At 67.5% G+C, this 56,971-nt stretch carries 51 protein-coding genes (1 of these 51 only partly in view); 13 read left to right on the top strand and 38 right to left on the bottom strand.

Going from position 1 to position 56,971, the window contains the following annotated elements:
* Positions 1 to 345 precede the first annotated feature (345 nt).
* The 7 genes from BUF17_RS01710 to BUF17_RS23070 form a co-directional block, all read right to left on the bottom strand.
* Positions 346 to 1,068 (bottom strand): MgtC/SapB family protein, encoded by a 723-nt coding sequence (locus tag BUF17_RS01710; RefSeq protein WP_073625470.1) that lies wholly within the window; start codon positions 1,066 to 1,068, stop codon positions 346 to 348.
* A gap of 175 nt (positions 1,069 to 1,243) precedes the next feature.
* Positions 1,244 to 2,170, bottom strand: a complete 927-nt coding sequence (locus tag BUF17_RS01705) for an MBL fold metallo-hydrolase (protein WP_244530732.1) — start codon at positions 2,168 to 2,170, stop codon at positions 1,244 to 1,246.
* Between the two features lie 22 nt (positions 2,171 to 2,192).
* Positions 2,193 to 2,987 carry a TatD family hydrolase gene (locus tag BUF17_RS01700; RefSeq protein ID WP_073625468.1) on the bottom strand — a complete coding sequence of 265 codons (795 nt, stop codon included), beginning with the start codon at positions 2,985 to 2,987 and terminating at the stop codon, positions 2,193 to 2,195.
* Complete coding sequence (gene metG / locus BUF17_RS01695) at positions 2,987 to 4,546, bottom strand: methionine--tRNA ligase (RefSeq protein ID WP_073625467.1); 1,560 nt, start codon at positions 4,544 to 4,546, stop codon at positions 2,987 to 2,989. The genes BUF17_RS01700 and metG overlap by 1 nt, the downstream gene beginning before the upstream one ends.
* A 207-nt stretch (positions 4,547 to 4,753) precedes the next feature.
* On the bottom strand, positions 4,754 to 5,854 hold the full coding sequence (locus BUF17_RS01690; RefSeq protein ID WP_084563773.1) for a DNA polymerase III subunit delta': 1,101 nt from the start codon (positions 5,852 to 5,854) through the stop codon (positions 4,754 to 4,756).
* Between the two features lie 32 nt (positions 5,855 to 5,886).
* Entirely contained in the window at positions 5,887 to 6,549 is a 663-nt protein-coding gene (gene tmk / locus BUF17_RS01685) for a dTMP kinase (protein ID WP_428977610.1), read from the bottom strand.
* A 192-nt stretch (positions 6,550 to 6,741) separates the two neighbouring features.
* A complete protein-coding gene (locus tag BUF17_RS23070) occupies positions 6,742 to 8,553 on the bottom strand; it encodes a septal ring lytic transglycosylase RlpA family protein (protein WP_073625465.1) in 1,812 nt (603 codons plus the stop codon).
* Positions 8,554 to 9,254: 701 nt separating this feature from the next.
* Here BUF17_RS23070 and BUF17_RS01675 point away from each other — a divergent pair.
* The 4 genes from BUF17_RS01675 (at position 9,255) to BUF17_RS01660 (ending at position 15,237) form a co-directional block, all read left to right on the top strand.
* Positions 9,255 to 9,452 (top strand): hypothetical protein, encoded by a 198-nt coding sequence (locus BUF17_RS01675; RefSeq protein ID WP_073625464.1) that lies wholly within the window; start codon positions 9,255 to 9,257, stop codon positions 9,450 to 9,452.
* 154 nt (positions 9,453 to 9,606) lie between these two features.
* The gene (locus BUF17_RS01670; protein WP_084563771.1) at positions 9,607 to 11,130 is read left to right on the top strand and encodes a glycosyltransferase family 39 protein; all 1,524 of its coding nucleotides are present in this window, start codon (positions 9,607 to 9,609) and stop codon (positions 11,128 to 11,130) included.
* Positions 11,127 to 13,400 carry an FUSC family protein gene (locus tag BUF17_RS01665; RefSeq protein WP_073625463.1) on the top strand — a complete coding sequence of 758 codons (2,274 nt, stop codon included), beginning with the start codon at positions 11,127 to 11,129 and terminating at the stop codon, positions 13,398 to 13,400. Before BUF17_RS01670 ends, BUF17_RS01665 begins: the two co-directional genes overlap by 4 nt.
* 196 nt (positions 13,401 to 13,596) lie before the next feature.
* Complete coding sequence (locus BUF17_RS01660; protein WP_073625462.1) at positions 13,597 to 15,237, top strand: fumarate hydratase; 1,641 nt, start codon at positions 13,597 to 13,599, stop codon at positions 15,235 to 15,237.
* Between the two features lie 53 nt (positions 15,238 to 15,290).
* Here the strand turns inward: BUF17_RS01660 and BUF17_RS01655 are convergent, their stop codons facing one another.
* Complete coding sequence (locus tag BUF17_RS01655; RefSeq protein ID WP_428977609.1) at positions 15,291 to 15,758, bottom strand: gamma-butyrobetaine hydroxylase family protein; 468 nt, start codon at positions 15,756 to 15,758, stop codon at positions 15,291 to 15,293.
* 213 nt (positions 15,759 to 15,971) lie between these two features.
* Here BUF17_RS01655 and moaA point away from each other — a divergent pair, with 213 nt between their 5' ends.
* The gene (gene moaA / locus BUF17_RS01650) at positions 15,972 to 16,991 is read left to right on the top strand and encodes a GTP 3',8-cyclase MoaA (protein WP_073625973.1); all 1,020 of its coding nucleotides are present in this window, start codon (positions 15,972 to 15,974) and stop codon (positions 16,989 to 16,991) included.
* A 67-nt stretch (positions 16,992 to 17,058) separates the two neighbouring features.
* Here the strand turns inward: moaA and BUF17_RS01645 are convergent, their stop codons facing one another.
* From BUF17_RS01645 to BUF17_RS01635, 3 genes are all read right to left on the bottom strand, one after another.
* A complete protein-coding gene (locus BUF17_RS01645) occupies positions 17,059 to 17,841 on the bottom strand; it encodes a hypothetical protein (protein WP_073625460.1) in 783 nt (260 codons plus the stop codon).
* An 82-nt stretch (positions 17,842 to 17,923) separates the two neighbouring features.
* Complete coding sequence (locus BUF17_RS01640) at positions 17,924 to 18,400, bottom strand: Hcp family type VI secretion system effector (RefSeq protein ID WP_073625459.1); 477 nt, start codon at positions 18,398 to 18,400, stop codon at positions 17,924 to 17,926.
* A gap of 374 nt (positions 18,401 to 18,774) precedes the next feature.
* Positions 18,775 to 19,575 (bottom strand): helix-turn-helix transcriptional regulator, encoded by an 801-nt coding sequence (locus tag BUF17_RS01635; RefSeq protein ID WP_244530731.1) that lies wholly within the window; start codon positions 19,573 to 19,575, stop codon positions 18,775 to 18,777.
* 218 nt (positions 19,576 to 19,793) lie between these two features.
* Here BUF17_RS01635 and BUF17_RS01630 point away from each other — a divergent pair, with 218 nt between their 5' ends.
* Positions 19,794 to 20,561 carry a class I SAM-dependent methyltransferase gene (locus BUF17_RS01630; protein WP_073625457.1) on the top strand — a complete coding sequence of 256 codons (768 nt, stop codon included), beginning with the start codon at positions 19,794 to 19,796 and terminating at the stop codon, positions 20,559 to 20,561.
* 95 nt (positions 20,562 to 20,656) lie between these two features.
* Here the strand turns inward: BUF17_RS01630 and BUF17_RS01625 are convergent, their stop codons facing one another.
* Entirely contained in the window at positions 20,657 to 21,841 is a 1,185-nt protein-coding gene (locus BUF17_RS01625; RefSeq protein WP_073625456.1) for an Mrp/NBP35 family ATP-binding protein, read from the bottom strand.
* Positions 21,842 to 21,945: 104 nt separating this feature from the next.
* Here BUF17_RS01625 and mobA point away from each other — a divergent pair, with 104 nt between their 5' ends.
* Positions 21,946 to 22,608, top strand: coding sequence for a molybdenum cofactor guanylyltransferase MobA (mobA, locus tag BUF17_RS01620; protein ID WP_342185498.1), 663 nt, complete (start codon positions 21,946 to 21,948; stop codon positions 22,606 to 22,608).
* 77 nt (positions 22,609 to 22,685) lie between these two features.
* Positions 22,686 to 23,741, top strand: coding sequence for a histidinol-phosphate transaminase (hisC, locus tag BUF17_RS01615; protein ID WP_073625971.1), 1,056 nt, complete (start codon positions 22,686 to 22,688; stop codon positions 23,739 to 23,741).
* 79 nt (positions 23,742 to 23,820) lie between these two features.
* Here hisC and BUF17_RS01610 read toward each other — a convergent pair whose 3' ends face one another.
* The 13 genes from BUF17_RS01610 to BUF17_RS01550 form a co-directional block, all read right to left on the bottom strand.
* Positions 23,821 to 24,486 (bottom strand): protein-L-isoaspartate(D-aspartate) O-methyltransferase, encoded by a 666-nt coding sequence (locus tag BUF17_RS01610; protein ID WP_073625455.1) that lies wholly within the window; start codon positions 24,484 to 24,486, stop codon positions 23,821 to 23,823.
* Between the two features lie 16 nt (positions 24,487 to 24,502).
* Entirely contained in the window at positions 24,503 to 25,273 is a 771-nt protein-coding gene (gene surE, locus BUF17_RS01605) for a 5'/3'-nucleotidase SurE (RefSeq protein WP_073625454.1), read from the bottom strand.
* A gap of 278 nt (positions 25,274 to 25,551) precedes the next feature.
* Entirely contained in the window at positions 25,552 to 26,832 is a 1,281-nt protein-coding gene (serS, locus tag BUF17_RS01600; RefSeq protein WP_073625453.1) for a serine--tRNA ligase, read from the bottom strand.
* A gap of 109 nt (positions 26,833 to 26,941) precedes the next feature.
* A complete protein-coding gene (gene tatC, locus BUF17_RS01595) occupies positions 26,942 to 27,733 on the bottom strand; it encodes a twin-arginine translocase subunit TatC (RefSeq protein ID WP_073625452.1) in 792 nt (263 codons plus the stop codon).
* Positions 27,730 to 28,323, bottom strand: coding sequence for a Sec-independent protein translocase protein TatB (tatB, locus tag BUF17_RS01590; RefSeq protein ID WP_073625451.1), 594 nt, complete (start codon positions 28,321 to 28,323; stop codon positions 27,730 to 27,732). Before tatB ends, tatC begins: the two co-directional genes overlap by 4 nt.
* A 320-nt stretch (positions 28,324 to 28,643) precedes the next feature.
* Positions 28,644 to 28,862 (bottom strand): twin-arginine translocase TatA/TatE family subunit, encoded by a 219-nt coding sequence (locus tag BUF17_RS01585; RefSeq protein ID WP_073625450.1) that lies wholly within the window; start codon positions 28,860 to 28,862, stop codon positions 28,644 to 28,646.
* Positions 28,863 to 29,071: 209 nt separating this feature from the next.
* Entirely contained in the window at positions 29,072 to 30,178 is a 1,107-nt protein-coding gene (locus tag BUF17_RS01580) for an ABC transporter ATP-binding protein (RefSeq protein ID WP_073625449.1), read from the bottom strand.
* A gap of 59 nt (positions 30,179 to 30,237) precedes the next feature.
* Entirely contained in the window at positions 30,238 to 30,915 is a 678-nt protein-coding gene (scpB, locus tag BUF17_RS01575; protein WP_073625448.1) for an SMC-Scp complex subunit ScpB, read from the bottom strand.
* A complete protein-coding gene (locus BUF17_RS01570; protein WP_084563769.1) occupies positions 30,908 to 31,771 on the bottom strand; it encodes a segregation and condensation protein A in 864 nt (287 codons plus the stop codon). Before BUF17_RS01570 ends, scpB begins: the two co-directional genes overlap by 8 nt.
* A complete protein-coding gene (nagZ, locus tag BUF17_RS01565) occupies positions 31,768 to 32,787 on the bottom strand; it encodes a beta-N-acetylhexosaminidase (RefSeq protein ID WP_073625447.1) in 1,020 nt (339 codons plus the stop codon). Before nagZ ends, BUF17_RS01570 begins: the two co-directional genes overlap by 4 nt.
* A gap of 213 nt (positions 32,788 to 33,000) precedes the next feature.
* On the bottom strand, positions 33,001 to 35,184 hold the full coding sequence (locus tag BUF17_RS01560) for an SPOR domain-containing protein (protein WP_073625446.1): 2,184 nt from the start codon (positions 35,182 to 35,184) through the stop codon (positions 33,001 to 33,003).
* Positions 35,185 to 35,287: 103 nt separating this feature from the next.
* Positions 35,288 to 37,045, bottom strand: a complete 1,758-nt coding sequence (argS, locus tag BUF17_RS01555) for an arginine--tRNA ligase (RefSeq protein WP_073625445.1) — start codon at positions 37,043 to 37,045, stop codon at positions 35,288 to 35,290.
* 90 nt (positions 37,046 to 37,135) lie between these two features.
* Positions 37,136 to 38,323 carry a deoxyguanosinetriphosphate triphosphohydrolase gene (locus BUF17_RS01550; RefSeq protein WP_073625444.1) on the bottom strand — a complete coding sequence of 396 codons (1,188 nt, stop codon included), beginning with the start codon at positions 38,321 to 38,323 and terminating at the stop codon, positions 37,136 to 37,138.
* A 351-nt stretch (positions 38,324 to 38,674) separates the two neighbouring features.
* On the opposite strand from BUF17_RS01550, the gene erpA reads away from it, so the two are divergent.
* Together erpA and xth are read left to right on the top strand one after the other, a co-directional pair.
* Positions 38,675 to 39,016: an iron-sulfur cluster insertion protein ErpA gene (gene erpA / locus BUF17_RS01545; RefSeq protein WP_073625443.1), complete on the top strand. Its 342-nt coding sequence runs from the start codon at positions 38,675 to 38,677 to the stop codon at positions 39,014 to 39,016.
* Positions 39,017 to 39,118: 102 nt separating this feature from the next.
* The gene (xth, locus tag BUF17_RS01540; protein WP_073625969.1) at positions 39,119 to 39,907 is read left to right on the top strand and encodes an exodeoxyribonuclease III; all 789 of its coding nucleotides are present in this window, start codon (positions 39,119 to 39,121) and stop codon (positions 39,905 to 39,907) included.
* Between the two features lie 182 nt (positions 39,908 to 40,089).
* Here xth and BUF17_RS01535 read toward each other — a convergent pair whose 3' ends face one another.
* A complete protein-coding gene (locus tag BUF17_RS01535) occupies positions 40,090 to 40,959 on the bottom strand; it encodes a tetratricopeptide repeat protein (RefSeq protein ID WP_244530729.1) in 870 nt (289 codons plus the stop codon).
* Positions 40,960 to 41,963: 1,004 nt separating this feature from the next.
* On the opposite strand from BUF17_RS01535, the gene parE reads away from it, so the two are divergent.
* Both parE and BUF17_RS01525 read left to right on the top strand, forming a co-directional pair.
* The gene (gene parE, locus BUF17_RS01530) at positions 41,964 to 44,033 is read left to right on the top strand and encodes a DNA topoisomerase IV subunit B (RefSeq protein ID WP_073625441.1); all 2,070 of its coding nucleotides are present in this window, start codon (positions 41,964 to 41,966) and stop codon (positions 44,031 to 44,033) included.
* A gap of 57 nt (positions 44,034 to 44,090) precedes the next feature.
* A complete protein-coding gene (locus tag BUF17_RS01525; protein WP_073625440.1) occupies positions 44,091 to 44,717 on the top strand; it encodes a glutathione S-transferase family protein in 627 nt (208 codons plus the stop codon).
* A gap of 16 nt (positions 44,718 to 44,733) precedes the next feature.
* Here the strand turns inward: BUF17_RS01525 and BUF17_RS01520 are convergent, their stop codons facing one another.
* Positions 44,734 to 45,831, bottom strand: coding sequence for an alpha/beta fold hydrolase (locus BUF17_RS01520; protein ID WP_073625439.1), 1,098 nt, complete (start codon positions 45,829 to 45,831; stop codon positions 44,734 to 44,736).
* Between the two features lie 533 nt (positions 45,832 to 46,364).
* On the opposite strand from BUF17_RS01520, the gene BUF17_RS01515 reads away from it, so the two are divergent.
* Positions 46,365 to 46,805: a DUF3775 domain-containing protein gene (locus tag BUF17_RS01515; RefSeq protein ID WP_073625438.1), complete on the top strand. Its 441-nt coding sequence runs from the start codon at positions 46,365 to 46,367 to the stop codon at positions 46,803 to 46,805.
* A 212-nt stretch (positions 46,806 to 47,017) separates the two neighbouring features.
* On the opposite strand, the gene BUF17_RS01510 is transcribed toward BUF17_RS01515, so the two are convergent.
* From BUF17_RS01510 to BUF17_RS01460, 11 genes are all read right to left on the bottom strand, one after another.
* Positions 47,018 to 47,455: a universal stress protein gene (locus tag BUF17_RS01510; protein WP_073625437.1), complete on the bottom strand. Its 438-nt coding sequence runs from the start codon at positions 47,453 to 47,455 to the stop codon at positions 47,018 to 47,020.
* Between the two features lie 358 nt (positions 47,456 to 47,813).
* Entirely contained in the window at positions 47,814 to 48,836 is a 1,023-nt protein-coding gene (locus BUF17_RS01505; protein WP_073625968.1) for a P1 family peptidase, read from the bottom strand.
* Positions 48,837 to 48,983: 147 nt separating this feature from the next.
* Positions 48,984 to 49,766 (bottom strand): L-cystine ABC transporter ATP-binding protein TcyN, encoded by a 783-nt coding sequence (gene tcyN / locus BUF17_RS01500; protein ID WP_073625436.1) that lies wholly within the window; start codon positions 49,764 to 49,766, stop codon positions 48,984 to 48,986.
* A gap of 2 nt (positions 49,767 to 49,768) precedes the next feature.
* Positions 49,769 to 50,452 carry a cystine ABC transporter permease gene (gene tcyL / locus BUF17_RS01495; protein ID WP_073625435.1) on the bottom strand — a complete coding sequence of 228 codons (684 nt, stop codon included), beginning with the start codon at positions 50,450 to 50,452 and terminating at the stop codon, positions 49,769 to 49,771.
* Positions 50,453 to 50,470: 18 nt separating this feature from the next.
* Positions 50,471 to 51,280 (bottom strand): cystine ABC transporter substrate-binding protein, encoded by an 810-nt coding sequence (gene tcyJ, locus BUF17_RS01490; protein WP_073625434.1) that lies wholly within the window; start codon positions 51,278 to 51,280, stop codon positions 50,471 to 50,473.
* A 451-nt stretch (positions 51,281 to 51,731) separates the two neighbouring features.
* Positions 51,732 to 52,838, bottom strand: a complete 1,107-nt coding sequence (locus BUF17_RS01485; RefSeq protein WP_073625433.1) for a branched-chain amino acid ABC transporter substrate-binding protein — start codon at positions 52,836 to 52,838, stop codon at positions 51,732 to 51,734.
* A 139-nt stretch (positions 52,839 to 52,977) separates the two neighbouring features.
* Positions 52,978 to 53,325, bottom strand: coding sequence for a DUF6867 family protein (locus BUF17_RS01480; RefSeq protein WP_073625432.1), 348 nt, complete (start codon positions 53,323 to 53,325; stop codon positions 52,978 to 52,980).
* A gap of 70 nt (positions 53,326 to 53,395) precedes the next feature.
* Positions 53,396 to 54,163, bottom strand: coding sequence for an ABC transporter ATP-binding protein (locus BUF17_RS01475; RefSeq protein ID WP_073625431.1), 768 nt, complete (start codon positions 54,161 to 54,163; stop codon positions 53,396 to 53,398).
* The gene (locus BUF17_RS01470) at positions 54,160 to 55,002 is read right to left on the bottom strand and encodes an ABC transporter ATP-binding protein (protein WP_073625430.1); all 843 of its coding nucleotides are present in this window, start codon (positions 55,000 to 55,002) and stop codon (positions 54,160 to 54,162) included. The genes BUF17_RS01475 and BUF17_RS01470 overlap by 4 nt, the downstream gene beginning before the upstream one ends.
* Positions 55,002 to 56,333, bottom strand: a complete 1,332-nt coding sequence (gene livM, locus BUF17_RS01465; RefSeq protein WP_073625429.1) for a high-affinity branched-chain amino acid ABC transporter permease LivM — start codon at positions 56,331 to 56,333, stop codon at positions 55,002 to 55,004. The genes BUF17_RS01470 and livM overlap by 1 nt, the downstream gene beginning before the upstream one ends.
* Positions 56,333 to 56,971, bottom strand: the 3' portion of a protein-coding gene (locus BUF17_RS01460; protein WP_073625428.1) for an ABC transporter permease subunit. Its footprint extends 285 nt past the window's final position; only the last 639 of its 924 coding nucleotides appear in the window; its start codon lies beyond the right edge, outside the window — the gene reads right to left on this strand; the stop codon is at positions 56,333 to 56,335. The genes livM and BUF17_RS01460 overlap by 1 nt, the downstream gene beginning before the upstream one ends.

Here is a 56,971-nt window from a genome sequence, read left to right as displayed (position 1 = left end):
ATGCTGTCGGTTGTTTGGGCAGCTTGAATATGAGAAAAAATCGTCAGTCGGTTGATCCGAGGCGTTCCCTCCCGTTCGCCTCCCGTGGATCGCCGGCTGTTCCCCTCTGGAAGGTGTCGCATCTTCGGATGTGACGACTGTGCCGGGCCGTCAGGTCCGGCATTTTTTTTGGCCGAATAGCAGATGGCCCCGTTCGACGGGGGCCAACCTCCCTGCCACATCCTCATCGACTTGGCGGATGACATCCGTCCGGCAGATGACATCGGCCCGGCAGATGACGTGGGTACGCAGATGACGTGGGTCCGCAGATGACACGGACCTAAAGCCCGCACCCGGCCGTGGACGTCACTCGACGCCGCCGGTACTCAGTTCCCACGAGACGTGAAGCACGTCGGGCTCGCGGCGGATCGCGGCCACCACGGCTTCGAGCGCAGGCCGATCGACCGACGTCGCCACCAGAGTCGCCACGAGATCGACGGCGGTATCCGACACCTCCTCAGTCTCGATATCGCCCACGGGGAACTTCGCGTCCGCCAGCCGTCGGGTCAGCCTGTCGCGCACGGCCGGGGCGGCATCGTCGGCGACCGTCACACGGATGGCATAGGTCGCTTCGGAGGTCCGGGTGTCGAGCGGCGCGCTGTTGATGACGTTGACGAGCGGCCTCAGCAGCGTGTTTCCGGCGAGCACGAACAGTGTGACCATCACCGCCTCGGCCAGCATGTCCGCACCGGCGCAGGCGCCGACCGCCGCCGCGCCCCACAGCGTCGCCGCAGTATTGAGGCCGCGGACGTTGGCGCCCTCCTTCATGATCGCACCGGCACCGAGAAAGCCGACGCCGGACACGACATAGGAAATGACCCGCACCGCGCCATCGTTGCCGGTGAGCCGCATGGAGAGATCGACGAACGCCGCGGCGCCGACCGCCACCAGCACGTTGGTGCGCAGGCCGGCGACGCGCTGGCGATATTGCCGCTCCGCACCGATCAATGTGCCGAGCACGAACGCCGTCGTGACGCTCATCACCGAATCGAGGAAGGACCAGAACTCGAACGTCTCGATGAAGCGCATTCCGCCCCTCCCGGAGATAGCCGCCAGCGTGGGCGAAATCGCCGGCTGGCTCAACCCGCAGGCGATTCCGTGCCGCGCGGGGCGGCGGACGTCAAAGGGAAGCTATGTGACGGCGGACAATGACAACGGCGTGACGGTCATGGACAACGATAAGACGCCCGCTCGCCCGAACCCTTTACTGCTGTTGCTGGGATGCGCTCTGACGAAGCCGCTCGGCTTCGAGGGTGGTGATGTGGCCGGTCGCATGATGGCCCTCGACACCGAGCACGAAGCGCTGGCCGTCATAGGCGGGCTCGACACCCGCCGGAAGCCGCGCCGCCAGTTCCGCATAGTCGAGATCGACGTGGAGGTCCGTCAGCACCGCCCGACGCGGCTTCACCCGCTCGATCCAGTGCAGGGCATCCGCCACCGAGAAATGGCTGACGTGGGGCGTGTCACGCAGCGCATCGACGATCCAGAGATCGAGATCGGCAAGCGGCTCCAGGCTCTCATCCGGCAGGTCGTTCACGTCGCTCGAATAGGCGAGCCCGCCGAAGCGGAAGCCGAGGGAGTCGATCTCGCCGTGATTCTGCAGGAACGGCAGCACCACGAGGTCGCCGCCGGCGCCGCAGATGGTGACCGGCTGCAGCGGACGCAGCCGGTGCTCCGTCAGGATCGGCGGATAGTTCGAGCCGGGCGGCGTCGAGAAGCAGTACCCGAACGCCTCATGCATCCGATGCGACGTCGGCTCGTCCATATAGACATCGATACGATGACGGTGGGTGAGCGCCAGCGCCCGCAGGTCGTCGATTCCGTGGATGTGGTCCGCATGGGCATGGGTGTAGAGCACGGCGTCCAGCGCCGTGACGCCTGCATCGAGCAATTGCTCGCGCATGTCGGCGCCGGTGTCGACGAGAACCGTGGTTTCGCCGTGCGCCCCGATGCGGCGCACGAGCAGCGAACAGCGCCGCCGCCGGTTCCGCGGATTGGCGGGGTCGCAGGCGCCCCAGTCGCCGCCCACGCGCGGCACGCCGCCGGACGAGCCGCATCCAAGAATCGTGAACTCCAGTCGCGGCACCACGTCCGTCATCGCGTCCTTGTCCACCCCGCCGGTCGCCTGCATGACCATCGCCCTCGAAGCGGCATCACCGCGCGGCGGCGACCGCACCCGCTTTGGAGAACAGGCGGTAGAAGTTCGCCGTCGTCGCCGCAGCGATCTCGGCCTCGCTCACGCCCTTCACCTTGGCGAGAACAGCGGCCGTGTGGCGAACGAACGCCGGTTCGTTGCGCTTGCCGCGATGGGGCACCGGCGCGAGATAGGGCGCATCGGTCTCCACCAGCAGGCGATCGAGCGGCACCGTGGCGGCGATCGCCCTCACCTCCTCCGAGCGGTTGAAGGTCAGGATGCCCGAGAACGAGACATAGAGCCCGAGTTCGAGACCGATCCGCGCCAGTTCGGGCCCGGAGGAGAAGCAGTGGAGCACCGCCTTGAACGGGCCGACCGCCATTTCCTCGCGCAGGATGGCGGCCACGTCCTCGTCGGCCGCGCGGGCATGGATCACGAGCGGAAGCCCGGTCTCACGCGCCGCGGCGATCTGCAGGCGGAAGCTCGCCGCCTGCGCCTCGCGAGGTGCGGTGTCGTAGTGGTAGTCGAGCCCGGCCTCGCCGATCGCGACCACCCGAGGGTGGCCGGCAAGATGGACGAGATCGTCCAGCGTCACCGCCTGCTCTTCCGCCTCGCCCGCATTGTGGGGATGGGTGCCGACCGAGCAGGTGACGTCGGGATAGTGCTCCGCGATCGCCCGGATCGCGTCGAAGCGGGCGACACGGGTCGAGATCGTGACCATGTGGCCGACGCCGGCCGCACGCGCGGCTGCGACGAGGGCATCCCGGTCCTCGAAATCGGGAAAATCGAGATGGCAGTGGCTGTCGACGAGCATCACGCCTCTGCCTTATCGGCTTCGACATAGCGGGGAAACACGCCCGCGGGCGCGGGCAGCGCCGTGCCGGGAACGAGCCGGCCGCCCGCACCGAGCGAGGCGAAGCTCCGTCCGTCCGCGGGAATCCCGAGCAGGTCGAGCAGTTTCGCCGCGGCCGTCGGCATCACCGGCTGGGCAAGAACCGAGACCTGGCGCACCACTTCCGCGGTGACATAGAGCACCGTCGCCATGCGTGCCGGATCGGTCTTGCGCAGCGTCCACGGCTCTTCGCCTGCGAAGTAGCGGTTCGCCTCCGCCACCACGCTCCAGACGTGGCCGAGCGCGACGTGGATCTCCTGCCGGTCGAAGGCAGCCTTGCAGAGCGCATGAAGGCCGTCGGCGCGCGCCAGGATGTCGGCATCGGCTGCACTGAATGCGCCCGGCGCCGGCACCTTGCCGTCGAGGTTCTTGGCGATCATCGACAGCGACCGCTGGGCGAGGTTGCCGAGATCGTTGGCGAGATCGGCATTGATGCGCCCGACGATGGCCTCGTGGCTGTAATTGCCGTCCTGCCCGAACGGCACCTCGCGCAGGAAGAAATAGCGCACCTGGTCGACGCCATAGTGCTCGACCAGCGCGATCGGATCGATCACGTTGCCGACCGACTTCGACATCTTCTCCCCGCGGTTGAACAGGAAGCCGTGGGCGAACACGCGGCGCGGCAGCGGCACGCCCGCGGACATCAGGAACGCCGGCCAGTAGACCGTGTGGAAACGCACGATGTCCTTGCCGATGACGTGGAGGTCAGCCGGCCAGAACCGCTTGTAGGAGGCCGACTCCACATCCGGATAGCCCACGCCGGTAATGTAGTTCGTCAGCGCGTCGACCCACACATACATGACATGCCGGGGATTGCCGGGAACCGGAATGCCCCAGTCGAACGTCGTACGCGAGATCGAGAGATCCTTGAGGCCGCCCTTGACGAAGCTCATCACCTCGTTGCGCCGCTCGTCCGGACCGATGAAGTCCGGATTGTCCTCATAGAGCTTGAGAAGCCGCTCCTGATAGGCCGAGAGGCGGAAGAAATAGCTTTCCTCCTCTACCCACTCGACCGGCGTGCCCTGCGGCCCGCGACGCACGCCGTCGCCGCCGACGACGGTCTCGCCCTCGGCATAGAACGCCTCGTCACGGACCGAATACCAGCCCGCATAGGAATCGAGATAGATGTCGCCGGCCGCCTCCATCGCCTGCCAGATCGCCTGGGAGGCCGCGTGGTGGCGAGGCTCGGTGGTGCGGATGAAGTCGTCGTTGGAGGCGCCGACCGCGGCCACCATCTTGCGGAACAGCGGCACGTTGCGGTCGGCAAGCTCGCGCGCCGTCAGACCTTCGCGGGCGGCCGTCTGCACCATCTTGATGCCGTGCTCATCGGTGCCGGTCAGGAAATGGACATCGAAGCCGTCGAGCCGCTTGAAGCGCGCCAGCGCATCGGTCGCAATCATCTCGTAGGCGTGGCCGATGTGCGGCGCGCCATTCGGATAGGCGATTGCGGTCGTGATGTAATATTTCGGTCGATCGGTCATCTGGGAATCGCTGCGCCCGCACCTTAACGGCAAATCGGAAGAACACCGGAGGCTTCCCCGGGCACGGGATCGCCCGAAGCCACGGAATTCGCTCCATATTCGAAAAACCCGGGCCTCTCACGCCGGCCGGATCGGACCGGCTCCAGCGAAAGAGGCTCCCGGCTCATATAGCGCCGATGGGCGGCCGATCAAAGGCAGGTGTCGGGTTCACGCCGCGGCAAGGCGCGCCGCGTCGGAGAGGTCCTGGAACACGCCGACGACGACCTGCTTGCGATCGAGGTTGAAGGCGTCCGCGCGGGCGACCGCGCGGTCGATCTTCTCCCAGGCCTCCGCCCAGGCCGCCAGCGTGCGCGGACGGGCGCCTGCGGCGGCGGAGGAACGGACCCGGTCGGAGATGAAGGCGCGAATGAGGTCGATCGAGAGATCGTAGGCCTCCGCCGCTTCTCGGCCGGAAACGAGCTCGGCGAACAGATAGACCGCCTTGCGGTCCGGCTCGGCCGACAGTCGGGCGAGCAGCGGCGCGAGCGCGCCCTCGACATCGACGGCACCGCCGGCGAGCGCCGTCGCGGCCCGCCGCATGCTGCCCTCGGAGATCGCCGCGGCCCGCGCTGCCACCGAGCGGTCAGCGGTGAGGCCGAGAGCAAGCAAACCGTCCGCGACGTCGGCGACCGCGAGGGGGCGCATCATCAGACGGCGCGTGCGCGAGCGGATCGTCGGCAGCAACCGGCCGGGAGCATGAGATATCAGCAGGAACAATCCCTTGCGGGGCGGCTCCTCGAGCATTTTCAGAACGGCGTTCGCGGCATTGGCGTTGAGATCGTCGGCGGCGTCGATCACGACGATCCGGTAACCGCCGGCGCCGGCCGTGGAACCGAAGAACGGCACCAGTCGCCGCACCTCGTCCACGGTGATTTCGGTCTTGAAGCGCTTGGCCTTGTCATCCCAGGGCCGGCGCAGGTGGAGAAGATCGGGATGGGCGCCCGCCGCCATCAGCCGTGCGGCCGGTGCGTCGGCTGCCACGCTGAGCCCCGTAGCCTGCTGCACCGCCGGCGAAGCGGGGTCGGGATGGGCGAGGACGAAGCGCGCGAACCGCATGGCGAGCGTCGCCTTGCCGATGCCGCGTGGGCCGCCGAGAATCCATCCGTGATGCAGCCGTCCGCTGCGATAGGCGTCGAGCAGTTCGTGCTCGGCCGCCTGATGGCCGAACAGAAGCGTCTGCTCCCGTGGCGAGGGCGCGCCTTCGAGCGCCTCGGGCTCGCCGATGGCGGCATCGTCGTCGCTCTCCCCGCGTCGGGGTGCTTTCGCCATGGCCACTCCGCCTGTTAAGAATCTTCCCGCGTTCACACCGGACGCTGCGCCAGGGCGCCGGTCTCGGCGAAACGGCCTTCGACAGCAGCCCAGATCGCCGCTTCCACCCCGTCGACATCGAGCGTGCCGTCGACGACGACGCAACGGTCCGGCTCCGCCGCCGCGATTTCGAGGAAGCCGCGGCGCCGACGCTGTTGGATTTCGAGGCTATCGCCTTCGAAGCGGTCCGTCACCCCGTCGCCACGGCGGGCAGCGGCGCGCGCCAGCCCGATTTCCGCGGGCACGTCGACGATGATCGTGAGGTCGATGGCGAGATCCTGCAGCGCCAGCCGCTCAAGTGCACCGATCAGGGCCGGAGAGACGCCGGATGCCCCCTGATAAACGCGCGTCGAGTCGGTGAAGCGATCGCAGAGAACCCATTCCCCGGCCTCGATCGCCGGGCGTATGACGCTGTCGACGTGATCGACGCGGGCGGCGGCGAACAGCATCGCCTCGGTGTCGGCGCCGAGCGCCGAGGCCGCGCCGGACAGCACGACGTGACGCACGATCTCCGCGCCCGGAGAACCGCCCGGCTCCCGCGTCGTGCGCACATTCAATCCGAGCGAGGAAAGACGCGCGGCCAGACGCGTGATCTGGGTCGATTTGCCGGCGCCTTCGCCGCCTTCGAAGGTGATGAAACGGCCACGAGCGACCACGCGATTCTCCACGGCGCAATTACACGCCCGCCTGCGGCATCGCGGAGGCCGGAGGCCCCGCCAGCGGTGACGTTATGGAGCAAATGGCTGCGAATTCAAGGCGCGGGACAGCACGTGAATGCGGTGTCCGTCTCCCGCACCATCAGGCCTTGCTTCCGGCCCGAGCGCCGGCAAGGCCCGTCGGGCGTGGGCTCAGTTGGCGGTCGGCTGAAGTTCGCCGAACCGGGATGCGGCCTGCATCGCGGCGCTCAACTGCGAATCGCCGGCGAACGAGGACGCGGAGGGCGTCGGAGGCGCCAGCATCGAGAGCGTGTTCGGCGACGGCAGCGGCAGGGGAACCGCGACCTGGCCACTGCCGCCGTTCGTCGCAGCGGCATCCGCGGCAGACGAAGCGGCCTGTTCCGTCCCCGGCTTCAGCTCGGGTTCGTCGGGACCCGGGACATAGGAAGACGCGGCAGCGCCCGTTTCGGCCGCCGGAGTCGCGGAGGCCTGCGGCGTGACGGGCGGGAGTTTCGCGGCACTGTCGGTCGCGCCCGGCAGTTGCATCGGCTTGCCGGCGGCCGGCACGAACTCGGTGTAGCTATAGGTGTAGGTCGTCGTCATCCGCATGGGATCGACGCTGGCGACCTGCGTCAGCGCCTGCTTGTGTGCCGGCGCAGCAGCGACGCCGGGCCGCACGATCGCGGATTCGTCGGACCGAGGCGACGCCGCTGCAAGGCGGGCCGTCGCATCGGCGGCGGCGGAGCCTCCGGAGTTCTGATAGGCGACGGCAACCGGCGCGGCCTCGACCGGCATCACGGTGCCGGGCTTCACGGGCGGCAACAGGCTGTTGTCGGTATCGTTCGCCGCGACCGCCACGGCGTCCTGCGGCTGGACGGCCGGCTGCGGCTGTGTCGGCACTGCCGGCTGGGCGGGGGCCGCAGCGGCAACCGCGGGCTGGGCAGCGGCAGCGGGCTGGACAGGCTGGGCCGGGGAAGCGGCCGGAGCAGCGGGGGTGGCGGCAGCGACTTGCGTCGACGCGGCTACCGCGGCCGGCGCTGCCTCGGCGCGCGCGATCATGACTTCCGTGCCGGGCTTCACCGGCGGCATGTCCGGCGATGCGTTGGCGATCATAAGGTCACGCACTTCGGGACCGGTCACGCCCGGCAGCTCGGCCGGCGGCTTGGCGAGGCTCGGCACCGCATCCTGCAGCGCCCGCTCGTTGTGAGGCGTCGAAAGCGGCGAGCTCTTCACCGAGTAGACCGCCGTCGGACCGGCACCCATGGTGCTGTTCGATGCCAGCATGATCGACCGCGCATCGCGGTTGATCGTGCCCGGCAGCGGCGCACCCGGCCTGCCCGGCTCCGAATAGGTCGCCAGCAGCTGGGCGGTGTCGTCGACATCCTGCGGGGCTTCGCCGACATATTCGACGGACACGCGGGCGGACCCGGAACGCTTGAAATCGAGCAGAGAGGCCACACGGGCGGACACATCAACCAGACGGCGACGCGAGAACGGACCGCGATCGTTGACACGGGCGATGATCGAGCGGCCGTTCTTGAGGTTCGTGACCTTGACGTAGGACGGCATGGGCAGCGTGGGATGCGCCACGGTGATCGAGGCCGTATCGAAGGTCTCTCCGCTCGCGGTCATGCGGCCGTGGAAGGCGGCGCCATACCACGACGCCATGCCCACCGCCTTGTAGTGCGGATCGTGGGCCGGCGTGTACCAGCGATTGGCGACCTTGTAGGGCTTACCGATGATCGGGCCCTTCTTGCCGGCGTCCGTGGACGCGATGGCAATCGTCGATGTCTTCGGCTCGAGGGACGTGGTCTTGGTGTTGGCATTGCAGCCGGCAACAGCCAGGCACCCAGCGGCGAACCCGATGTTCACGACAGCCTTGCGGATCGATGCCGATCGGGCGACCGCCTTGTCGCCTCCGGATTTCCGACCGATCGCGGCCTCCTCGTCCATATCGGACGGGACCGCATGCGCACTGCTGCCGTCGAAGCCCGTATTCGCCATACCACCTCACTCGGTCGCGCCGCGGCAAGCCGGCGGCGCAGGCAGAGGATGAGCGCGTCGAAGACGACCCGACATCCGATCAAAACGAACGATGCAGCCTCGGCTGCCCGCTCTTTATCCGCGCGGCCCGATCGAAGCGGCCGTGCGTCTCCTTGTCAGCGGGTTCATCCCCGTTGTCCGGACGGTCAAGACGTTAACGACTTCGTTCCGTCTCGCCAACCCCATATGAGGCCGGGTCCCGCCTGATCCCTTCCGGAACGTTACCCAGAATGGCAGCATCCGCTGCAAAGGCAACCATGCCGGCCGGTCGACCGGTCCCGGAGAGGACCGGCGATCTCACCATCGCGCACCGACACCGGCCGAAGCGTTGGGTCCGGATGCGCCTCTATTCGATCATGGCGGATTGAGGCGCGAATGTGGCTCGACGGTGCCGCAGCCTTCCTACATTCGGATTTATTGCGGCGGAATTGGAATGTTCTTGAGGTGTTCCGCCGCTCTACCGGCATCTTCCCGGCAACGGCCGGTCTGCCCGCCCGCAGGTCGCAAGACCGTGATTCTCTGTCCTTTTGCGTACCCGGTCCGGCTTGCCTTGAGGCGGAATAAGGCGGAAGCTGCGGCCACATTCGCCATGAAGCCGCCACGCGCCATGCAAGGGCGGCGCGTCCTGGCGGCTTTAAGTCCGGTTGTCGACAGGGCCTTTTATGAAGCGTTTCGCGGTTCCGGTTCTCTTTCTCCTTGCCGCCGGCTTCTGGCTTTGGGGCCTGCACGACATCGTGTCGCTCGCCGTCAACGGCGAATGGGTTTCCGGCATCCCAAAGCAGCGCATCCTCGCCGAGGGCGTGGTGAAGCTGATCGTCGGGGTTCTCTGCTGCACCGGCGGCGTCCGCCTGTCGTCCTGAGGCGCCTCGGGCAGGCGGCGGCATCGCCCGTGGGCCCTTTGCTTCCCGTGCCGCTTCCCCTATTCAGTCGGCACGCGCCGGTTCCCGCGCCGTAGCGCCGGAACCGCGCATCGCCAGACAGAGCAGCGGGAGCAACCTCCATGGAAGCCGCCTCGTGAGTTCCCCCGCTTCCGGCAGCGGCCTGATGTTCCGAAACCCGGCACTTGCGGTCGTCCTGATCATCGTGATCGGCGGGCTTCTCCGTCTCGTCTTCGGCGCGTCGCTCGGTCTCGGCATCGACGAAAGCTATATGGTCGCGTCCGGCCGGGTGCTCCATCTCGGCTATTTCGACCATCCACCCGCCTCGTGGTGGCTGACGTGGGGCGCGTCTCGCCTGTTCGGCAGCGAAGCGCCGCTCGCCGTGCGGCTGCCGTTCATCGTGCTGTTCGCGCTCTCGACGTGGCTGATCTACCGGCTCACGGCCGCTCTATACGACGCCGCGGCCGGGGTCGCCGCGGCGCTCATTCTGAATCTCGTTCCCGTGCTCGGGGTGACCAGCGGCACATGGGTGCTGCCGGACGGACCGCTGTGCGCCGCGCTGCTCGGGGCGGCGCTCTGTCTCGTTCATGCCCTCGAAGCCAGGCGCCCGGCGAGCTACGGCTGGTGGCTGATGACCGGCCTGCTTTCGGGGCTGGCGCTGTTCTCGAAATACACTGCCGGCGCCGTCATCGCCGGTGCCGTGATCTATCTGGCGACGTCGTCGCGCCACCGCAGATGGCTTCTCCGGCCGGAGCCCTATCTGGCTGCCCTGGTCGCGCTCGCCGTATTCAGCCCGGTGCTCGTCTGGAACGCCGGCAACGGCTGGGCGTCGCTCGCCTTTCAGGGAGGGCGCGCCGCCGCTGCCCGCCTCAATCTTCTCGGGCCGGTGCGCACGCTGGCCGGCGAAGCGCTTTATGTCCTGCCCTGGATCTGGCTGCCGCTGGTGATCGTCGCGGCCCGGGCGACTCTCCGCGGCCCGTCGGAATGGCGCGGCTGGCTGCTCGTGTGCCTCGGCCTGCCGCTCGTCGTGGTGTTTCCGGTGATTGCGCTTTGGTCGAACCGGCAGATCCTGTTCCACTGGGCGGCGCCGGGATACCTGATGCTGATCCCGCTGCTCGCAGAGGCCGTCGCGCGTCGGCTTGTCGCGGGGAACCGCCTGACGCGCCTCTGGCTGCGCGGTACCGTCGTATTCGTGGTGGCGGTTGTGATCGCGTTCTCGATGCTGGTGCGGTTCAATCCGTTGCCCTCGCTGTGGACCAAGGAGGGTCCTCTGCGACAGCTCGCCTATGACGGCACCGACTGGACCGGCCTGCCGGCCGCCCTTGGCGGGATCGGCCTTCCGCCGGGACCGGACATGCTGGCCGCGGGTGTGAACTGGCGCGATTGCGGCAAGATCGATTACGGGCTCGGCGGCCGGACACCGTTCATCTGCCTCAGCCAGGACGCTCGCCAGTTCGGCTTCCGCGGGCCGGGCCCGGCCGATTATCTCGGGCGTGACGTTGTGATCGTGCTGCGCGCGGGTGATCTCGGCCGGCTTGCGGTGCTCGCGCGGAACTTCAAGTCGCTTGAGGATCGTGGCACCATCCGATTCCCGGTCAACGGCGCGACCGACATCGACCTTCACGTCTTCATCGGACACGATCTTCTGGCCTGGCCATGATCTTCAGTCGTCTCGGCACCGCGCTGTCGACGCTACGGGACCGCAACCTCCTGAGCCTCGTGCCGCAGCCGATGCGGGTTCACGTCGCCCCGGCGCTGCGCGCAGGCATCGCCACGATCGTTCCGATTCTCGTCAGCGAGATCCGCGGACAGCCGGAGATCGCCGCCATCGGCGTGGCCGGCTTTCTCGGTTGCCTCGTCGATCCCGGCGGCTCGTGGCGCCGCCGGTTTCTCACCATGGGCGGCTTCGCCGTGCTGGCGGCGCTCGTTTGCTGGCTTGGTTACTTCGCGAGCCTTTCGCCCTACGCGGCCATTCCGGTCGCCTTTCTCGGCGCATTCGTTCTCTCCTATGCCATGGTGTTCGGCGCGGCCACGACGTCGCTCGGGCTGATGCTGACGATCGAACTCATGATCTTCCTCGGCACGCCCATGCCGGGACCGGGCGAGGTGATGCTGGCGAGCCTGTGCGCCCTGATCGGCGGCTTGTGGGCGATGCTCGTGACGCTCGTCGTCTGGAACACCCCGCCGGATACGCCGGCACGGGGGGCCACCGCCATCGTCTGGCAGAAGCTTGCGGACCTTACCGACGACCTCGCCGGGCGCTACGGTGCCGGGGCAAACGCCGCCGACTGGGAGAGCCTCCCGTCCGACCGATGGGCGCCGGTGCGCGCCGCCATCGAGGACGCCCGCACCGCGCTCGCCGCCGTCAGGCGCACGCGATCCGGCCCGACCGAACGCAGCCTCGTGCTTCTGGTGCTGCTGTCCGATGCCGAAGAGTGCTTCAAGCTCGCCTGCGCGCTTTCCGGCACGCTGGAGCAACTCGGCGCAGCGGAACCCGGCGCTCCCCGCAGCGCGGTTCTCGACGGACTTGCGGCGCTGACCGAGGATATGCGCGCCATCGCCGAGGCGCTCGAACGGATGCGGACGAACGGCTCCGTCGCAGCCCTCGGCGCTGAACGGCGCGAGGAGGCGCTGCGCCGCCTGCGACAGGCGACCGCCGCCATCGGCCGCGGCAGCGGCGTCGCCGTGGCTGACGGATCGCCCCATGCGGTGCAGGCCGCCTTGCTGTTCCGCGAACTCGGCCAGTCGCTGGAGGATGCCGGCGGCGCCCGCCCCGCCGGACGCGGCACCAACGACCTCGCGGAGGCCATCTGGCGGCAGAACGCGCAGTTTCATTTCGGCGAGATCGGCGAGACCCTGCGCACGAACTTCACCGTCCGTGCGGTCGCTTTCCGCCATTCGGTGCGCGTGGCCGTCGGCGCCACGGCAGCCTATGTGCTCAGCAGCCTGATGCTGCTGAATCACGGCTACTGGCTGTCGATCACCACGGTCCTGATCCTGCAGCCCCACATCGCCAGCACCTGGCGCAGGATGCTCGACCGCATCGCGGGCACCGTCGCAGGCTCGGTCGTGGCGGCGGTCCTGCTCGCCACCATCTCGACGCCGATGGATATCGCGCTTCTTGTCTTCCCGTTCCTCGCGGTGGCCGTGCTGCTGCGCGGCCTCGGCTACGCATTCTACGTGTTCGCGATGACGGTCGGCTTCCTGCTGATCGCCGACCTGTTCATCCCGAGCGGGATGGCACCGTGGACGCTGGCGCTGGTGCGCGTGGAGAACAGTTTCCTCGGCGCGGCGCTGGCGCTGATCGTGGCGTTCGCGATCTGGCCGAACTGGGAGGAACGCGGGCTGCCGCGGGCCATCGCCAACTCGCTGCGTGCCGCCTCCACCTTCCTGTCCGCCGCGCTCGCGAGCCGGACCGTGGACGCGGAGCGTCACGTCGACCTCGCGACGCTCCAGCGGGAGTGCGGGCTTGCCAACAACAATTCGGAGGCGAAACTGCAACGGCTCGTGAGCGAGCCGCGGCTGAAGCCTTCACCCGCGATCGCGCCGGCCATGGCGATGGTGATCGCGCTTCGGCGATTGACCGGACTGGCGATCGAACTCGACAACCTGCCCGAAGCCGCCTTCGCCGGCGAAGAACGCCAGGCCGTGATCGCGGACGCCCGGCGATGGATCGAGCAATCGCTCGGAACGATCGCCGGCGCGCTCGAAGGCGATAGCGCCTATCGACCGCCGGAACCGCTTCCTGCCCATGTCAAGGATGCGGCGCTCAGCGACGCCGAGGGCGCGGGCCGCAAGCCGGAAGATCTGCTGCTGACGATCTTCGAGCGGATCGAGCGCCAGATCGCGGCCATCGGGGACAATGCCGCGGACTTCCTCGCCGTCACGGAGAGCGCGACCCGCGGGTCTCTGCGCGCCGCCGCTGACTGACACAAAATCCGGGGGGTGCGCGCCGGCGCCTATCCTGCCAAAGGCGTGCTTGCCGCCGCCGTCTCCTTGGCATTAGAACAGCTCGCGTTTCACCCCCCGCGCCGACGCGACCGCGCCGCGCCGCGATGTCTGGTGTCGCGGTCCCCGCAGCCCCGAGCCCGAGGCAGCCCGGTTCCGTGGCGATGGAGATGCCGCAATGACCGTTCACGACATTCCCGAGCCGGAATTCAGCTACAAGCCGCTGTTCTCCTACGGCGCGGACCCGACGCCCTATCGCAAGCTGACGAGCGACCATGTGCGCGTCGAGCGTTTCGGCGACCGGGACGTCGTCGTCGTGGAGCGTGAGGGCTTGCGCCTGCTCGCCGAGGCGGCGATGTCGGACATCAACCACCTGCTGCGGCCGTCCCATCTCGACCAGCTCGCGAAAATCCTCGAGGATCCCGAGGCCACCTCGAACGACCGCTTCGTCGCCTACGATCTCCTCAAGAACGCCAACATCGCCGCCGGTGGCGTGCTGCCGATGTGCCAGGACACCGGCACGGCCATCGTGATGGGCAAGAAGGGCCGGCTAATCTGGACGGACGGCGGTGACGAGACCGCCCTCGCGGAGGGTATCCGGGACGCCTACCACAAGAAGAACCTGCGCTACAGCCAGCTCGCGCCGCTCTCCATGTACGAGGAGCGCAATACCCGCTCCAACCTTCCGGCCCAGATCGAGCTCTATGCCGAGGGCGAGGACGCCTACAAGTTCCTGTTCATGGCCAAGGGCGGCGGCTCGGCCAACAAGACGTACCTGTTTCAGGGCGTGCCGTCGCTGCTGAACCCGGAGCGCCTGCTGCCCTTCCTGAAGGAGAAGATTCTCACCCTCGGCACGGCGGCCTGCCCGCCCTATCACCTCGCGATCGTCATCGGCGGCACCTCGGCCGAGTTGAACCTGAAGACCGTGAAGCTCGCCTCGGCGCGCTATCTCGACGAACTGCCGACGGAAGGCTCCGAGGACGGCGGCGCCTTCCGCGATCTCGCGATGGAAGCCGAGATCCACAAGATGACCCAGCAGCTCGGGGTCGGCGCGCAGTTCGGCGGCAAATATTTCTGCCACGATGTTCGCGTCATCCGCCTGCCGCGCCACGGCGCCAGCCTGCCGATCGGGCTCGGCGTGTCCTGCTCGGCCGATCGCCAGGCGAAGGCCAAGATCACCCGCGACGGCATCTATCTGGAGGCGCTGGAAGCCAATCCCGCCCGCCACATGCCGGACGTCGACGAGGCGAGCCTCGGCGGCGACGTGGTGAAGATCGACCTGACGCGGCCGATGGCGGAGATTCTCGCGGAGCTGACGAAGCACCCGATCAAGACGCGCCTGTCGCTCACGGGGCCAATGATCGTGGCACGCGATCTGGCGCACGCCAAGCTGCGCGAGCGGCTGGAGCGCGGCGAGCCGCTGCCCGACTATTTCAAGAATCACCCGATCTATTATGCCGGCCCGGCCAAGACGCCCGAAGGCTACGCCTCCGGCTCGTTCGGCCCGACCACCGCCGGCCGCATGGATGCCTATGTCGACCAGTTCCAGGCCGCCGGCGGCTCGATGGTGATGCTCGCCAAGGGCAACCGTTCCGCGGCGGTGCGCGATGCCTGCGCGCGCCATGGCGGGTTCTATCTCGGCTCCATCGGCGGGCCGGCCGCCCGCCTTGCGCAGGACTGCATCAAGAAGGTCGAGGTCGTGGAATATCCCGAACTCGGCATGGAGGCGATCTGGCGCATCGAAGTCGTGGACTTCCCGGCCTTCATCGTCGTCGACGACAAGGGCAACGACTTCTTCAAGGCGCTCAATCTCGGCTGACGACCGCCCATGCGGTGTTGGACGGGGCGAAGCCGAAGCGCCCGCCCCGTTCGTCAGCGATGGCGCGACAATCCCGCGGCCTCGAGTTCGGTGATGTAATCGGCCATCAGACGGCCCTGATCGCGACCGAATTCGTGCAGCAGCCGCCAGGTGAAGATGCCGGTCGAATGGCCATCCGCAAAGACGAGCCGGACGGCGTAGTTCCCGACCGGCTCGATTCTCGTGATCGTGATCTCCGCCATGCCGGGCACGAGTTTTCGCTCGGACGGACCGTGGCCCTGAACCTCGGCAGACGGAGAGCGGACGCGGAGGAGTTCGGCCGGAATCGCGAAGCTCGCGCCATCCTCGAACGTCACAGCAAGGGTCCGCTTGTCCTGCTTGAGGCGAATCTCCGTCGGCCAGACGTCCGCTTTCGTTCCGCTCGTCATGAGCGCACCTTTCCTCGGCTGCCACTGCAAGCCCACGCCCGCCAGTGGGGCCTTTCTGCCAGAAAGACGTTCGATCTGGAAAACGCGGCGCATGCGGCGGCGGTTTCGCCCTTGCCGCCCTTCCGTGGGATGCCAATATCACCGCGTAGGGGCAAGGACCAGCCGCGTGACTGGAAAGCCGAGCGCCCGACACCGCATCCCCCGCTCGCCCGACCTCTGCCTGGGCCGGGTCGGGGTCACGTTCGACAACGCAAGGTGATTGGCTCGGATTCGATGGCGACCCTCCTCTCGAACCCTCCCCTCGCGATGTCCCGTGCTGGCCGGCAGGCCGGTGACGCGCTGATCGACCCGTTCAGCCGCCGGATTTCCTATCTGCGGGTTTCGGTGACCGACCGGTGCGACTTCCGCTGCGTCTATTGCATGGCGGAGGACATGACCTTCCTGCCGCGCCGGGAGTTGCTGACGCTCGAGGAACTCGACCGGCTGTGCTCTGCCTTCGTCGGCCTCGGGGTGCGGAAGCTCAGGATCACCGGCGGCGAGCCGCTGGTGCGCAAGAACGTCATGACCCTATTCCGCGGGCTGTCGCGGCATCTCGTCTCCGGCGCGCTTGAAGAACTGACGCTCACCACCAACGGCTCGCGGCTCGCGCACCATGCGGCGGAACTGGCGGATATCGGCGTCCGCCGTATCAACGTCTCGCTCGATACCCTCGATGCCGGGCGCTTCCGCGAGCTGACGCGGCGCGGCGACCTCGGCGTCGTGCTGGACGGGATCAAGGCCGCGGAAGCCGCCGGGCTTCGGATCAAGATCAATGCCGTCGCGCTCAAGGGCATCAACGAGCATGAGATCGAGGACCTGATGCTCTGGTGTCACGACCGCGGTCACGACCTGACGCTGATCGAGACCATGCCGCTCGGCGAGGTCGTTACCGACCGCACAGACCAGTACCTGCCGCTCGACCTCGTTCGCGAACGGCTTGCCCAGCGCTACACGCTCACGGATCTGGCGATGCGGACCGGGGGCCCAGCCCGCTATGTGCGCGTGGAGGAAACCGGCGGCCGGATCGGCTTCATCACGCCGATGACCCATAATTTCTGCGAGGCGTGCAACCGGGTGCGCGTGACGTGCACCGGCACTCTGTTCATGTGTCTCGGGCAGGAGGACGCCGCGGACCTGCGCGCGCCGCTGCGCGGCTCCGAGAGCGACGAGGCGCTGCGCCATGCCATCGTCGAGGCCATCGCCCGTAAGCCGAAGGGCCACGACTTCGTCATCGACCGGAACAGCCGTCCGAGCCTGTCCCGCCATATGTCCATGACGGGCGGCTGAGGACGCGCGTCCGCTGGGCGGCCCTGTGGCCCCTTGCCGCGCCGGCGCTTTCGCGGCGTCGGCGCCCTTACCAGTTGCTCTGCAGCTTTTCCCAGCCGTTGGTCGCGGTCAGCGTCAGCACGGCGGCTTCCATCGTCTTCTTTTCGCGATAACCGTGGGTCCACGAGCCGGAGAGCAGGAAGATCGTCCCCATGGCGGCAAGGCAGCCGCCGCGAGCGGAGGCCACGATTTCCCGGCTGACGCGCTCCTTGGGCCGCGTCTCGCCCATGATCTTGGATTTCAGCTTCTTGCCGACGGAATGGAACATCTTTCCGATGCCGACGACGCCGAGGGTTCCGACCGACAGCGCCACGACACCGACATTCCGTTCCTTCTTGTCGATGATGTACTGGATGTTGCCCGCGCACTTCCCGCACTCGCAATAATAGGTCGTCCTGTTGCGAATGGTCGAGCGCGCGTCGTCCCTGAGCGTGTAGAGGTCGAATACCTTCCCGGCCTGAACCGCGACCGTCGTGATCCCGATCCATGCGGACAGCGCCGCGCCCAGCGGCGCGATCGTGACGGTGTGGCCCGCCATCTGCACCGAACTCCTGATGCCGTATTCGACGTGGGCGACGGCGTTCACGGCCGCGGGCACTCCGGTCGTCACGGCGAACTGGCCTGTCTTCTTGGCGAAGGTCGCCGCCTTATCGGACACCGGCACCGAAGACGGGCGCGAAGGGGTGTTGAGGCGGCCGAGTTCCCGGCGCTGGTCTTCCTCGCTCCAGAAACCGATCCTGTTCTGGCCGGGCGCCTGCCCGGCGAGGATGGCCGAGAGTTCCTCAAGTTGCTCCGGTGTAGGAAGGCCCATGGCTCTCTCCCAACGTTTTCTTGTTCTTCTTGCCCGAGGCCGTTGATCGCCAACGGCCTCGGGGTCTTCGGCCGAGCACGGTTTACGAGCTCTTGGTGGTGGCCATGTCGTAGGACACGGTGACCGGCGAGCCGGCCTTGTTCTTGTCGTCGTAGGGGACGAACTTGAACTCGAGCTTGGTGAAGCTGATCGAGAAAGACTCCGTCGGGCGATCACCGCTCGACGACACGGAGTAGGACGAGATCAGCGCGTTGGTGAGCGTGTAGGTCGCGTAGGTCACGCCCGGGCTGCCGGTGGTGACGAGATCGATCTTCACCGTCTTGCCGGCGTTGCCGGTGCAGGATTCGGTGAACAGCTTCGGCGATGCTGCATCGAACATCTTCACGATCGACACTTCGCTGATCGACGGCTCCGAAGCTTCGCGGTTGTTCGAAGAGCCAGAGACGGTGGAGATGCCGCGACCGACGCCCCAGGACATCGACAGCACGTCGATCCACTTCTTGTGGTCCTGCTGGGTCGCCTCGCCCTGAATACCGTCGTAGTTCAGATAGACAGCCATAAGTCACCTGTTCGTGAACGTTGGGGGCGCTTTCATCGCCGCCCCTCTTTCGCCGTTCTGATCTCATCCCGGCCTTAAATCCAGTGAATTTTTGGTAATGTAACACAGTTACACTTTCTTTCACTGCCGATTTATCGATAAAAACATGCAGTTCGAATTAATTAAATATGACTATTTATAGACAGAATAGTAATCGATAAAGATCACAGTGATGGATATTTGCGGCTTCGACGCCGGACGCACGCTGTCTATCAATGAGAGATGATGCCGCGGCCGCTGGTTCAGGTCGGCAGATATGGGCGTTCAACGCTCGCCGCGAGGGTTGCGGCCGGTGCGCGATGACGAACAAGTCGGCCGGACGGGTGCGATGTGCTTCAACCGGACTGCGGCACCAGCATGGAAAGCTTGAGGTCTGGCCGCCCGCCGATGGCGCCGCCGAGCGTCCATGTCACCTGCTCGGCGCGGATGAAACCGTCCAGCGGATGGGCGAAGGTGCGCTCGCCGCCGTCACGGCCGAGCACGTCCTGCGCGGCCCAGAGCCGCGCGAACAGCGGGCTCGCGACCGTCAGTTCCTCCACCAGTCCTCCCATCGCATCATCGGCCATGTGGCGGCTGTAGTCGGCACGAAACTCCGCCAGCACGCGCGCGGCGCGGCGTTCGAAGTCCAGGATCAGCTGCCGGGAGGCCGGCGACAGGAAGATATACCGCAACAGATTGCGGTCATGATCGCCATCGAGCCAGCCGACGAACAGCCGCGCGGCGGGAGCATTCCACGCCCGTGCGTCGCACCGCCCGTCGAGAACGTAGGCCGGCACCGAGATCGCCTCGACCGCGTGCTGGATGGACGGCGGAAGGACGTCGTCCGCCGGATGCACACCCACCGGATCGCGCTTGCCGGCGAGTTCGAACAGATAGGCCCGCTCCGCCCGTCCGAGCTTCAGGGCAGCGGCCAGACGCGACAGCGCGGCCACGCCGAGCGACATGTCGCGGCCCTGCTCGATCCAGGTGCACCAGGTCGTGCTCATCCCGCAGAGCCGGGCAAGCTCCTCACGCCGCAATCCGGGCGTGCGGCGGCGCTCGCCGATCGGCAGGCCGACATCGGCGGGACTTAACCGGGCGCGATGGGCGCGGACGAAGGCGCCGAGCGCCCGGCGGGATGTGATGACCGGATCCATGGTGCCAAACATACCAGGATAAGTTTGGATCTGTTACCAGTTATCCGGCACCGGTAACCCTGTCGAAGTTCGCGGGATGCTGCGGCCGCCGGCTCCGCGCCGGCACTGAAATGCCCGGCATATTCACCGGGCACCATCAATCCGCTCCATCTCCGTGCTGAAGCCTCGAAGCGGCCGCCGACAGAGCGTCGGGCCGCGATTGCCAGGGAGACGCCACGATGGCGAAGACCAATCACTTGACGCTGGTCGACGACCAGTTCGGCCCCCAGGCTGCCGCCTATGTGGCGAGCGCCGTTCACGCAGCCGGCGAGGATCTGGCCGCGCTCCATGCGCTGGCCGCCGGCCGGCAGCCCGCGCGCGCGCTCGATCTCGGCTGCGGCGGCGGTCATGCGGCGTTCGCGATGGCGCCCTCCAGCGGACTGGTGGTGGCCTACGATCTGTCGGCGAAGATGCTGGCGGCGGTGGAAGCCGAGGCCGGGCGCCGCGGCATCACGAACCTCTCGACCGAACGCGGCACCGCCGAGCGCCTGCCCTTCTCCGACGAAACCTTTGATTTCGTGGCAAGCCGATTCAGCGCCCACCACTGGAACGATCTCGACGCCGGGCTGGCGGAAGCGCGCCGCGTTACGCGCCGTGGCGGCATGGCGGTGTTCATGGACGTCTGCTCGCCGGGCACGCCGTTGCTGGACACCTTCCTGCAGACGATCGAGCTGATGCGGGATCCGTCCCACGTCCGCAACTATTCGCGGGACGAGTGGGTCGCAGCCGTCACCCGGGCCGGCTTCGCCGCCGGCCGCCTGACGCGGCGCCGGCTGCGGCTGGAGTTCGCGCCCTGGATCGCGCGCATCCGCACCCCGGCGGTGCACGCGGAAGCAATCCGCTCGCTGCAGGACATGGCACCCGACGAGGCGCGCCATCACTTCGAGTTCGAGGACGACGGCTCGTTCACCCTCGACACCATGACCCTGGAAGCCACGGTGCCGTGAGCCGACGGCGCAACGCAGCCTCGCCGCATCAAAGCTGAAGGCACCGGGGCCTGGTGAACCGGCCGGCTCCGGGGCCTTCAGCCGTTGCAGCTCGGCTATTCGATGACGATGGCAGGCGCCCTGCGGCCCTTGTTGCGCAGGACGGCGACCTCGTCCCACATCGCGGCCGCCGCCGCGCGATAGGCCGCGGCATGCGGGCCGCTCGGCTCCGCGGCAACGATGGGGTTGCCGGCGTCGGAACGCTCGCGGATCGCCATGGCGAGAGGGATCTCGCCGAGAAAAGGCACGCCGAGCGCCTCGGCTTCGTGCCGGGCGCCGCCGTGGCCGAAGATGTCTGACCGCGTGCCGCAGTGCGGGCAGATGAAGGTGCTCATGTTCTCGACGATGCCGAGGACGGGCACCTCGACCTTCTGGAACATCGCGAGACCCTTTCGTGCGTCGATCAGCGCGAGATCCTGCGGCGTGGAGACGATCACGGCCCCGGTGATCGGCGCCTGCTGCGCGAGGCTCAGTTGCACGTCGCCGGTGCCGGGGGGCATGTCGATGACGATGGCGTCGAGTTCGCCCCACGCTGTGTCCATCAGCATCTGCCGGAGGGCCGACACCACCATCGGTCCGCGCCAGATCATCGGCGTGCCCTCGTCGATCAGGAGGCCGATGGACATCGCCTTCAGGCCATGGGCCTCCATCGGCACCAGCGTGCGGCCGTCGACGGTCTGCGGGCGCCCGGAGAGGCCGAGCAGCTTCGGAATCGACGGACCGTAGACGTCGGCATCGAGCACGCCGATCTTCAGGCCGAGATCCTTCAGCGCAAGCGCGAGGTTGACCGCCGTCGTGGACTTGCCGACGCCACCCTTGCCGGAGGCGACCGCGATCAGCGAGGCGACACCGGGAACGCCCATGCGCGTCGCCGCCTGCGGCCCGCCCGGGGCTTGCGGCGGCGCGCGGTGCGCGGGGTCAGCGGTCCCGGCAGGATGCGGGTGACGTCCGTGGCCGTGGTTCGCGTGGGCGGGATGGCCCGCCCCGCCGGGCCGCTCCGCGGTCAGCGCCACCATGGCGCGCTCCACGCCCCGCAGCGCCAGCACGGTGCGCTCGGCGGCAAGCCGCAGCGGCTCCAGTTCACGCGCCCGCGTCTCCGGCACCGTGATCGAGAACGCCACCCGCCCATCTGAGACGAACACATCCGACACGAGGCCGAGCGAAACCACGTCGCCGGTGCCGTCAGGCCCGGTCACGGCCTTGAGCGCTTCCAGCACCGCCGCCTTGTTCAACTCGCTCACGTCGCTGTCCTCCAGGCCGAAGCCGACATCGCCCGATTCCCCCGCCAGGCGGGCCGCACGCTCAAACGCGGCGTCCCCTTTTCCCGCGGGCGCCGAACGTTCTAATGGTGGGTATGGTCATAGCCGATTTCAAAGCAGCGCCCCAACCTCCGTTCATGTCGCGCAATGACGTTGCCGGCCTGGTTCTTGCCGGCGGCGCTTCGCGTCGCATGGGAAGCGACAAGGCGACGACGGAACTTGCCGGACGAACGCTGCTCCAGCGGGCCGTATCGCGCCTCGCGCCGCAAGTCGGACCGCTTGCGGTCAACCGGGGGGTGGATGACGGCGTGCCGGCGCTGCCGGACGACCTCCCCGTTCTCCGCGACCCTGTTCCCGGACGGCAGGGTCCGCTCGCCGGCCTGCTCGCCGGCCTGCTCTGGGCTCGTGATCTGGGCGCGCCCCTGCTGGTCACCGTCGCCGTCGACACGCCGTTCTTCCCGGCGGACCTCGCCGGGCGGCTCGCAGCAGCAGCGGACGGCCGGATCGCCGTGGCAGCCTCAGGCGGGCGGCCTCACCCGGTCTTCGCGGCAACGCCGACATCGCTGTCGGGCGACCTCATCGAATGGCTGGCCGGCCAGGACGATCGCAGCGTCGCCCGGTGGCAGGCGCGGCATGCTGCCATCGCCGTGTCGTTCGCGGTTCCGGCCCGTGATATCGATCCGTTCTTCAACCTCAACACGCCGGACGATCTCGCTGCTGCGGAAGCTGCGGTCCGGGCCGGCGCGTAACCGGCCGGCAGTTGCATTTGCGGGCGCTTTGTGCGCTTCCATGCGTCACGCGCGTTTCCGCCTTTCAGGTCATCGTCATGAGTCGCTTCTGGAGCCCGATCGTTCACACGCTCACGCCCTATGTTCCGGGCGAGCAGCCCCGGATGGCGGGCCTCGTGAAGCTCAACACCAACGAGAACCCGTATCCGCCGTCGCCGAAGGTGCTCGCGGCCATCGCCGCGGAGACCGGCGACGGGCTTCGGCTCTATCCCGATCCGGTCAGCCTGAAGCTGCGCACGGCGATCGGTGCGCTCCATGACGTCGATCCGTCCGAAGTCTTCGTCGGCAACGGCTCCGACGAGGTGCTGGCCCATGCGTTCATGGGCCTGTTCTCCCATGATCGGCCGCTGCTGTTTCCGGACATCACCTACAGCTTCTATCCGGTCTATTGCGGGCTCTACGGCGTGCGCCACGTCACCGTGCCGCTCGACGATGCGATGCAGGTGGGGGTCGACGACTATCGCCAGCCGGCGGGGGCCATCATCCTGCCGAACCCCAACGCGCCCACCGGTTCGGCCCTGCCCCTCGCCGAGATCGAACGGCTGGTTTCCGAACATCCGGATGCCGTGGTGGCGATCGACGAGGCCTATGTCGATTTCGGTGGCGAAAGCGCGATCCCGCTGGTGAAACGCTATCCGAATCTGCTGGTGATCCACACCCTCTCGAAGTCGCGCTCGCTCGCCGGCCTGCGCGTCGGCTTCGCCATCGGCCAGCGGCCGCTGATCGAGGCTCTGGAGCGCGTCAAGGACAGCTTCAATTCCTATCCGCTCGACCGTCTCGCCGCCGCTGGCGCCACGGCCGCCATCGAGGATGCTGCCTGGTTCGACGAGACCCGCGGCAAGGTGATGGCGAGCCGTGCAAGGCTCACCTCCGAACTCGAGGCGATGGGCTTCGTCGTGCTGCCTTCGGCCGCCAACTTCGTGTTCGCGCGCCACCCCGAACATGCAGGCGCCGAACTGGCCGGCAAGCTGCGCGAAAGGGCCATCATCGTCCGTCACTTCAACAAGCCGCGGATCGAGGATTATCTGCGCATCACCATCGGAACCGATGACGAGTGCCGCCGTCTGACCGAGGCGCTGCGCGAAATCGTGTGAGAACGGCCCCGTTCTCCGGCGGCGACGCTTTCTCACAACTTTTTGGCGCCGCTTCCTTAAAGCTTGTTGGCGACGCTCTTTACAACTTGTTGGCGACGCCTGGCACGAGGGGCACAAAGCGGACCGGGCCGACGGCCGTCAGGTCGGCGCCCCGCTGGGTGCGCACCACTTTCATGAGCTGCTGCGGGCCGACGGCGGGACCGAGCGGCATCACCATGATGCCGCCGACCTTGAGCTGCTCGACCAGCGCCCGGGGCGCCGCCTGGGCGGACGCCGTGACGAGGATACGGTCGAACGGCGCCTTTTCCGGCCAGCCGTTGATGCCGTCGTCTACCCGCGTGACGATATTGGAGAAGCGCAGCACCGCGAACCGTTCCTCGGCAAGCGCGGTCAGCGAGCGGTAGCGCTCGATGGTGTAGACCTCGCGGCAGAGCCGGCTCAGCACGCTCGTCTGGTAGCCGGAGCCGGTTCCGATCTCCAGCACGCGGTCGCCCGGGCCGACTTCCAGCGCCTCGGTCATCATCGCCACCATGGACGGCGCGGAGATGGTCTGCCCGCACTCGATCGGAAGCGGGCGGTCTTCCCAGGCGTGGGCTTTGTTCTCGATCGACAGGAACATCCGCCGCGGGATGTTCTCGATGGCGGCGTAGATCCGCCTGTCCCGCACGCCCCGCCGCCGCAGGGTCAGCACCAGGTTGGCAAGGGCGATGCGGTCGGTTTCGGCCTGTGTCGGCTCGTTGCCCATAGTCGCGGTGAGGCCCTCAATCGGCTCGTACGGACAGGTGATCGCGCAGCGCGGTCAGATTCGCATGGGAAGTATAATCCAGCCTGAGCGGCGTGACCGATATCCGTCCCTCGGCCATGCACCGCAAATCGGTGCCGGGCTCGGATTCGAACGGGGTATGGCCGTAGACGATCCAGTAATAGGGATTGCCGCGCCCATCGGAGCGCTCGTCGACCGAGACGAACTCCTCGGGCCTGCGGCCCTGCACCGTCACCTCGACGCCCTCGATCTCCGACGGCTTGCGGTTGGGAAAGTTGACGTTGAGCAGCGTCCCCTGGGGCAGGTCGTAGCTGACGAGATCGCGGATCAGCTTCGGTCCGAACGCCTCTGCCGCCTCGAACGAGGGCTCGTTGCGGTTCTGGGGGCCGAAGGCCTGTGAAAGCGCGATCGACCGGATGCCGAGCAGCGTGCCTTCCATCGCGCCGGCAACGGTGCCGGAATAGGTGATGTCGTCGGCGACGTTCTGGCCGCGGTTCACCCCGGAAAGGACGAGGTCGGGCCGACGCGGCATCAGATTGCAGGCGGCCATGATGACGCAGTCGGTCGGCGTGCCGCGCACGGCAAAACGCTGCCCGCCGAGATCGCGCACTCGAAGCGGATCGCTCAGCGTGACGGAATGGGATTTGCCGGACTGGTCGGTCTCCGGCGCCACCACCCAGACGTCGTCCGACAGCGCGCGGGCGATGCGCTCAAGCGCCTCCAGCCCCGGTGCGTGGATGCCGTCGTCGTTGGTGAGCAGGATGCGCATGGCGGGCCTCGGGTGCTTGAGCCTATCCCGTTCAGATCGAGCCGTCCGAATGGCGAGGGATATGCAGTCGTTGCGGAATCGGGATCGCGTTGTTTACGGTCAGATAGCGCCGCCCCCGTCGGAATCCACCCGAAAGCAGCCCTGACCGACCGGCGGCGGCGGCCGCGCGGCACGTCCTTGCGAGGAGCCTCTTGTCGGGAAGACGCGCGCTGCCCAGAAGACGAGCCTTGCCCGGAAATCATGTCCGCGCGGTGACCGCGCGGACCGGAAGTGTCGTCTCAGACGCCGCCAATGCGCTCCAGACCGCCCATATAGGGCCGAAGCACGTCGGGGATCGTCACCGAGCCGTCCTCGTTCTGATAGTTCTCGATCACCGCGATGAGCGTACGGCCGACCGCAAGGCCGGAGCCGTTCAGCGTGTGCACGAAACGCGGGCTCTTGGCATCGGCCGCGCGATAACGCGCGCCCATGCGCCGCGCCTGGAAATCGCCGCACACCGAGCACGACGAGATCTCGCGATAGGTGTTCTGCCCGGGAAGCCAGACCTCGATATCGTAGGTCTTTGTGGCACCGAAGCCCATGTCGCCGGTGCAGAGCGTGACGACGCGATAGTGCAGCCCGAGCCGCTTCAGCACCTCTTCGGCGCACCCGACCAGGCGCTCGTGTTCCGCCGAGGACGTCTCGGGCGTGGTGATGGAAACGAGTTCCACCTTGCCGAACTGATGCTGGCGCAACATCCCGCGGGTATCGCGTCCGGCCGATCCGGCTTCGAGGCGGAAGCACGGCGTATAGGCCGCGAAACGCAGCGGCAAAGCGGTTTCGTCCAGGATCTGTTCGCGGACGAGGTTCGTCAGCGGCACTTCGGCGGTCGGAATCAGCCAGCGGCCGTCGAGCGTGCGGAACTGGTCGTCGGCGAACTTCGGCAACTGGGCGGTGCCGTACATCACCTCGTCGCGCACCATCAGCGGCGGCGCCACTTCCTGGTAGCCGTGCTCGCCGGTGTGGAGGTTCAGCATGAACTGGGCGAGCGCGCGTTCGAGCCGGGCGAGCGCGCCCTTCAGGACCACGAAGCGCGTGCCGGCGAGCTTCGAGGCGGCCTCGAAGTCCATCAGGCCGAGCGCTTCGCCGATCTCGAAATGCTGGCGCGGCGCGAAGCCGAGCGACGGCATCGTGCCGACCTTGCGGATCTCGACATTGTCCGCCTCGTCGCGGCCGACGGGCACGTCCTCGAGGGGAACGTTCGGCACGCGGGCGAGGGCTTCCTCGATCGCGGTCTCGGCGACCCGCAGCAGGGCCTCGTCGGCCGGCAGCCGCTCCTTCAGGAGCGCGACCTCGGCCATCAGTTCCTCGGCGCGGGCATCGTCCTTGGCGGCCTTGGCCTTGCCGATCTCCTTCGAGGCGGCATTGCGGCGCTCCTGCAGAAGCTGGAGATCCGTGGTGATCTGCCGGCGGCGGTCGTCGAGCTTGATCAGGTCGGCCGCACGCGGCGCCTCGCCGCGGGACAGCAGCGCGCGATCCAGCGCGTCCGGGTTGTCGCGGATCCAGCGGATATCAAGCATCGGGAAACTCCGGCGTTCGGCCGTTCGGGCAAGGCACGCCACCGGTCGAACGACGGGATCCGGCCGCACGCTCCGGCCGGATTGCCGCCGGGAGACGTCCGGGATGGCCCTAGGACGCCTCGGCGGCCGCAGCCGCCGCACGCGACCGCTCGATCGAACGGACGGCGAAGATGGACACTTCGTAGAGAAGCATCGCCGGGATCGCAAGACTGATCTGGCTGACCGGATCGGGCGGCGTCAGCACCGCGGCGATGATGAAGGCAATCACGATGGCATAACGCCGCTTGGAGCGCAGATCCTTCGCCGTCACGATGCCGGCTCGCGCCAGCAGCGTCAGGACGACAGGCAACTGGAACACGATGCCGAACGCGAAGATCAGCACCATGATGAGCCCGAGATATTCGCTCACCTTCGGCAGCAGGTAGATGCTCGCCTGCCCCGGTCCGCCGTGCTGCTCCATGCTGACGAAGAAATGCAGCGCCATCGGCATGACGAGGAAGAACACCAGCAGCGCGCCCATGGCGAACAGGATCGGCGTGGCGACGAGGAACGGCAGGAACGCCTTGCGCTCGTTGCGGTAAAGCCCCGGCGCCACGAACATGTAGATCTGGCTCGCCACCACCGGAAACGCCAGGAACAGCGCTCCGAACATGCCGAGTTTCAACTGCGTGAAGAAATATTCCTGCGGCGCCGTATAGATCAGCTCGATCGGACGCGAATTGCCGACAACATGCTCATAGGGAATGATGAGAATATTGAAGATGTCGGACGCAAAATAGAAGCAGACCAGGAACGCAACGAGGATTGCGGCCAGAGACTTGATCAGACGCGACCTGAGTTCGATCAGGTGATCGAGCAGCGGCGCACGGGAAGCTTCGATGTCGTCTTCTTCGGCACTCATGAAAGCGACCCTGCGGATGGCGTGGGCGCAACCGCCGGCTTCGCGGCTTCCACTCCGGATTCGGTGGATGGAGCTTGAATGGACGGCGCCGGCAAAGGCGGATGATCCTCAGGCGGCGGAGCGGGGGGCGTCGCAATACGATGAGCCGGCTCGCTGGCGGCGGGCGGGCCGCCGGCCGCATCCGCAAGGGACAGCGCCTCGCCGGAGGGCACCGGCTGGCCGATGGAATCGAACGGCACCACGTCGACGGGCGCGATCGCCGGCGGCTCTACCGGCGCGTTAGGATCGAGCACCGGTGCGGTACCGGCCTGGGGATCGGGATCCGACATCGGCGTGGCCGCCGGCTTCGTACCCATGAGGTCCAGCGAATTGGCCTCGGCGAGCTTCTTCTTCAGATCGTCGATTTCGGCCTGACGCTCGGCTTCGCGCAGCGCCTGATTGAACGTGCTCTGGAACTCGCCAGCCATGCGGCGGACACGGCCGAGCATCTGCCCTGCCGTGCGCAGAACGCGCGGCAGATCCTTCGGGCCGATGACGACCAGCGCCACGACCACGATGATGAGGATCTCACTCCAACCGATTTCGAACATGGGACCGCGCTTCGGGGGGACCGTTTCAAACATCACGCCGCACGCAACGTGCGGCACCTGCGCCCCAAGGAGAGGCCGCTTGGACAAGCGGCCCGGACAACAAAGATCAGCCCTGCATCAAACCCGCGCATATGGCGAAATCGCCGCGAGCGTCACCCCCGCCGCGGCGACCGGCGACCCGGCGCCATTGCACCGCGCCATTCCGATCACCTTCGCGCGAATGAGGCCTCGCGCTTGCCCGCCACCGGGCCAGCCGGAACGCGGACGCGCCCGTCGCGCCCGGACAGCCAGCCCGGGGACGACACGGAGACGCCCTGCCGTCAACCGACCTTGGTCTGGTCTTCGGCCTTCTGGGTCGGCATGGTCATGCCCGGCTTGTGGTCGACAGCCTTCGTGTCATCGTCTTCCGAGAGCCCCTTCTTGAAGCTCTTGATGCCTTTGGCGACGTCGCCCATCAGATCGGAGATCTTGCCGCGACCGAACAGCAGGATCACGACGATCGCCACGATGAGGATATGCCAAATACTGAAACTACCCATCCCAGGCTTCTCCTCGCGGCCCCTTCCAACGGGATTCGGGGCCATTTCTATTGTTGTCTGCCGAGGGCCGTACCCGTACGACAATCAGTCCGGCGCCGAACACGGCATCGGAGACGATGGCATCCATGTCCAGCATATGACAGTGGCGGCAATATTGCAGAAAGCCCAGGCTCCCGCAACAGAAGCCGGTCCGCCGCAGCCGACGCGCGCTATGGCGTCGTGCCGGCTCGCATGCCATCGGGGAAGATGTGGAGACGTTCGGGCGGAACGTCAATGAAAAGCGAGTCGCCGACCGAAAACCGCCCGATTTCGACGGAACGCACCTCCAGCGGCGCTGCAAGCCCGGCGACGGCGACCTCGATGCGGTCGACCTCGCCCAGATAGCGCCGCGACACCACCCGCCCCGGGGTACCAATGCCTGCGGACGACAGGCGCATGTCGTGCGGCCGTGCTGCGACAACCACCTCGTCGCCGTCCTTGAGACGTGCTGGCGCCGGCACGCGCCCGAGCACACTCACGACCAAGCCGCCCTCGACCCGCCCGGCCACTTCGTTCAGCTCGGAGAAGAACCGCGCGGCCTCGATGTCGACCGGATGGCGGTAGAGTTCTTCCGGTGCGCCAAGCTGCACCAGGCGGCCCTTGCGCATCAGCGCGATGCGGTCGCCGATTCGCATCGCCTCCTCCGGATCGTGGGTCACGACCACCGCGGTGATGCCCGCCTCTCCGAGAACGGCGATGGTCTCGTCGCGCACCTTGTCGCGCAGCCGGCGGTCGAGACCGGAGAACGGCTCGTCCATCAGAAGTACCCGCGGCCCCGGAACGAGCGCGCGCGCGAGCGCCACGCGCTGCTGCTCGCCGCCGGACAGATGGTGAGGATAGTGTCCGGCATAATGGCCGAGCCGCACGCGCTCCAGCGCCGTCCTCGCCATCCGCGCCGCCTCGGCCGCGGGGCGACCGCGAAGGCCGAAGCGCACATTGTCGAGGATCGTCAGGTGCGGAAACAGCGCATAATCCTGGAACACGAGGCCTACGCCGCGGGCCTCCGGCGGCAGCGTGCGCGTCGCGCCCGCAACTTCCTCGCCATCGATGACGACACGGCCCGCATCCTGGGTCTCGATGCCGGCGGCGATGCGCAGCAGCGTGGTCTTGCCGCAGCCGGACGGCCCGAGCAGGCACAGGATTTCCCCGGCATTCACGGAGATGCTGACGTCATTGATCGCGGCGTGCGCCGCGAAGGACAGGCTGACGCGCTCGAAGGCGAGCCTCGCCGGAATGGCGATCTCGGGAACGGCTCTCCGGGCGGCGGCGGTGGGCATCGCGATCTCATCCTCTTCGTTCGGTAGCGTCGGGCCCGGAAGGGCGCGGCCGCGGCTCGTCAGCGTCCGGAAAGCAGGTCGCCCGGATCGTCGCCGAGCGGATCCTCGTCGCCCGACAACGCCTCGTCGTCGTTCGGCCCCGGAATGCCCTGTGCCGAAGGCGGCACGGTGTCCAGAAGCCCCGCCCCCTTCAGTTCTTCCAGCCCCGGAAGGTCGCCGACGCTTTCGAGGCCGAAATGATCGAGGAAGCCGACGGTGGTGCCATACGTCACCGGGCGTCCCGGCGCCCGGCGCCGGCCGCGCATCCTGATCCAGCCGGCCTCCATCAGCACGTCGAGCGTGCCCTTCGATGTCGCCACCCCGCGGATCGCCTCGATCTCCGCCCGCGTCACGGGCTGGTGATAGGCGATGATCGCGAGCGTCTCCAGTGCGGCGCGGGAAAGCCGGCGCGGTTCCACCGCATCCTGCCTCAGGAGGAAGCCAAGATCCGGCGCCGTCCGGAAGGCCCAGCCGCCGGCCACCTTCGTGAGGTTGACGCCGCGCCCCGCATAGAGCGCGGCGAGATCGGCCAGAAGCCCCTCGACATCGGCGCCGGCCGGCAGGCGCAGGGCGATGTCGGCGACACTGACGGGGTTGGCGCTGGCGAACACCACCGCCTCCACCAGCCGCAGCTGGTCGTGGCGGGCACCGAACGCCTCGGCGGCCTCGCCTTCATTGCAATCGCCCGCCTCAATCATCGCCGCCTCCCGACGCGCCGGGAACAGGCTCGTCCCCCTCCGTCCGCACCGCGCGCCTGCGCACGAAGATCGGGGCGAAGGGGCCCGCCTGGCGCAGGTCGAGCCCGCCCTCGCGCGCAAGCTCCAGGGTGGCGGAGAACGAACTCGCGCGCACCGTCACCCTGTCCTCCGGCGTCGCCATGTACTCGGCGAGGAGATCGTCTATGGGAACCCAGTCCGGCACCGCGCCGATCAGGCGCTCCAGCACCTGCCGCGCGTCGAGCAGCGACCACACCGCCCTGCGGCCGACGCTGACGCGCGTCACCATCGAGCGCTGGCGGTGCGCGGCATAGGCGGACAGGAGTTCGTAGAGCGTCACCTGCCATTCCGAGCGCTTCTCGACGACCACGGCTTCCGGTGCGCCGCGCGCGAACACGTCCCGGCCGAGACGGGCGCGGCCGGCGAGCCGGGCGGAGACATCGCGCATCGCTTCGAGGCGGCGCAGGCGGAACGCGAGGTCGGCAGCCAGCATTTCGCCGGACGGCTCGTCGTCCTCGGTGTCATCGGGCACGAGAAGGCGGGATTTCAGGTAAGCGAGCCACGCCGCCATCACCAGATAGTCGGCCGCGAGTTCGAGCCGCATCCGCCGCGCCTCGGCGACGAAGGCGAGGTACTGCTCGGCCAGCGCGAGGATGGAGATGCGGGCGAGATCGAGCTTCTGGTTGCGGGCGAGCGTCAGCAGAAGGTCGAGCGGCCCTTCGAAGCCCTCGACGTCGACCACGAGCCCCTCGACCGCGGCTGTCGCCGCCGCTCCGCCCGCCCGCGTCTCCTCCAGCGGCAGGGTCCAGTTGTCCGGCTCTTCCGCGGCCGGGGTCACGCGGCCTCCGCCGCAAGACCCGCGATGCGCTCCATCAGCGACATCGCCCGTGCTTCGTCGAAGGGCTGCGGGGGCGTCCGGTGGGCGAGCGCAGCGTCGCAGCGTCGTTCAGCCTCGCCGGCCAGTACGGGGCTCGCGGCTGCGACGGCCCGCATCTCGTCCATGCGGCCGTTGCAGTGCAGGGCCAGGTCGCAGCCCGCCGCAAACGCGCGCGCGGCACGGGTGCCGAGATCGCCCTCCAGCGCCTGCATGGATAGGTCGTCGCTCATCAGCGCGCCGTGGAAGCCGATATGGCCGCGGATGATCTCGCCGATCACGACCGGCGACTGGGTCGCGGGCGCTGTCGGGTCGATCGCCTCGAACACCATGTGCGCGGTCATGGCGAGCGGCAGGTCGGCGAACGCGCGGAACGGCACGAAATCGCTCTCCTCCAGCACGGCGCGCGAGGCGGCTACGACGGGAAGCGCAAGGTGGGAATCGACCATGGTGCGGCCGTGCCCGGGAATGTGCTTCATCACCGGCAGCACGCCGCCGGCGATCAGTCCGCGCACCGCGGCGGCCGCGAGCGGTACGATCGCCTCCGCCGTCGCCGCATAGGCGCGATCACCGATGACGTCGTGCACGCCCGGCACCGGCACGTCGAGCACCGGCAGGCAATCGACGTCGATGCCGACAGTGCTGAGGTCCGCCGACATCAGCCGGGTCACGAGTTCCGCCGCCTCGATCCCCGCAGCCGGATCGGCGGCGTAAAGCCGCCCGAACGCCCGCGCAGGCGGGTATCGCCGCCAATGAGGCGGTTTCAGGCGCTGCACACGGCCGCCTTCCTGATCGACCAGCACCGGCGCGTGCCAGCCGACCGCATCGCGAAACGCCGCCGTCAGATCGGCGACCTGCGCCGGCTCGAGGCAATTGCGCGCGAACAGAATGAGGCCCCAAGGCTGTTCGCCGGCGAGGAACGCCCGCTCGTCCGCAGTGAGCCCGGCTCCGGAAACGCCTGTGATGAATGCCTTCGTCATGCCCGCCCTGCCCTCGGATCGCCTCCGATCCCTTCCGGATCGGACGGAACATCCGACCTGCCCGGAATCACGCGCCATTCAGGAACCCGCGCATGTTAACCCCGCGCATGACCCCCGACGGTCGCTTCGATCCGACAGGGCGAATATGCGCCGGAGACTGTCAACCGCAAAGACTGCCGCTGCAAAGAGCGCTACGCGCCGGAAAGAACCGGCTCAGCTGCGCACGACGAAGCAGCTGCCACCGGCCGATTTCAGGCTCGAGCACAGCGCATTCGCTTCGGAGGACGAGCGCGCCGGCACGCGGACGCGATAATAGACGCCCTTCGCGCCGAGATCAGCCGAAACGATCGTCGGGGTCACATTTCCAAGGAGGGCGGGAAACTTGCGCTTGAGCGCGGCGAACGCCTTCTCGGCATCGGCCCGCGATTTCTGTGAGGCGACCTGGACACCGAACGGCGTCTCCGGAGCGCCGCTCGCGGCGCTCGGGACATCGCCGTTCGTCTCCGCCCCGGCCTCGGCCGACGCGGTCTCCTGTCCCGGCGGGCCTGCTCCCGCGACGTTCGCGAGATCGACCGGCGCAGTCGCCGCCTGGATGGGCGGCAGCGCCGGGGTCGCGGGCGCTGCGGTCGCCGTCCGCGCCTCGAATCCATTGGGAAGAACGTCTGGCGGAACCCCGGCATCGGCGGTCTGCACCGCCGGCGCCGGGGCCTCTAGGGCGCCCTGGCTGTTGTCGGGGCGAGGCTTCGGCATCACGAAGTTGCCGGGCGTGATGTAATTCTTCGCCGCCAGCGGATCCTCCGCCGCCCCTTCCTGGGCCGGCGTCAGCGCGGCCGCGGCAGGGGCGGACGGCGCCGCCGAGGGCGGCGGGAAGTCGGCCGCGGCCTGCGAGGGATCCGGCGTCACGATGGTGCCGTCGGGGCGAACCACCACGGTGCGCACCTTGCGCGGGATCACCGGGGTGGCTCCTGGCTCGGCCGCCGTCCCGCTCTGGGCCGTCTGGCCGCCGCCGACGCCGGGCAGTTCCGACGAACCGGGCGCACCGTTGGTCGTCACGCCCTCGGCCGTGGCGCTGGGCGTGTCGAGCGTCTGGTTGTCCGGCTTGTTCGTCTCCGCGACGCGGTCGTAGAACACCTTGCTCGGGTCGGATGTCTCCGCCGCCGTGCTCGCCGGCGGCTCGACCTTCACGGGCGAGTCGTCGGCCTTGATGACCGGCGCATTCTCGTCCGACAGGCCGCCGCCGAAATATTCGGTCACCGAATAGCCGACGATGCCGAGCAGCACGACGATGCCGATCGTCGCCGCGATCCAGAGCGCGCCGTTGCGGCGGCGCCGGGGCGCGGCCGGCGGCGGAGGCGCTGCCGCAAAGGCCGGATCGTCGTGAGGATCCACGAAATTGTGGTCGGCGACGCCGTCGTCCTGATCGTCCCACCGTTCGCCGGGTCGGCCGTCATCAGGACGGCCATCATCCCGCCAGCCTGAGATCGCGTCGTCGAACGCAGCCACATAATTGCTGTCGTCGTCCGGATCGTCCTCAGTCCGCTGGTCGGCGAATTCCGGCCGCGCCGGATTGGGGCGGGTAGCGCCCCGGGCAGCGTTCGCAAGATCGAACGGCGACAGGCCGTAATCCTGCGGAAAATCGTGCTGCATCGGATCGGGCGCGGGAGCCGGCGGCTCCTCGATCTGGGGAACCGGCGGCGTGTGGATGACGGTCGGACGCACCGGACCGGCACGCCGGCTCACGGTCTTCTCGATCGGCGGCAGCGGCTCGAACGGAACCGTTTCATCGCCGTCGTCGTCGGCCTTCGGATTGAGCACGCGCGCAGCCGGCCCGCGGGAGACCGGCGCCATCGCCGCCTTCGGCCCCTCTGCCGGACGGGCGCCCGGGGCTGCGTCGACACGGGGCGCGGGCGGCACGGGCGCGCGCGGCGGCACGTTGCCGCTGAGCTCGCTCGCAAGCGCCGCTTCGATATCGTCCATGTCGAAGCCGCCACCCGAAAGCGCCGGAGGCTCGTTGCGGGGCGGGGTCGGGCTGCGTGGCGCGGCAGCGGGTGCCGAAGCCGGCGCAGAGCCGGGCCGCTGTGCAACCGGGCGCAGCAGCGGAGCGGACGGCGTGGTGCGCGGCCGGACTGCCGGCGGCGGCACCGGCGGTGCAGGCGTTTCGTTCAGCGCCCGCTCGAAATCATCCGCGTCGAAGCCGAAATCGCGCCCGGCCGGACTGGGACGATGGGGCGGCGCAGCCGGCTCCTTGCGCTGGCCCGCGGGGGGCAGGCTGTCGGCGACGATGCGGGCGAGATCCGCGAACGGATCGTCGTCCGGCGCACCGTCGACGCGCGGCTCGCCGTGGGGCGCATCACCGTACGCGGTCTGCTTGGGGGATGTTGAGCGGGGATCGTTCATCGGCCCATATTTCTGCTTGCGAACACGGCTCGGCCGGCATCGCTGGATTGGGATCCGCCGACGATAGTCGCGCCGGTAATACGCCTTGGAACGCCCCCATCCCTCAGCGCATCTCCTCCGGCGCGCTCACGCCGAGCAGAGCGAGTCCTCCGGCCAGCACGTCCGCGACCGCGTGAACCAGCGCGAGTCTAGCCTTGGTGGACTCTCGATCATCAGGGTTAATAAACCGTAAGTCCGTTCTTTCCTTGCCGCGATTCCAGTGACCGTGAAAAGCCCCGGCGAGATCGTACAAATAGAAGCCGATGCGATGCGGTTCACGGGCCTCGGCAGCAGCCTCGACAAGTCGCGGCCATTCCCCGAGCTTGGCGATCAGCGACAGTTCGCTCTCATCTTCAAGGCGATTCAATGACGCGTCGGCTAGGGCGCCCGGCGCGAATATTTCACGTCCCACGTCCTCGCCGGCCTGACGGAATACCGAGCGGCAGCGGGCGTGGGCATACTGCACATAGAAAACCGGATTGTCGCGGGACTGCTCCGTGACCTTCTGGAAATCGAAGTCGAGCGGCGCGTCGTTCTTGCGGTAGAGCATCATGAAGCGCACGGCGTCGCGCCCCACCTCGTCGACGACATCGCGCAGCGTGACGAAATCGCCCGAACGCTTGGACATCCGCACCGGCTCGCCGGCACGGAACAGCTTCACCAGCTGGCAGAGCCGGATGTCGAGGCTTCCTTCCCCGCCGGTCATCGCCTTCACCGCCGCCTGCATCCGCTTGACGTAGCCGCCGTGGTCGGCGCCGAGCACGTCGACCATCTGGCGGAAGCCGCGCAGATATTTGTCGTAGTGATAGGCGATGTCGGACGCGAAATAGGTGAAAGAGCCGTCCGACTTGATCAGCGGCCGGTCGACGTCGTCGCCGAACGCCGTCGAGCGGAAAAGGATCTGCTCGCGATCCTCCCAGTCCTCCGGCAACTGCCCCTTCGGCGGCTCCAGCCGGCCGACATAGACGTCGCCGCGCGCCTTGAGGTGTTCGATCGCCTCCGTCACCCGGTCGCGACCGCCCGACGACAGCGCCTTCTCGGACGAGAACAGGTCGTGGTGGACGCCCAGAGCCTCGAGGTCCGAGCGAATCATCGCCATCATCGCGTCGATGGTGAAGGCCCGCACGATCGGCAGCCATTCGGCCTCCGCCATGGCTTCCAGCTTCTCACCCCACTCCGCGGCGAGCGCGGCACCGACGGGTTTCAGATAATCGCCGGGATAAAGGCCTTCGGGAATGGCACCGACCTCGCGGCCGAGCGCCTCGCGGTAGCGCAGGAACGCCGAGCGGGCGAGCACGTCGACCTGGGCGCCGGCATCGTTGATGTAATATTCGCGCGTGACCTTCCAGCCGCTATAGGCGAGCAGGCTTGCGAGCGCATCGCCGAACACGGCGCCGCGGCAATGGCCGACATGCATCGGCCCGGTCGGGTTGGCCGAGACATATTCGACATTGATCGGCTCGCCGCCGCCAAGCCCGGAGCGGCCGAAGTCCGGTCCCGCCGCCACGATGGCGCCGAGCAGGCGGTGCCAGACCGCCGGAGCGACGCGAATGTTGATGAAGCCGGGGCCGGCGACTTCGGCGCTCGTCACGTCCGGCTCGCCGGCCAGCTCGGCGGCGATGGCGGTCGCGATCTCGCGCGGCGGCTTGCCCGCGCCCTTGGCGAGCACCATGGCGGCATTGGTAGCGAAATCGCCGTGGGACGGATCGCGCGGCGGCTCGACCACGAAGCGCAGGCGCCCGGCCGCGTCCACCGGGTCGGCAAGGCCGATCTTCGTCACGATGCCGCGGATCCGCTCCGCGAACTCGGCATAAAGGTTCATCACGCGATCCTGTGCGTTCGAGACCGGCGCATAGGACGAGATCCCCGCGGGCCGATCAATCGCCTTGTGGCGACAATTTCCCGGCGGCGCCTATCGCAATTCCGGTGTGTCGTCAAACAGCCGGCGATGCGTCTGAAGCGCGTAGCGGTCGGTCATGCCGGCGATGTAGTCGGCGATGCGGCGCAGCTTCTCCGCCTCGCTGCAATGATCGATCGCTTCGCACCAGGCCTCCGGCATCGCGTGCGGCTCCGCGCGAAATGCCGCGAACAGGTCGCGCAGCACCCGTCCGGCCTCGCGGCGGATCGCGGTGACCTCGGGATTGCGATACATCCGCTGGAACAGGAACGTCTTGATGGCCCGCTCGGTCGGCACCATGCCGGGGGAGAACGCCGCCAGTGCCCTCGGCTGCGCCCGCACGGCGTCGGCACTCGCCGGCCGGGCTTCAGAAAGCCGCGACCGCGTTTCCGCCAGCACGTCCTCCACCAGAGCGCCGACGAGGCGGCGGGTGATCTCGTGGGCGAGCCGCGGGCGGTCCAATCCCGGATAGGCAATCCTCACGTCCGTCAGGATGCCGCTGACGAGCGGCACCGCCTCCAGTTCCTCCACCGGGAACAGGCCCGCGCGCAGGCCGTCGTCGATATCGTGTGCGTCGTAGGCGATGTCGTCCGAGATCGCGGCGACCTGGGCCTCCAGCGACGGAAAGGTGTGGAGGTCCAGGTCTGGCGTGGCGTCGTGGGCAAGCAGGGCGTGCGGCAGCGGACGGCCGGCATAGCGGCCGATCGGCGTGCCGTCGGGCGCCACCAGCGGGCCGTTGTGCTTCACAATGCCCTCCAGCGCCTCCCACGACAGGTTCAACCCGTCGAAGGCGGCATAGCGCCGTTCGAGACGGGTGACGATGCGCAGGCTTTGGGCGTTGTGATCGAAGCCGCCATATCCCTCGAGACAGGCATCGAGCACGTCCTCGCCCTCGTGGCCGAACGGCGTGTGGCCGAGGTCGTGGGCGAGCGCGACGGTCTCGGTCAGGTCCTCGTCCAGCCCGAGGGTGCGTGCGATGGACCGCGCGATCTGGGCGACTTCCAGCGTATGGGTCAGACGCGTGCGGAAGTGGTCGCCCTCGTGGCTGAAGAACACCTGGGTCTTGTGGGTCAGCCGCCGGAACGCCGAAGAATGCAGGATGCGGTCGCGGTCGCGCTGGAACAGCGTGCGCGACCCCGGCAGCGGTTCGGGGACCCGGGTTCCGCGCGAACGGGCGGGGTCGGCTGCGAACGGGGCACGCATGGCAAAAGAACCCCTGGCAAGTGAACCGGTGGCAAACGAACCGGTGGCAAACGAACCGGGTCCATGGCCCGAAGCAGAGGGACGATCGGTCAGGGCGGCCTCCTCATCGCGGGCACGTGGCCGGGCGGCGGCTGAACCGGCGCGCGGGAATCAGCCCGGCGACCGGATTATAGTCGCTCGCGGCGAGGCCACCATGACGGCCCGGCCTGATGGGGCGATTGGCGTGCCGCCGCCGGCCGGCTTTGTCCCGACGACAAATCGCCGTCCGCCATTTGACCCCCGCCTTGCGGGTGCCTAACTATGATCCGACGCTCCGCCCTTGAAGCGGAGGCGCTACCGGAAGAATCGATCATGACCGACGTTCTGGATCTGCCCGTTGCCCTCACCGACAAGGCTGCGCGGCGCGTGGCCAAGGTGCTTTCGAAGGAAGCGCCGGGGTCCGCGCTTCGCATCAGTGTCGAGGGTGGTGGCTGCTCGGGTTTCCAATACAAGTATGACATCGTCGCCGGCACCGAGGCCGACGACCTCGTCATCGAGAAGGCCGGCGCCACCGTGCTGATCGATCCCGTCTCCCTGCCCTATCTCGAAGGGTCCGAGATCGATTTCGTCGACGACCTGATGGGCCAGTCGTTCCAGATCCGCAATCCCAACGCCAGCGCCTCCTGCGGCTGCGGCGTGAGCTTCGCGGTCTGAGGCGGCATGGCTGACGCAGATCTCTCAGGCACCCAGGCTGTCTCCGGCACAGAGGCCGGCAGGCCGGCGGGCAAATCCATCCCGCTCGGGCTGACCGACACCCTGACCATCGCCACCTGGAACATCAACGGCGTCCGCGCGCGGCTCGACGTGCTCACGGGCTGGCTGAAGCAGCGCGGGCCGGATGTCGTGTGCCTGCAGGAAATCAAGTCGGTCGACGAGGCGTTCCCGCGCGAGGCGATCGAGTCGCTCGGCTACAATGTCGAGACCCACGGCCAGAAGGGCTTCAACGGCGTCGCGATCCTGTCGAAGCGACCCTTCGAGGTGACGCGGCGCGGCTTGCCCGGCGACAGCGAGGACGTTCAGGCCCGCTATATCGAGGCGGAGATCCCCGCCGGCCGCGGCATCGTCCGGGTGGCGTCGATCTACCTGCCGAACGGCAATCCCGTCGGCACGGAGAAATTCCCCTACAAGCTCTCCTGGATGGCGCGGCTGGAAGCCCATGCGCGGGCACTGCTCGCGTTCGAGGAGCCGCTGGTGCTCGCCGGCGACTACAACGTCATTCCCGAGCCGCGCGATGCGCGTCGCCCGGAAGTGTGGGTGAACGACGCGCTGTTCCAGCCGGAAAGCCGTGGCGCCTTCCGGGCGCTCGCCGCGCTGGGCCTGACCGACGCCGTGCGGACGACCACCGACGCGGGCGACGTCTACACGTTCTGGGATTATCAGGCCGGTGCGTTCCAGAAGAACGACGGCATCCGCATCGACCACCTGATGCTGTCGGCCGAAGCGGCGGACCGGCTGGGCAAGGTCGAGATCGACCGCGACACCCGCGCGCTCGAAAAGCCGTCGGACCATGTCCCGGTGGTCGCGGAATTCACGTTCCCCGCCTGAGCAAATACACCTTCGCCGCCTGTGCGCGGTCTCCTGCGGCATGCGGAAACGACAACGGCGGCCCTTTGAGGCCGCCGCGATATTCCACATCGTTCAGGTCGTCCAAGCCGTACCGGGTGCGGGCTATCTCGGGCGTCTGAGATGCTGCAAGGGATGGACCGCGCCGAGCACCGGCGGCCGCATCACTGATGGCGGTTGGCGTTGCTTGCGATCCAGGACCGGGCCAGCTCCGTGGCCCGATGGCGCTCCTTCTCGGTCGCCAGCGAGAAGGCTTCCTCCTGGGCCGAGCGAATCCAGTCGTCGGCGTCGTTCTGCACCTCGTAGCTGCGCGCGACGGTCAGCCACATCAGTCCCGCGACAACGTTGCGGCGGATATCGGAGCCGTCGACCAGCATCTTGCCGAGCAGCGCCTGGGCTTCGGGGTGGCCTTTCTCGGCGGCGAGCTTCAGCCAGCGCGCCGCGAGCCGCGGGTCACGTCCGGTGACCGTCACCGTCTCCGGCGCCGTCACGTTGCTGGCGGCGGAGGCGACCGCCGTGGTCGCCGTCGTCGGCGCGCCGGTCAGATAGAGCCGGCCGAGCCGGTACTGCGCATCCGCATCGCCGAAATAGGATGCGGCGTAGGTGAACAGCTCCCGCGCCCGTTCCACGTTCGGCGTGATCGTGCTGTCCTTGATACCGTTGAGATAATAGCTGCCGAGCTCGACGAACGCATTGGCGACGAAGGGCGCCTGGGCGGAGTTCGGAGCATCGTCGGCGTGGGCGTTGGCAACCTCGGTGAACAGCTCGAACGCCTTGTAGTCGTCCTCGGCGACACCGTCGCCCTCCTGATACATCCGGCCGAGCTTCCACTGGGCGACCGGATGTCCCTTGTCGGCGGCATAACCGAACGCATTCACAGCCGCAGTCTTGTCGCCGGAGAAATAAGCCTTGGTGCCCGCGCGGAACACGTCCGCCGGGGTGCCGTCTTCCTCGACGCTCGGCGGCGCGTTGGCATCGAGCGCCCACGCGGGCACCGTTGCCCCGAGCCCGCAAACTCCGAGCATAACAGCCATAGCCAGACGGAACTCAACCACACGCATGGCAGTTTTCACCCATGGAAGGCCTGCAGCGGGAGGACGGGCGGAACTGCGCCGCCCTGCATCCGGCAGACCTTCGATTCGCACGTGACGACGACCCGACCTCAACCGCTCCATCGCAACCGCAGCCCCACGAAACGCGAGCCCCAGACATCCGTCCCTCAGATATCCGCTCGAAGTCCGGGCAACGGTCGCAGCAGCTGCTGCAGTGCCGTCGTAAGACGCCTCAGCTCCCACTGGAGCCCGGAAAGCATTGTCCACCGGCTTTCCGGCAATCCTGAGACCCGTATCGAAAGCTCCGACGTACCCACCGAATGTCCGTCCGAAATGCCGCGCCGACGTCTTGCCGGCGACAGGCGCCATTCGGCTCCGACCACCGTTAAGGTCCTGTTGCGTTGTCATTTCACACGCCATCGCACGCCGAATTCCGGTGAACGGACGGTTACCGCCGCTACGCCACGCAGTGACCGAGGACGGGCACGTTCCGTTCTCAATCGTTAACACGCTAGAGGGTTCGCGGTCGTTTGTGGCTGAAAGGCGGCGCGGATGCCCATCATGGCCCGGGCGATGCAGGGTCTCCGCAGACTGTTGCCGCGGCACCACAGCCCGCAGACGTGCCGGGGCGATTCCGCCGCTTCCCGCATCCCGTTCCGCAGCCCGCTCCGCCGCGCCCCGCCCCCGCCGGGCACACGCCGACAACGAGTCGCTTCGCGAGAGGGCGCTTCCGGCCTATAAGGCGAGAAGGCTCGAATCCGCCTTTCGGACTGCCCCGCGGCGGAACAGGTCGGGAACGAGGCTCGCGCTCGCCCCTGCGGCCATGGCAAACTGAACCGGCGGTCCCATGCCCGATTCGCACTTCCCGCGATTCGGGTGCGGATGAGTTGGGGCGCAGGAAATTCCAGCGCCGTCGGTATTCCGGCGCATACGCCAATGTCGCCTGCGGGGCGCCTGCATCAACGATTGGGACTTTCGAAACGACCATGAACGACGAGGATCTCTTCGCCGCACCGGCGCCCACTCCGGCACCGCGGGCCGCCGAGGCCGAACCTGCTCCGGCCCGGCGCGCCGAACGCCGCGCCGCCGGCGCGGAGGCGGCTCGCCAGCGCCAGGCGGCCGGAGAGGCCGGCTACACCGCAGCGGACATCGAGGTCCTCGAAGGACTGGAGCCGGTGCGGCGCCGGCCGGGCATGTATATCGGCGGCACCGACTCCAAGGCGCTGCATCACCTCTTCGCCGAAGTGATCGACAACTCCATGGACGAGGCCGTCGCCGGCCACGCCACCTGGATCGAGGTTGAGGTCGGTTCTGACGGCTCCCTTGCCGTTACCGACAACGGGCGCGGCATTCCCGTCGATCCGCATCCGCGCTTTCCCGACCGCTCGGCGCTCGAGGTCATCATGACCACGCTTCATGCCGGCGGAAAGTTCGATTCCAAGGTCTATGAAACCTCCGGCGGCCTGCATGGCGTCGGCGTCTCGGTGGTCAACGCGCTGTCGGTGCGCCTCGATGTCGAGGTGGCACGCGGGCGGCGTCTCTATCGCCAGAGCTTTTCCCGCGGCAAGGCCGTCGGCCCGCTCGTCGAGGCCGGGGAAGTGATGAACCGGCGCGGCACCACGGTGCGATTCCTGCCCGACCCGGAGATCTTCGGCGCCGATGCGCACTTCCAGCCGTCGCGGCTGTTCGCGATGGCCCGCTCCAAGGCCTATCTGTTCGCGGGCGTCGAGATCCGCTGGCGGTGTGCCCTGGACCGCATCGAACCGGCCCATCCTGTCCCGACGGAGGCGACCTTCCGCTTTCCCGGCGGTCTCGCCGACTATCTCGGCGATCGCCTGACCGGGATCGACCGGGTGGTCGACACCACGTTCGCAGGCCGCACCGGCCGCTCCGGCGGCCACGGTGCGGTGGAATGGGCCGTTGCGTTCGTCGAGGACGACGGCTTCGTCCAGTCCTATTGCAACACCATCCCGACCGTCGACGGCGGCACCCATGAGCAGGGGCTGCGCACCGCCCTGATCAAGGGCATCAAGACCCACGCCGAACGCACGCAGAACAAGCGCGCCGCCAACATCACCACGGAGGACGTCGGCACCTCCATCGGCGCCCTGCTCGCCGTCTTCATCCGCGAGCCGGAATTCGTCGGCCAGACCAAGGAGAAACTGGCAACCGTCGATGCCGCCCGCATCGTGGAGGGCGCGGTGCGCGACGCGTTCGAGCACTGGCTGGTGGCCGACCCGCAGCGTGCCACGGCGTTGATCGACCGGATCGCCGACAAGGCCGAGGACCGCATCCGCCGCCGCCAGGAGAAGGAAGTCGCCCGCCGTTCGCCGACGCGCCGCCTGCGACTGCCGGGCAAGCTCGCAGACTGCACGACAAACGCCGCCAGCGGCACCGAGATCTTCATCGTCGAGGGCGACTCGGCCGGCGGCTCGGCCAAGCAGGCGCGCAACCGCTCCAACCAGGCGATCCTGCCGCTGCGCGGCAAGATCCTCAACGTCGCCAGCGCCGGTCGCGACAAGCTCGGCGCCAACCAGCAGCTTTCCGATCTTATCACCGCGCTCGGCTGCGGCACCCGCTCGGCCTATCGCGAGACGGACCTCCGCTATGAGCGCGTGATCCTGATGACGGACGCCGACGTGGACGGCGCCCACATCGCCTCGCTGCTCGTCACGTTCTTCTATCGCGAGATGCCGGAACTGATCCGCAACGGGCATCTGTTCCTGGCGGCTCCGCCGCTCTACCGGCTCACCCAGGGCGCCCGGACCCTCTATGCCCGCGACGATGCCGAGCGCGAGCACATGATCGCCAACGTGTTCGACAAGCGCGGCAAGGTCGACATCGGCCGGTTCAAGGGTCTCGGCGAGATGCTGCCGCATCAGTTGCGCGAGACGACGATGGATCCGAAGACCCGTACGCTGCTCCGGGTCGAGGTCGACGCCGAGAATCCTGCCGAAACCGTTGCCGCGGTCGAGCGCCTGATGGGCACGAGCGCCGAGGCGCGGTTCCGTTTCATCCAGGAACACGCCCAGTTCGCCCACGATCTCGATATCTGATCCGGTGTGCCGGCTCTCCGCCGCCGCACCTCCTGCGCTTCAAGAAAGTCTTGCGACATGCTCCTGATCGGCCAGTTCGATTCCCCGTTCGTCCGCCGCATCGGCATCACGCTCGAACTCTACGGGATCGCCTACGATCACAGCCCGCTCTCGGTGTTCCGCAACGCGGACGAACTCGCGCGCTACAACCCGTTGCGGCGGGTCCCGACGCTCGTGCTCGACGACGGCGAGGTGCTGATCGAAAGCGCGGCCATCGCCGACTATCTCGACGAGCGCGTCGGTCCCGAAGCGGCGATGATTGCCCCCTCCGGGCCGGAACGTCGGAAAGCCCTGAAGATCGTGTCGCTTTCGACCGGGCTTTCGGACAAGGCCGTGGCGCTGATCTACGAGCGCGTGCTGCACGAGACGACGTCGCAGGTTTGGATCGAGCGCTGCCGCGGCCAGGTGGCCGCGGTGCTCGATGCCCTCGAAGCCGAACGCGCCGCCCGGACCGGGCCGTTCCTGTTCGGAGAGAAGATCGGCCATGCCGACATCGCGCTCGGTTGTGCGCTGCGCTTCCTGCGCGAGGGGCACCCGGCGCTGTTCGATGCGGCGACGAGGCCCGCGCTCGCCGCTCACGGCGCGCGGTGCGAAAGCCTGCCGGCGTTCCAGAAGATCCAGCAGGCCTTCATTCCTCCGGCTTGAAGCAGCGGGGCGTCTTTCAGTCTGCGCCCCTGCCGCCCGGCGGCAGCTGCCGCAACCAGGCGAAAATTTTCGGCCAGACTTCTTCATGGGCATGAGGTCCGGCGAGGATCGCCAGATGCTGAAGCGCGACTCCGGTTTCGGGTTCGTGCTCAATGATGCCGAGCGTACCGGGCTCCATCGCTTGCATGAACGCCTCGACCGAAGCACGGGGCGTGATTTCATCCGCCGTGCTCACGACGCACAATAGCGGCACGCGCAGGTCGCGAGGGCCGAGCTTGCGCCCGCCCACGGACAATGTCCCGGCATGAAAGCGGTCGTCCCGGTAGAGGCTCTGGATGATCTGGGTGATGAGCACGCCCGGAACCGCCACCTCGTCGAGCGCCCAGCGCGAGATTCGGGCGTGGATCTCGAATGCCGGCGGGTCGGACACGCTGCGGGCCGCATCCAGCCACCGCGACCACACGAACGTGGTCGGCGACACCGCGGCACTGAGATTCGACAGCGAAGATCCGGCGACGATGTCGTCCTCTTCCCAGTCCGGCGGGACCAGCGAGACGAGGACGTCTCGGAAGGAGGTCGAGGCCGGTTCGAAGCAGAGCGGCGAGGCGAGCAGGACGAGCGCACGCGCAGCATCCGGCGCCGCGGCGCAGGCGATCGCGGCAAGCGTTCCGCCGAGCGAATGTCCGAACACGACGGGAGCTTCCGTCCGGCCATCGCCGGCCGCTGCCGCACACGCGGCGATGGCGCGGGCGAATTCGCTCATGCCGATGTCGCCCTGTCCCTCTTCCGGCGGCCGCCAGTCGATCAGGTGGACGTCGTAGCCGGCATCGAGGCAGCTTCGCACCGCGCTCAGCGCGGGCGTCAGATCCCAGATATAGGGCCGCTTGATCGGTGACGGCACGATGAGCAGGGGCACGCCGCCCTCGCCGCCGGAATAGCGGCGCAGGCGCCAGAACGGCCCGGAGGCGACGACGTCATAGGGATGCTCGTTCGGGCCGAGGCCGAGCCAGTCATAGGCCCTCGCCTGGCGGCACCGGATGCCGTCCATCATCAGCGCCTGCGCCCTGCGCAGGCCGTCGAGCCAACCGGTCAGCGGTAGTCCGTCCTGAGGCATCCGCGGTTCCCTCGCAGTTCTGCGGCCGCAGCATCATGCCGGCCGCGCAACCACCCGCCGCCAAGTATGCGTCAGCCCGCGCCCACTTGGCGCACTATTCTCGCGGGCCATGCGCACATTCCGTTCAGCCCGGGGGCACGCTGTCGCCGCCGAGACGGCGGCCGGAACGGTGGGCAGCCTCGCCGCGCGAGCCCGGCCGGCCCGTAGCCTGCCCGGCTGCGCATCCGTCTGAGAATAGCGGGGGCATGGCGACGCGCCCTAATCGATATCAACGGGCGCCCGCACCATTCCAATCGGGAACGGCCTGGCTTGCATTCGAGTTTGCCCGACGTATCTCAGGTTTCAGCCCCGAGGGCCGACGGGTAGGCTGTCGGTTGAAACTCGGCGCGTGCCGCTAGAGCGCTTTCCGATCTGATGGAATCATCAGATCGACAAGAAATCGCTCCAGATTCAAAAGGTTGGGCATATCCTTGTCGTTCAGATCGATCCGATCTGAACGGGTTATGCTCTAGGCTCTTTCAAGGAGAAATCTCATGGCTGTCGTCGCAGAAGGATTGCTCTCGTCCGACGATCTCACGATCTCGCCGGAAGCGGTGTTCTTCGTGGTGACCCGCGCGCGCGAGTTCGACGTCAAGGATGCCGCGGCCGACCCTGATTCCGGCTCCAACGCGGCTGACGACGGCATGACCGACGTGCTGGAGGACCATGGCGACGATCCGGTCCGGTCGGAGCTGATCGGCTTCATCCGCGCGCTCAACGAGGACGAGCAGATCGACCTGGTGGCCCTGACGTGGCTGGGTCGCGGCGACGACGACTTCGACAGCTGGCAGGAACTGCGCGAGGAGGCCGCCCGCGCCCACAACAGCCGCACCGCCTCCTATCTCCTCGGAATACCGCTGCTCGCCGACTATCTGGAGGAAGGCCTCTCCCGGTTCGACATCTCGCTGGAGGACTTCGAGGCGGAACACCCCTGACCCGGATCGGGGATGCGGGCGGAGGCGCCGGAACGCCCGGTTTCACCGCCCGCGGACGCGATTTCGAGCCGTCCGGACCGCTTCGGCCCGGACGCAACGATCACTGAAGCAAATCCCCTCCAGAGCGGATCTGGGCGACGGGGACATGTCCAGGCCTTTCAACCTGGAGCGGCTTCTTCTCGATCCGACGGGCCCTTCCGATCGGACAGCGCTCAGCGATAGACCAGCACCGGAATGGTCGAGTGGGTCAGCACCTTGACCGCGACGCTGCCGAGCACCAGAGCGGCGAGGCCGCGGCGCCCGTGGGAGGCCATCGCGATCAGGTCGCACCCCTTCTGCGAGGCGACATCGATGATCGCCTGATAGGGCTCATCGCTCACGACCTGCACCGTGTCGCACGCCACGCCCATCGCCTCGGCCTTGAGGGCGACGTCCGCGAGGTGGCTTCCGGCGGCGCGCCCGGCCTGCCGCTCGTACTCCTCCGCGGTCGATTCCAGTTGCTCCGTGTCGGACGTGAACACGTGGAACGGCTCGACCACCGTCAGCACCGTCACCTTCGCGACCGCATCGCGGGCGAACTCAAGCGCCTTCTGCGCCGCCGCGAGCGAGAGGGTGGAACCGTCCGTGGGAATGAGAATGTGGCGGTACATGAGCGTTCTCCCGTTTTCTTGTTTCTTGTGTCCGAATTTGTCACGTCAGATGGCGCGCTGATCGCGAGGCGCCCGGCGCGCCGGCAACGCCGATAATATTTTCCGGTCGAGGCAGCTTATACTTTAGTCTAACCCGACCGCCGATATACGGCGCCGAGCATCCATATTGCCGGCAAAATCGCCTCTGCATCGACTAACCGGCGACAGACGCCCGCTCGACAGCGGCATATTCTTGCCTCTGCTCACCGAACGCAATCAACGGTTTCACGGGCGCAGACAAAAGGAATTGATGCCGGTCAATAACGCTCGGCGGATAGCCCGGACGTCTTCGGAATCCATCTGATTGACGGCCGTGGGCTCAGGCGGAGGTCCCGAACAGCGCCGACCAGCACGCTGCGAGGTCGCCCGGCGCCGGTGTCGCGGCATGGACGCCCCGGGCAATCGCACGCGCCATCACCGCTGCCGCCGCTGCCGAAAGCACGACGACGTCGTGCCCTTCGGGCGGGGGCCGCACGCCCGTCGAAAGCGCGAACACCGCGTCGCCGTCATAGGGCGTGTGGGACGGCCACAACGCACGCGCGAAGCCGTCGTGAGCCGCCGTCGCCAGCCGCCGCGCCTCGGCCTTGGAAAGCGCCATATCGGTTGCGACGATCGCGATGGTCGTGTTCCAGCCCGCGCCATCGACGGACTTGGTGCGCGGTGCCCGCGCTTCCGGCGGCACGACAGCCGGGAAGCCGAGGCCACCGAACTCCGCTCCCTCCTCGAACGGCGCCGCCCAGAAATGCGGCCCGTCGCCGACGGTCGCGAAGCCCAGCGCGTTGACCGCGGCGATCGCGCCGATCGTGGCGCCGTTAGGCAGCACGACCGATGCGGACCCGAGCCCGCCCTTCATCGTGCCCTGAGGCCCGGCAACGAGCGCTCCGGTCCCGGCACCGACCGAACCGAGGGGGAACGCGCCGCTGCGCGCCGAAACGGCGGCGTCGTAAGCAAGTTCCCGATAGGGCGGAAACCGGCCCCATGCCTTGTCGCCACCGTTCAGAAGGTCGAACAGGATCGCACCCGGGACGATCGGCACCCGCGCCGGCCCGACCGCGAACCCCCGGCCCCGCTCCGCCAGCCAGGCCAGCACGCCGGAGGCCGCATCGAGCCCGAAGGCCGAGCCGCCGGACAGAACCACCGCATCGATCGCCTGCACCGTCTGTTCCGGCGCCAGGAGATCGGTTTCCCGGCTTCCGGGCGCACCGCCCATGACGAGCACCGACGCGACCATCGGCGCTTCGCCCATGACCACCGTCACGCCGGACTTCAGCCCCTCGTGCTGGGCGTTGCCGACGGCGATCCCGGCGACATCGGTAATGAGATTCAGCGGTCCCCGTCGCATGACATCCTCCGAAGCGCAGAACACGGAGCAAAGCCCGCACTGCGCAAGGCCGACACGGCGCATGGCCCTCCCTCCCGACGACACGGGGAGAATGAGACCAGCCCACCTCTTTCCGGGCGGCTTCGCGGTTCAACCATGCAGCAGCCGCTACGGACCTGAAACCGCCCCGCCACCTTCCAGTTCGCGATCCCCGAGAAACTTGCCGAGGAAGCGCCGCGTGCGTTCTTCGCGCGGGTTGTCGAACAAGGCCCGCGACGGGCCCTGTTCAACGATCACGCCGCCGTCGACGAACACGGTGCGATCCGCGACATCGCGGGCGAAGCTCATCTCGTGCGTCACGATCAGCATCGTCCGCCTTTCCGCGGCAAGATCGCGGATGGTCGCCAGCACTTCGCCGACGAGCTCCGGATCGAGCGCCGAGGTCGGCTCGTCGAACAGGATCACGTCCGGCTCCATCGCAAGCGCCCGTGCAATGGCGACACGCTGCTGCTGGCCGCCGGAAAGCCGGCTCGGATAGGCGTCGGCCTTGTCGGAGAGGCCGACGCGGGCGAGCAGCGCTCTCGCCCGCTCGATCGCCGCGGCCCTGTTCTCCTTCTTCACGATCACCGGCCCCTCGATGATGTTCTCCAGTGCGGTCCGGTGCGGAAAGAGGTTGAAGTTCTGGAACACGAACCCGACTTCGAGCCGCAGCGCGCGCACCAACGCCTTCTGCGCCTTAAGCGGCCGGTCGGCGTCGATCACGATGTCGCCGACGCGGATCGTTCCGCCGGAGGGTGTCTCCAGGCAGTTCAGGCACCGCAGCAGCGTGGTCTTGCCGGAACCGGACGGGCCGACGATCGCCACCACCTCGCCCTCGTCGACGCTGAGGTCGATCCGCTTCAGCACCTCTGTGTCGCCGAAGCGTTTGCTGAGTTTTTTCACCTCGATCATGCTCATGATCCGGCCCTCCGGCTGTGCCGGTTGGCACGGATTTCCAAGCGCTCCTGCCAGAAGGCGAGCCCGGTCGACAAGATCCAGTAGATCGCCGCGGCCGCCAGATACATCGCGAAGATGTCGAATGTCCGCGCCGTGATCAGTTGCGCCTGCCGGAACAACTCGGGCACCTGGATGGTAGCGGCGAGAGACGTATCCTTGATGAGCGCTATGAAGCTATTGCCGAGCGGCGGAAGCGCGGTGCGCGCCGCCTGGGGCAGGATGACACGGCGCAACGTCTGCCACCGCGTCATGCCGATCACCGTGCCGGCTTCCCACTGGCCATGGTCGACGGCCCCGATGGCGCCGCGCAGGATCTCCGAGCAATAGGCGCCGATGTTGAGCGAGAAGCCAATCAGGGCCGCCGTCAGCGCATCGAGCGTGATGCCGTATTGCGGCAGCCCGTAATAGATCAGGAAAAGCTGCACCAGCAGCGGTGTCCCGCGGATGAAGGACACATAGAACCGCGCCACCTGCGACAGCACCGGCACGCTCTGGAGGCGGATGATCGCGACGAAGAACGCGATCACCAGCCCGATCGCCATGCTGGCGACCCCGAGGCCGATGGAGTAGAGCGCCCCGGTCAGCAGGAACGGCAACGACTGGTAGACGAGGTCGAGCGAAGGCCCGAGGCCGAGGTCCATGGTGCCGGCCCTCCCGGCTCAGGGCTGCTTCGTCACGTCGATGCCGAACCACTTCTGCGAGATCGCGCTGAGCTCACCGTTCGCCTGCAGCGCGCGGATGCCGTCGTCGATCGCCGAAAGCAGTTCGGGGTCTTTCGGCAGCGCGACCGACGACCCCTGCGGATCGAACGGCGCGCCGACGATCTCGAACTGATCGCCGGTCTTCTTCACGATATCGGCCACCACCAGCCGGTCGTTCAGCACGGCATCGATGCGGCCGGCTGCAAGGTCGCGGTAGGGCGTGACATTGTCGTCGTAGGTCTGCGGCAGCGCCGTGGGCACGTTCTTGACGAGCCACTGGCCGTAGTTGGTGCCGAGGCCCGCGGCCACCTTCTTCCCCGCCAGGGTGTCCGGTGTGGAGATGTTGTCCGGATTGCCCTTCTTCACGACGATCTGGATGCCGGAATAGGAGTACGGAATCGAGAAGTCGAAGATCTTCTGCCGTTCGGGCGTCGCCGCGACCTGATTGATGACGACGTCGACGCGGCCGGACTGCAGCGCCCCGAGAAGACCGCTCCAGTTCGCCGGCTTGAAGACCGGTTTGAGACCCATCTGTTTCGCAAGCGCACGCGAGAAATCGACCTCGAAGCCGACGAGCTGTCCACTCTCGTCCATGGCGTTGAACGGTGGATAGGTGCCTTCCAGACCGATCACCAGATTGCCGCTGGACTTGATGCGATCGTAGATCGCGCCGGCCTCGGCCGAAGCCCCGGCCGTCATGACGGCCAGACCGATCAGTGCGGCAGCACCCAGACGGCGTGCGGCGCGAAGAGCGGGGACGAAGGACATCTCGATTCTCCGGTTAGAGCGCTTTCCGATCTGATGGACTCATCGGGTCGACAGAAAATCGCTCCAGATTCAAAACCTTGAGCATATCCCGTGCAGATCGGTTCGATCTGCACGGGATATGCTCTAGACGGAAGCTGCCGTCCGAACGTCGAGATATGACCATTCGTTGCACGCGCGGGAAGGGGCGACGGTCGAAAGACCACACGAGAGGCGGGGAACATCGATGCGCCGGAGGTCGAATGCCCATCGCGAGAATCGAAAAGCCCCGGTTTGACCCGGGGCTTTTCGTCATTGACTGACCCGTTCGAAGCGACGGCCGATCAGCCTGATCGCCGGCTTCTATCGCGGTTCAGGAGCCTGCGCCGGTTACGGCCGTCCGAGCCTTGGAAGCCCGGACGGAACTCGGTTCCGGCGCTACGGTGTCCCCGGCTCAGCCGCCGGGATCACGCGATCAGCTCTTGAAGTAGTCGTACTTGCCGTCCTTCCACTCGTACATGACGTAGCCCGGCATCGTCACGTCGCCCTTGGAGTCGAACTTCAGGTCGCCGAGAACGGTCTTGAAGTCGCCGCTGGAGAGCGCCTTCACCACCGGCTCCAGATCCGTCGTGCCGGCAGCCTTCACGGCATCGGCCCACGCCTGGATCGCGGCATAGGTGTAGAGCACGTAGCCTTCCGGCTCGATGCCCTTCTTGCGGAACTCCTCGACGATCGGCGCGGCTTCCGGGTTCTTGCGCGGATCCGGCGAGAACGTCATCAGGGTGCCTTCGCCGGCCTTGCCGGTGATCGCCCAGTACTCGTCCGTCACGAGCGCATCGCCCGACACGACGACGGCATCCATGCCCTGCTCGCGCATCTGGCGCAGGATCAGGCCGGCTTCGGTGTGATAGCCGCCGATATAGACGACCTGCACGCCCGCCTGCTTCATCTTCGAGACGAGCGCGGTGTAGTCCTTTTCACCGGCGGTATAGGCCTCCCAGAGGACTTCCTTGCCGCCGGCTTCGTTGTAGTACTTGCGGGTCTCTTCGGCGAGGCCGAGGCCGTAAGCCGACTTGTCGTTCAGGATGGCGATCTTCTTGCCGGCGAAGTGATCGGCAAGGAACTTGCCGGCCACCTGGCCCTGCTGGTCGTCGCGACCGCAGACGCGGAAGATCATGTCGCCGGGGCGCTCGTCCGTGAACTTCGGATTGGTCGAAGCCGGCGAGATCATGATGATGCCTTCTTCGGCATAGACCGCGCTCGCCGGGATCGAGGAGCCCGAGCAGAACGCGCCGGCGACGAACTTCACGCCCTTGGAGGCGAGCTGGTTCGCGACCGCGACCGCCTGCTTCGGATCGCAGGCATCGTCACCGATCTCGAGAACGAGCTTCTCGCCGAGCACGCCACCGGCGGCGTTGATGTCGGCGACCGCCTGCTCGGCGCCCGCCTTCAGCTGCGCGCCGAACGAGGCGTACTGGCCGGTCATCGGGCCCTCGGTGGCGATCAGGATATCGGCCCACGCGGCGCTCGAAAGAATGGTGCTGAACGCCAGGGCGGCGCCAGCCAGCAGAACCTTCTTCATTCCCATAACTCCCTCTGGATAAGACGAAAATCGGTTCTTGGCAGTGGGCGGGCCTGAAGCCCGCCTTGACGGCATAGTGCCGCGTTTCAACGTCCGGCGGTATCGTCATGGGGACCGCCGGACGATCCCGTTCGCCGGCTCAGGCGCCGGCCTTCTCCCGCCACGAGAACGGGCCGGAGCGCTCGTAGAGCCAGCTATATTGCGTCGTCATCTGAAGCGTGCGGGTGTAACGCCACCCCGCAAGGCTCGCGATCAGATAGATGATATACGTCACGACCCAGTAATGCGCCGACAGCAGCGTGCCGTGGAACAGCGCGAACTGCAGGAACCGGATGCCGCAGGTCAGGAGCGCCATATAGAAGAACAGGATGCCGATCGGCTTCCATCCGCGCGCGATCGCCCTGCCCGTCATCCAGGCGCCGCCGCCGCCCAGCAGGACGGTGAGCACCAAGAAGGCGCCAAACGAACTTTCCCAGAGAATGCCCATGCCCCTCCCCGCTATCGTCCCGCGGTCGGGCCTGCGCCCGCCCGCTGCCGCATCGTGACCGGAACCGCGCTCAATGCCGTCCGCCTTCGAGATAGGCGGCCCGCACCTCTTCCCGGGCGAGCAGCTCGCGCCCGGTGCCGGACATCGTGATGGTGCCGTTCACCATCACGTAGCCGCGGTGGGCGAGTTTCAACGCATGATAGGCGTTCTGCTCGACGAGGAACACCGTCAAGCCTTCCGTCTCGTTCAGCATCCGGATCGCATCGAAGATCTGCTTCACGATCAGCGGCGCGAGGCCAAGCGAGGGCTCGTCGAGCAACAGGAGTTTCGGCCGGCTCATCAGTGCCCGCGCGATCGCCAGCATCTGCTGCTCGCCGCCGGAAAGCGTGCCGCCGCGCTGGTGGATGCGCTCCTTCAGGCGCGGAAACAGCGTGAACATGCGCTCCAGATCGGCATCGAAATGCGCGGGATCGCCCAGCACCGAGCCCATCTGAAGGTTTTCGAACACGGTCATGCGCGGAAAGATGCGACGGCCTTCAGGCGACTGCGCGATCTTCAGGCGCGCGATCTCGTGCATCGGCAGATGCGTGATCTCCGCGCCCTCGAACCGGATCGAGCCTTCGCGGGCTCGCGGGCTGCCGAACACCGTCATCATCAGCGTCGACTTGCCGGCGCCGTTCGCGCCGATCAGCGTGACGATCTCGCCGCGGTTGACGTCGAGATCGACCCCCTTCAGCGCGATGATCTTGCCGTAATAGGTCTTCACGCCGCGAACCTGCAGCAGCGCTTCCGTCGCCGCGGAGCGGGCCTGTGCACCGGCTTCCATCGTCAGGCTCATACTCCGACCTCCTGCTCCACGGCCTCGACCTCGTCGTCATCGACGCCGAGATAGGCCGCGATCACCTTCGGATCGTTGCGCACCTCGTCCGGCGAGCCGTCGGAGATCTTCTTGCCGTAGTCGAGCACCACGACGTGGTCGGAGATCTCCATCACCACGCTCATGTCGTGTTCGATGAGGAGCAGCGAGACCTGATGCTCCTTGCGGATGAACAGCAGCAGGTCATTCAGCTCCGCGGATTCCCGGGGGTTGAGGCCAGCCGCCGGTTCGTCGAGGCACAGAAGCTGCGGGCGGGTGCACATCGCGCGGGCGATCTCCAGCCGGCGCTGGGCACCGTAGGGCAGGTCCGCCGCCGGATCGTCGGCGCGCGCCAGCAGGCCGACGCGATCGAGCCAGTATTTGGCGCGGTCCAGCGCCTCGGCCTGGGCGCTACGGAATCCCTTGAGGCCGAAGATGCCGGCGATGGAGAACACCGAGGCCTTCATCAGCGCGCGGTGCTGCGCCACCATCAGGTTTTCCAGAAGCGTCATGCCGCCGAACAGGCGGATGTTCTGGAAGGTGCGCGCCACATGCGCCGTGCCGGAAATCTCGAAGTCCGGCATCCGCTCCAGCAGGAAGGTGTCGCCGGCGTCGCCGCGCACGGTCAGCCGCCCCTCGGTCGGCTTGTAGAATCCGGTGATGCAGTTGAACACCGTCGTCTTGCCGGCTCCGTTCGGGCCGATCAGCGCGGTGATGTCGCCGCGGCCGACATTGAACGACAGGTCTCCGACGGCCACGAGCCCGCCGAACCGCATGGTGAGGTGCTCGACGGTGAGCACGGGGTTCTGGTTCCAGCGCATCAGCCGTGCCCTTCCCCGACAAGAGAGGCGTCGATCGCCTTGGCCTTGCTACTGAGCGCGATGGTCGGCTTGCGGGAGGAGACCATGCCGCGCGGACGCCAGATCATGATCAGCACCATCGCGAGGCCGAACACCAGCATGCGGTATTCGTCGAGGCCGCGGAACAGTTCGAAGCCGCCGATCATGACAACAGCGGCGATGACGACGCCGATCTGGCTGCCGAGGCCGCCGAGCACCACGATCGCGAGGATCACGGCGGACTCGATGAAGGTGAACGATTCCGGCGAGATGAAGCCCTGGCGAGTCGCGAAGAACGAGCCGGCGAAGCCGCCGAACATCGCCCCGGTCGCGAACGCCGACAGCTTCGTGATGGTGGTGTTGATGCCGAGCGAGCGGCAGGCGATCTCGTCCTCACGCAGCGCTTCCCAGGCCCGGCCGACGGGCAACCGGCGCAGCCGTACCGTGGCGAAGGCCGTGATCAGGGCCAAGGCGAGGATCAGATAATAGAGGAAGATGATGCGGTGGATCGCGCTGAATTGCAGCCCGAACGTTGCCGCGAAACCCTCGGGGCTGCGGTCGAACTCGATGCCGAAGAAGCTCGGGCGCGGGATGCCGGAGATGCCGTTCGGGCCGCCGGTGAAATCAGCCCAGTTCAGGAGCACGATGCGGATGATCTCGCCGAATGCGAGCGTCACGATGGCGAGATAGTCGCCCCTGAGACGCAGCACCGGGAAGCCGAGCGTCATGCCCCAGCACGCGGCAAGAATGCCGGCGAGCGGCAGGCAGACCCAGAACGACCAGCCGAAATATTGGGCGAGCAGAGCGTAGGAATAGGCGCCGACCGCATAGAACGCCACATAGCCGAGATCGAGCAGGCCCGCGAGCCCGACCACGATGTTCAGGCCCCACCCGAGCATCACGTAGGTGAGCACAAGGATGGAAAGGTCGATGACGTATCGGCTCTGCGCCGGGAATGCGACGCCCGAGATAACCGGCAGAAAAACGGCGACGGCGAGGAGCAGCGGCCCGAGGACCTTGCCGATGGAGGCGAGCGCCGCCTGCCCGGGCACGATGGACGATAGCAACCCTGTCGCGGGCGAGTCCGTCTTGAATACGAACAGGTTCAGGAGAAGCCGGCCGACGAACACCACGGCGACCGCGATGCCGAGCGCCTGCCAGCGATAGGCCAGGATCAGGCCGCCGGTCGTCGTCTCGGTCTTGAGGCCGAGCATCGGTCCGAACAGGGCGAGCGCGACGACCGCGGAGATGATGGCGTCCTTCAGCGACGCCGCGAAGCGCCCGGAAGAGGATGAAGCGGAGGCGGATACCATCAGACCTTCTCCACCTCGGGTTTGCCGAGCAGGCCCGACGGCATGAAGATGAGCACGATGGCGAGAATGGAGAAGGCCGCCACGTCCTTGTACTCGATCGAGAAATAGCCGGACCAGAAGGTCTCGATCAGGCCGATCAGCAGGCCGCCGAGCATGGCGCCGGGCAGCGAGCCGATGCCGCCGAGCACCGCCGCCGTGAACGCCTTAACGCCCGCCACGAAGCCGATATAGAAGTCGATCACGCCGTAATAGAGCAGGTACATCAGCCCCGCGACCGCGGCGAGCGCCGCCCCCATCACGAAGGTGAGCGAAATGGTGCGGTCGACGTTCACGCCGAGCAGCGCCGCCATCTTCATATCCTGCTCGCAGGCGCGCTGCGAGCGGCCGAGCGAGGTGCGGGTGATGATGAACGTGAACGCCGACATCAGCACGATGGTCGTGGCCACGATCAGGATCTGGATGTTCGAGATCCGCACGACGAACCCGCCGGCATCGATGAGCGTGTAGCCGCCGGTCACGATCGGTTGCAGCGGCTTCACCCGGGCGTCCTGGGTGATCTGCACGAAGTTCTGCAGGGTGATCGACATGCCGATGGCGGTGATGAGCGGCGCGAGGCGGAACGAGCCGCGCAGCGGCCG

This window comes from Pseudoxanthobacter soli DSM 19599 (assembly GCF_900148505.1).
GTDB classification, from domain to species: domain Bacteria; phylum Pseudomonadota; class Alphaproteobacteria; order Rhizobiales; family Segnochrobactraceae; genus Pseudoxanthobacter; species Pseudoxanthobacter soli.
This window is presented reverse-complemented; position numbering and strand designations above follow the sequence as displayed.

Coding starts and splice junctions, on each gene's coding strand:
- BUF17_RS01630 (WP_073625457.1), top strand. CDS start 19,794: ATGGCGAAGACCAATCACTTGACGCTGGTCGACGACCAGTTCGGCCCC.
- BUF17_RS01475 (WP_073625431.1), bottom strand. CDS start 54,163: ATGAGCCTGACGATGGAAGCCGGTGCACAGGCCCGCTCCGCGGCGACG.
- BUF17_RS01705 (WP_244530732.1), bottom strand. CDS start 2,170: ATGCAGGCGACCGGCGGGGTGGACAAGGACGCGATGACGGACGTGGTG.
- BUF17_RS01655 (WP_428977609.1), bottom strand. CDS start 15,758: ATGCGCCGCGTTTTCCAGATCGAACGTCTTTCTGGCAGAAAGGCCCCA.
- BUF17_RS01635 (WP_244530731.1), bottom strand. CDS start 19,575: ATGGATCCGGTCATCACATCCCGCCGGGCGCTCGGCGCCTTCGTCCGC.
- BUF17_RS01665 (WP_073625463.1), top strand. CDS start 11,127: ATGATCTTCAGTCGTCTCGGCACCGCGCTGTCGACGCTACGGGACCGC.
- BUF17_RS01515 (WP_073625438.1), top strand. CDS start 46,365: ATGGCTGTCGTCGCAGAAGGATTGCTCTCGTCCGACGATCTCACGATC.
- mobA (WP_342185498.1), top strand. CDS start 21,946: ATGGTGGGTATGGTCATAGCCGATTTCAAAGCAGCGCCCCAACCTCCG.
- tatC (WP_073625452.1), bottom strand. CDS start 27,733: ATGAGTGCCGAAGAAGACGACATCGAAGCTTCCCGTGCGCCGCTGCTC.
- parE (WP_073625441.1), top strand. CDS start 41,964: ATGAACGACGAGGATCTCTTCGCCGCACCGGCGCCCACTCCGGCACCG.
- serS (WP_073625453.1), bottom strand. CDS start 26,832: ATGCTTGATATCCGCTGGATCCGCGACAACCCGGACGCGCTGGATCGC.
- BUF17_RS01560 (WP_073625446.1), bottom strand. CDS start 35,184: ATGAACGATCCCCGCTCAACATCCCCCAAGCAGACCGCGTACGGTGAT.
- erpA (WP_073625443.1), top strand. CDS start 38,675: ATGACCGACGTTCTGGATCTGCCCGTTGCCCTCACCGACAAGGCTGCG.
- moaA (WP_073625973.1), top strand. CDS start 15,972: ATGTCCCGTGCTGGCCGGCAGGCCGGTGACGCGCTGATCGACCCGTTC.
- BUF17_RS01675 (WP_073625464.1), top strand. CDS start 9,255: ATGAAGCGTTTCGCGGTTCCGGTTCTCTTTCTCCTTGCCGCCGGCTTC.
- BUF17_RS01660 (WP_073625462.1), top strand. CDS start 13,597: ATGACCGTTCACGACATTCCCGAGCCGGAATTCAGCTACAAGCCGCTG.
- BUF17_RS23070 (WP_073625465.1), bottom strand. CDS start 8,553: ATGGCGAATACGGGCTTCGACGGCAGCAGTGCGCATGCGGTCCCGTCC.
- tcyJ (WP_073625434.1), bottom strand. CDS start 51,280: ATGTCCTTCGTCCCCGCTCTTCGCGCCGCACGCCGTCTGGGTGCTGCC.
- nagZ (WP_073625447.1), bottom strand. CDS start 32,787: ATGACGAAGGCATTCATCACAGGCGTTTCCGGAGCCGGGCTCACTGCG.
- BUF17_RS01505 (WP_073625968.1), bottom strand. CDS start 48,836: ATGCGACGGGGACCGCTGAATCTCATTACCGATGTCGCCGGGATCGCC.
- BUF17_RS01640 (WP_073625459.1), bottom strand. CDS start 18,400: ATGGCTGTCTATCTGAACTACGACGGTATTCAGGGCGAGGCGACCCAG.
- BUF17_RS01470 (WP_073625430.1), bottom strand. CDS start 55,002: ATGCGCTGGAACCAGAACCCCGTGCTCACCGTCGAGCACCTCACCATG.
- tcyL (WP_073625435.1), bottom strand. CDS start 50,452: ATGGACCTCGGCCTCGGGCCTTCGCTCGACCTCGTCTACCAGTCGTTG.
- argS (WP_073625445.1), bottom strand. CDS start 37,045: ATGAACCTTTATGCCGAGTTCGCGGAGCGGATCCGCGGCATCGTGACG.
- scpB (WP_073625448.1), bottom strand. CDS start 30,915: ATGATTGAGGCGGGCGATTGCAATGAAGGCGAGGCCGCCGAGGCGTTC.
- BUF17_RS01710 (WP_073625470.1), bottom strand. CDS start 1,068: ATGCGCTTCATCGAGACGTTCGAGTTCTGGTCCTTCCTCGATTCGGTG.
- BUF17_RS01480 (WP_073625432.1), bottom strand. CDS start 53,325: ATGGGCATTCTCTGGGAAAGTTCGTTTGGCGCCTTCTTGGTGCTCACC.
- livM (WP_073625429.1), bottom strand. CDS start 56,333: ATGGTATCCGCCTCCGCTTCATCCTCTTCCGGGCGCTTCGCGGCGTCG.
- surE (WP_073625454.1), bottom strand. CDS start 25,273: ATGCGCATCCTGCTCACCAACGACGACGGCATCCACGCACCGGGGCTG.
- BUF17_RS01510 (WP_073625437.1), bottom strand. CDS start 47,455: ATGTACCGCCACATTCTCATTCCCACGGACGGTTCCACCCTCTCGCTC.
- BUF17_RS01585 (WP_073625450.1), bottom strand. CDS start 28,862: ATGGGTAGTTTCAGTATTTGGCATATCCTCATCGTGGCGATCGTCGTG.
- BUF17_RS01690 (WP_084563773.1), bottom strand. CDS start 5,854: ATGGCGAAAGCACCCCGACGCGGGGAGAGCGACGACGATGCCGCCATC.
- BUF17_RS01525 (WP_073625440.1), top strand. CDS start 44,091: ATGCTCCTGATCGGCCAGTTCGATTCCCCGTTCGTCCGCCGCATCGGC.
- BUF17_RS01485 (WP_073625433.1), bottom strand. CDS start 52,838: ATGAAGAAGGTTCTGCTGGCTGGCGCCGCCCTGGCGTTCAGCACCATT.
- tatB (WP_073625451.1), bottom strand. CDS start 28,323: ATGTTCGAAATCGGTTGGAGTGAGATCCTCATCATCGTGGTCGTGGCG.
- BUF17_RS01550 (WP_073625444.1), bottom strand. CDS start 38,323: ATGCGTGCCCCGTTCGCAGCCGACCCCGCCCGTTCGCGCGGAACCCGG.
- tcyN (WP_073625436.1), bottom strand. CDS start 49,766: ATGATCGAGGTGAAAAAACTCAGCAAACGCTTCGGCGACACAGAGGTG.
- hisC (WP_073625971.1), top strand. CDS start 22,686: ATGAGTCGCTTCTGGAGCCCGATCGTTCACACGCTCACGCCCTATGTT.
- BUF17_RS01610 (WP_073625455.1), bottom strand. CDS start 24,486: ATGGGCAACGAGCCGACACAGGCCGAAACCGACCGCATCGCCCTTGCC.
- BUF17_RS01535 (WP_244530729.1), bottom strand. CDS start 40,959: ATGGCTGTTATGCTCGGAGTTTGCGGGCTCGGGGCAACGGTGCCCGCG.
- BUF17_RS01700 (WP_073625468.1), bottom strand. CDS start 2,987: ATGCTCGTCGACAGCCACTGCCATCTCGATTTTCCCGATTTCGAGGAC.
- BUF17_RS01580 (WP_073625449.1), bottom strand. CDS start 30,178: ATGCCCACCGCCGCCGCCCGGAGAGCCGTTCCCGAGATCGCCATTCCG.
- metG (WP_073625467.1), bottom strand. CDS start 4,546: ATGACCGATCGACCGAAATATTACATCACGACCGCAATCGCCTATCCG.
- BUF17_RS01645 (WP_073625460.1), bottom strand. CDS start 17,841: ATGGGCCTTCCTACACCGGAGCAACTTGAGGAACTCTCGGCCATCCTC.
- BUF17_RS01520 (WP_073625439.1), bottom strand. CDS start 45,831: ATGCCTCAGGACGGACTACCGCTGACCGGTTGGCTCGACGGCCTGCGC.